Origin of the sequence: Salinicola sp. 4072, from assembly GCF_036663415.1 — a bacterium.
GTDB classification, from domain to species: Bacteria; Pseudomonadota; Gammaproteobacteria; order Pseudomonadales; family Halomonadaceae; genus Salinicola; species Salinicola salarius_A.
In genome coordinates, this window is sequence record NZ_JAXOVV010000002.1 from 115,145 (window position 1) to 172,094 (window position 56,950).

At 63.2% G+C, this 56,950-nt stretch carries 56 protein-coding genes (2 of these 56 cut by a window edge); 31 read left to right on the plus strand and 25 right to left on the minus strand.

The annotated features are described in order from the left end of the window. The 4 genes in view from R3F72_RS02820 to R3F72_RS02835 are tightly spaced (at most 22 nt apart) and all read left to right on the plus strand, a layout consistent with a single transcriptional unit that may run on beyond the window. On the plus strand, window positions 1-875 hold the final stretch of the coding sequence (locus R3F72_RS02820) for a penicillin-binding protein activator (RefSeq protein ID WP_087717917.1). It extends 1,006 nt beyond the left edge of the window; the window shows 875 of its 1,881 coding nt (coding positions 1,007-1,881); its start codon lies off the left edge, out of view; it ends in the stop codon at window positions 873-875. Then, entirely contained in the window at window positions 859-1,263 is a 405-nt protein-coding gene (locus R3F72_RS02825; protein ID WP_087717918.1) for a YraN family protein, read from the plus strand. Before R3F72_RS02820 ends, R3F72_RS02825 begins: the two co-directional genes overlap by 17 nt. Window positions 1,264-1,285: 22 nt before the next feature. After that, complete coding sequence (locus tag R3F72_RS02830; RefSeq protein ID WP_071232878.1) at window positions 1,286-1,879, plus strand: phosphoheptose isomerase; 594 nt, start codon at window positions 1,286-1,288, stop codon at window positions 1,877-1,879. Window positions 1,880-1,884: 5 nt separating this feature from the next. After that, window positions 1,885-2,439 carry a BON domain-containing protein gene (locus tag R3F72_RS02835; protein WP_087717919.1) on the plus strand — a complete coding sequence of 185 codons (555 nt, stop codon included), beginning with the start codon at window positions 1,885-1,887 and terminating at the stop codon, window positions 2,437-2,439. A gap of 122 nt (window positions 2,440-2,561) precedes the next feature. Here R3F72_RS02835 and R3F72_RS02840 read toward each other — a convergent pair whose 3' ends face one another. The 5 genes from R3F72_RS02840 to zapE form a co-directional block, all read right to left on the minus strand. Further along, window positions 2,562-3,059, minus strand: a complete 498-nt coding sequence (locus R3F72_RS02840) for a ClpXP protease specificity-enhancing factor (protein WP_087717920.1) — start codon at window positions 3,057-3,059, stop codon at window positions 2,562-2,564. A 36-nt stretch (window positions 3,060-3,095) separates the two neighbouring features. Then, window positions 3,096-3,722, minus strand: coding sequence for a stringent starvation protein SspA (gene sspA, locus R3F72_RS02845; RefSeq protein WP_087717921.1), 627 nt, complete (start codon window positions 3,720-3,722; stop codon window positions 3,096-3,098). A gap of 177 nt (window positions 3,723-3,899) precedes the next feature. Further along, entirely contained in the window at window positions 3,900-4,289 is a 390-nt protein-coding gene (rpsI, locus tag R3F72_RS02850) for a 30S ribosomal protein S9 (protein ID WP_087717922.1), read from the minus strand. An 11-nt stretch (window positions 4,290-4,300) separates the two neighbouring features. Then, window positions 4,301-4,729 (minus strand): 50S ribosomal protein L13, encoded by a 429-nt coding sequence (rplM, locus tag R3F72_RS02855; protein WP_087717923.1) that lies wholly within the window; start codon window positions 4,727-4,729, stop codon window positions 4,301-4,303. A 217-nt stretch (window positions 4,730-4,946) separates the two neighbouring features. Next, on the minus strand, window positions 4,947-6,128 hold the full coding sequence (gene zapE, locus R3F72_RS02860; protein ID WP_087717924.1) for a cell division protein ZapE: 1,182 nt from the start codon (window positions 6,126-6,128) through the stop codon (window positions 4,947-4,949). Window positions 6,129-6,315: 187 nt separating this feature from the next. Here zapE and R3F72_RS02865 point away from each other — a divergent pair, with 187 nt between their 5' ends. Then, the gene (locus R3F72_RS02865) at window positions 6,316-6,768 is read left to right on the plus strand and encodes a YhcB family protein (RefSeq protein ID WP_087717925.1); all 453 of its coding nucleotides are present in this window, start codon (window positions 6,316-6,318) and stop codon (window positions 6,766-6,768) included. Window positions 6,769-6,855: 87 nt separating this feature from the next. Here the strand turns inward: R3F72_RS02865 and R3F72_RS02870 are convergent, their stop codons facing one another. Beyond that, on the minus strand, window positions 6,856-7,614 hold the full coding sequence (locus R3F72_RS02870) for a Nif3-like dinuclear metal center hexameric protein (RefSeq protein WP_087717926.1): 759 nt from the start codon (window positions 7,612-7,614) through the stop codon (window positions 6,856-6,858). A 283-nt stretch (window positions 7,615-7,897) separates the two neighbouring features. On the opposite strand from R3F72_RS02870, the gene R3F72_RS02875 reads away from it, so the two are divergent. Beyond that, entirely contained in the window at window positions 7,898-9,193 is a 1,296-nt protein-coding gene (locus tag R3F72_RS02875) for a Do family serine endopeptidase (RefSeq protein WP_087717927.1), read from the plus strand. A gap of 70 nt (window positions 9,194-9,263) precedes the next feature. Here the strand turns inward: R3F72_RS02875 and hisD are convergent, their stop codons facing one another. The 9 genes from hisD to R3F72_RS02920 form a co-directional block, all read right to left on the minus strand. Beyond that, complete coding sequence (gene hisD / locus R3F72_RS02880) at window positions 9,264-10,574, minus strand: histidinol dehydrogenase (RefSeq protein WP_332778875.1); 1,311 nt, start codon at window positions 10,572-10,574, stop codon at window positions 9,264-9,266. A 75-nt stretch (window positions 10,575-10,649) separates the two neighbouring features. Then, a complete protein-coding gene (gene hisG, locus R3F72_RS02885) occupies window positions 10,650-11,297 on the minus strand; it encodes an ATP phosphoribosyltransferase (RefSeq protein ID WP_087717929.1) in 648 nt (215 codons plus the stop codon). A gap of 18 nt (window positions 11,298-11,315) precedes the next feature. Next, window positions 11,316-12,578 (minus strand): UDP-N-acetylglucosamine 1-carboxyvinyltransferase, encoded by a 1,263-nt coding sequence (murA, locus tag R3F72_RS02890; protein ID WP_087717930.1) that lies wholly within the window; start codon window positions 12,576-12,578, stop codon window positions 11,316-11,318. Between the two features lie 57 nt (window positions 12,579-12,635). Continuing rightward, window positions 12,636-12,890, minus strand: coding sequence for a BolA family protein (locus R3F72_RS02895; protein ID WP_332778876.1), 255 nt, complete (start codon window positions 12,888-12,890; stop codon window positions 12,636-12,638). A gap of 142 nt (window positions 12,891-13,032) precedes the next feature. Continuing rightward, window positions 13,033-13,398 (minus strand): STAS domain-containing protein, encoded by a 366-nt coding sequence (locus R3F72_RS02900; RefSeq protein WP_087717931.1) that lies wholly within the window; start codon window positions 13,396-13,398, stop codon window positions 13,033-13,035. Continuing rightward, on the minus strand, window positions 13,395-14,087 hold the full coding sequence (locus tag R3F72_RS02905) for an MlaC/ttg2D family ABC transporter substrate-binding protein (protein ID WP_373419397.1): 693 nt from the start codon (window positions 14,085-14,087) through the stop codon (window positions 13,395-13,397). The genes R3F72_RS02900 and R3F72_RS02905 overlap by 4 nt, the downstream gene beginning before the upstream one ends. 26 nt (window positions 14,088-14,113) lie before the next feature. Further along, a complete protein-coding gene (mlaD, locus tag R3F72_RS02910) occupies window positions 14,114-14,575 on the minus strand; it encodes an outer membrane lipid asymmetry maintenance protein MlaD (RefSeq protein ID WP_087717932.1) in 462 nt (153 codons plus the stop codon). Further along, window positions 14,572-15,354, minus strand: coding sequence for a lipid asymmetry maintenance ABC transporter permease subunit MlaE (gene mlaE / locus R3F72_RS02915; protein WP_110635231.1), 783 nt, complete (start codon window positions 15,352-15,354; stop codon window positions 14,572-14,574). Before mlaE ends, mlaD begins: the two co-directional genes overlap by 4 nt. After that, on the minus strand, window positions 15,351-16,166 hold the full coding sequence (locus R3F72_RS02920) for an ATP-binding cassette domain-containing protein (protein ID WP_303853457.1): 816 nt from the start codon (window positions 16,164-16,166) through the stop codon (window positions 15,351-15,353). Before R3F72_RS02920 ends, mlaE begins: the two co-directional genes overlap by 4 nt. A gap of 201 nt (window positions 16,167-16,367) precedes the next feature. On the opposite strand from R3F72_RS02920, the gene R3F72_RS02925 reads away from it, so the two are divergent. The 11 genes from R3F72_RS02925 to R3F72_RS02975 all read left to right on the plus strand — a co-directional run bounded on the left by R3F72_RS02925 (window position 16,368) and on the right by R3F72_RS02975 (window position 25,189). Continuing rightward, window positions 16,368-17,378 carry a KpsF/GutQ family sugar-phosphate isomerase gene (locus R3F72_RS02925; RefSeq protein ID WP_087717934.1) on the plus strand — a complete coding sequence of 337 codons (1,011 nt, stop codon included), beginning with the start codon at window positions 16,368-16,370 and terminating at the stop codon, window positions 17,376-17,378. A gap of 150 nt (window positions 17,379-17,528) precedes the next feature. Next, a complete protein-coding gene (gene lptC / locus R3F72_RS02930) occupies window positions 17,529-18,155 on the plus strand; it encodes an LPS export ABC transporter periplasmic protein LptC (RefSeq protein ID WP_087717935.1) in 627 nt (208 codons plus the stop codon). Next, on the plus strand, window positions 18,152-18,694 hold the full coding sequence (gene lptA, locus R3F72_RS02935; RefSeq protein ID WP_303853453.1) for a lipopolysaccharide transport periplasmic protein LptA: 543 nt from the start codon (window positions 18,152-18,154) through the stop codon (window positions 18,692-18,694). The genes lptC and lptA overlap by 4 nt, the downstream gene beginning before the upstream one ends. A 100-nt stretch (window positions 18,695-18,794) precedes the next feature. Beyond that, window positions 18,795-19,520 (plus strand): LPS export ABC transporter ATP-binding protein, encoded by a 726-nt coding sequence (gene lptB / locus R3F72_RS02940; protein ID WP_303853452.1) that lies wholly within the window; start codon window positions 18,795-18,797, stop codon window positions 19,518-19,520. 150 nt (window positions 19,521-19,670) lie between these two features. After that, window positions 19,671-21,104: an RNA polymerase factor sigma-54 gene (locus R3F72_RS02945; RefSeq protein WP_332778877.1), complete on the plus strand. Its 1,434-nt coding sequence runs from the start codon at window positions 19,671-19,673 to the stop codon at window positions 21,102-21,104. Window positions 21,105-21,235: 131 nt separating this feature from the next. Beyond that, window positions 21,236-21,544 carry a ribosome hibernation-promoting factor, HPF/YfiA family gene (gene hpf / locus R3F72_RS02950; RefSeq protein WP_071232900.1) on the plus strand — a complete coding sequence of 103 codons (309 nt, stop codon included), beginning with the start codon at window positions 21,236-21,238 and terminating at the stop codon, window positions 21,542-21,544. Window positions 21,545-21,553: 9 nt separating this feature from the next. After that, window positions 21,554-22,033 carry a PTS IIA-like nitrogen regulatory protein PtsN gene (gene ptsN / locus R3F72_RS02955; protein WP_332778931.1) on the plus strand — a complete coding sequence of 160 codons (480 nt, stop codon included), beginning with the start codon at window positions 21,554-21,556 and terminating at the stop codon, window positions 22,031-22,033. Between the two features lie 17 nt (window positions 22,034-22,050). Then, on the plus strand, window positions 22,051-23,007 hold the full coding sequence (gene rapZ, locus R3F72_RS02960) for an RNase adapter RapZ (protein WP_087717939.1): 957 nt from the start codon (window positions 22,051-22,053) through the stop codon (window positions 23,005-23,007). Then, complete coding sequence (locus R3F72_RS02965; RefSeq protein ID WP_332778878.1) at window positions 22,994-23,263, plus strand: HPr family phosphocarrier protein; 270 nt, start codon at window positions 22,994-22,996, stop codon at window positions 23,261-23,263. The genes rapZ and R3F72_RS02965 overlap by 14 nt, the downstream gene beginning before the upstream one ends. A gap of 108 nt (window positions 23,264-23,371) precedes the next feature. After that, entirely contained in the window at window positions 23,372-24,727 is a 1,356-nt protein-coding gene (gene mgtE, locus R3F72_RS02970; RefSeq protein WP_071232903.1) for a magnesium transporter, read from the plus strand. Between the two features lie 72 nt (window positions 24,728-24,799). After that, on the plus strand, window positions 24,800-25,189 hold the full coding sequence (locus R3F72_RS02975; RefSeq protein ID WP_087717941.1) for an acyl-CoA thioesterase: 390 nt from the start codon (window positions 24,800-24,802) through the stop codon (window positions 25,187-25,189). Window positions 25,190-25,343: 154 nt separating this feature from the next. Here R3F72_RS02975 and pmbA read toward each other — a convergent pair whose 3' ends face one another. Further along, the gene (pmbA, locus tag R3F72_RS02980; protein WP_087718113.1) at window positions 25,344-26,684 is read right to left on the minus strand and encodes a metalloprotease PmbA; all 1,341 of its coding nucleotides are present in this window, start codon (window positions 26,682-26,684) and stop codon (window positions 25,344-25,346) included. 183 nt (window positions 26,685-26,867) lie between these two features. Between pmbA and yjgA the strand changes: the two genes are divergently transcribed. Then, the gene (gene yjgA, locus R3F72_RS02985) at window positions 26,868-27,383 is read left to right on the plus strand and encodes a ribosome biogenesis factor YjgA (protein ID WP_256961046.1); all 516 of its coding nucleotides are present in this window, start codon (window positions 26,868-26,870) and stop codon (window positions 27,381-27,383) included. 63 nt (window positions 27,384-27,446) lie between these two features. On the opposite strand, the gene tldD is transcribed toward yjgA, so the two are convergent. From tldD to R3F72_RS03020, 7 genes are all read right to left on the minus strand, one after another. After that, the gene (gene tldD / locus R3F72_RS02990) at window positions 27,447-28,901 is read right to left on the minus strand and encodes a metalloprotease TldD (protein WP_087718115.1); all 1,455 of its coding nucleotides are present in this window, start codon (window positions 28,899-28,901) and stop codon (window positions 27,447-27,449) included. A gap of 11 nt (window positions 28,902-28,912) precedes the next feature. Continuing rightward, entirely contained in the window at window positions 28,913-32,893 is a 3,981-nt protein-coding gene (locus R3F72_RS02995; protein ID WP_332778879.1) for a YhdP family phospholipid transporter, read from the minus strand. 28 nt (window positions 32,894-32,921) lie between these two features. Continuing rightward, window positions 32,922-34,397 (minus strand): ribonuclease G, encoded by a 1,476-nt coding sequence (gene rng / locus R3F72_RS03000; protein WP_087717943.1) that lies wholly within the window; start codon window positions 34,395-34,397, stop codon window positions 32,922-32,924. 257 nt (window positions 34,398-34,654) lie between these two features. Next, complete coding sequence (locus tag R3F72_RS03005; RefSeq protein WP_332778880.1) at window positions 34,655-35,269, minus strand: Maf family protein; 615 nt, start codon at window positions 35,267-35,269, stop codon at window positions 34,655-34,657. A gap of 104 nt (window positions 35,270-35,373) precedes the next feature. Then, window positions 35,374-35,853 carry a rod shape-determining protein MreD gene (gene mreD / locus R3F72_RS03010; protein ID WP_110598221.1) on the minus strand — a complete coding sequence of 160 codons (480 nt, stop codon included), beginning with the start codon at window positions 35,851-35,853 and terminating at the stop codon, window positions 35,374-35,376. 2 nt (window positions 35,854-35,855) lie between these two features. Beyond that, on the minus strand, window positions 35,856-36,827 hold the full coding sequence (mreC, locus tag R3F72_RS03015; RefSeq protein ID WP_303853433.1) for a rod shape-determining protein MreC: 972 nt from the start codon (window positions 36,825-36,827) through the stop codon (window positions 35,856-35,858). Between the two features lie 57 nt (window positions 36,828-36,884). After that, the gene (locus R3F72_RS03020; protein WP_071232911.1) at window positions 36,885-37,922 is read right to left on the minus strand and encodes a rod shape-determining protein; all 1,038 of its coding nucleotides are present in this window, start codon (window positions 37,920-37,922) and stop codon (window positions 36,885-36,887) included. A gap of 271 nt (window positions 37,923-38,193) precedes the next feature. On the opposite strand from R3F72_RS03020, the gene gatC reads away from it, so the two are divergent. The 11 genes from gatC to R3F72_RS03075 all read left to right on the plus strand — a co-directional run bounded on the left by gatC (window position 38,194) and on the right by R3F72_RS03075 (window position 50,999). Next, window positions 38,194-38,484: an Asp-tRNA(Asn)/Glu-tRNA(Gln) amidotransferase subunit GatC gene (gene gatC, locus R3F72_RS03025; protein ID WP_332778881.1), complete on the plus strand. Its 291-nt coding sequence runs from the start codon at window positions 38,194-38,196 to the stop codon at window positions 38,482-38,484. Between the two features lie 186 nt (window positions 38,485-38,670). After that, window positions 38,671-40,128 (plus strand): Asp-tRNA(Asn)/Glu-tRNA(Gln) amidotransferase subunit GatA, encoded by a 1,458-nt coding sequence (gatA, locus tag R3F72_RS03030; RefSeq protein ID WP_087717949.1) that lies wholly within the window; start codon window positions 38,671-38,673, stop codon window positions 40,126-40,128. After that, a complete protein-coding gene (gatB, locus tag R3F72_RS03035; protein ID WP_332778882.1) occupies window positions 40,128-41,579 on the plus strand; it encodes an Asp-tRNA(Asn)/Glu-tRNA(Gln) amidotransferase subunit GatB in 1,452 nt (483 codons plus the stop codon). The genes gatA and gatB overlap by 1 nt, the downstream gene beginning before the upstream one ends. A gap of 395 nt (window positions 41,580-41,974) precedes the next feature. Next, window positions 41,975-42,853: an FAS1-like dehydratase domain-containing protein gene (locus R3F72_RS03040; protein ID WP_256961048.1), complete on the plus strand. Its 879-nt coding sequence runs from the start codon at window positions 41,975-41,977 to the stop codon at window positions 42,851-42,853. After that, a complete protein-coding gene (locus tag R3F72_RS03045) occupies window positions 42,850-44,037 on the plus strand; it encodes an acyl-CoA dehydrogenase family protein (RefSeq protein ID WP_332778883.1) in 1,188 nt (395 codons plus the stop codon). The genes R3F72_RS03040 and R3F72_RS03045 overlap by 4 nt, the downstream gene beginning before the upstream one ends. Window positions 44,038-44,061: 24 nt before the next feature. Next, complete coding sequence (locus R3F72_RS03050; protein ID WP_303853419.1) at window positions 44,062-45,411, plus strand: MmgE/PrpD family protein; 1,350 nt, start codon at window positions 44,062-44,064, stop codon at window positions 45,409-45,411. Window positions 45,412-45,460: 49 nt separating this feature from the next. Further along, window positions 45,461-46,660, plus strand: coding sequence for a CaiB/BaiF CoA transferase family protein (locus R3F72_RS03055; RefSeq protein ID WP_332778884.1), 1,200 nt, complete (start codon window positions 45,461-45,463; stop codon window positions 46,658-46,660). Window positions 46,661-46,730: 70 nt separating this feature from the next. Continuing rightward, complete coding sequence (locus tag R3F72_RS03060) at window positions 46,731-47,555, plus strand: HpcH/HpaI aldolase/citrate lyase family protein (RefSeq protein ID WP_087717952.1); 825 nt, start codon at window positions 46,731-46,733, stop codon at window positions 47,553-47,555. Between the two features lie 478 nt (window positions 47,556-48,033). After that, window positions 48,034-49,065, plus strand: coding sequence for a TRAP transporter substrate-binding protein (locus R3F72_RS03065; protein WP_442978322.1), 1,032 nt, complete (start codon window positions 48,034-48,036; stop codon window positions 49,063-49,065). Window positions 49,066-49,077: 12 nt separating this feature from the next. Further along, window positions 49,078-49,719 carry a TRAP transporter small permease gene (locus R3F72_RS03070; RefSeq protein WP_071232921.1) on the plus strand — a complete coding sequence of 214 codons (642 nt, stop codon included), beginning with the start codon at window positions 49,078-49,080 and terminating at the stop codon, window positions 49,717-49,719. Further along, window positions 49,716-50,999: a TRAP transporter large permease gene (locus tag R3F72_RS03075; protein WP_071232922.1), complete on the plus strand. Its 1,284-nt coding sequence runs from the start codon at window positions 49,716-49,718 to the stop codon at window positions 50,997-50,999. Before R3F72_RS03070 ends, R3F72_RS03075 begins: the two co-directional genes overlap by 4 nt. Window positions 51,000-51,105: 106 nt before the next feature. Here the strand turns inward: R3F72_RS03075 and R3F72_RS03080 are convergent, their stop codons facing one another. Continuing rightward, complete coding sequence (locus R3F72_RS03080; protein ID WP_332778885.1) at window positions 51,106-52,824, minus strand: protein kinase domain-containing protein; 1,719 nt, start codon at window positions 52,822-52,824, stop codon at window positions 51,106-51,108. A 201-nt stretch (window positions 52,825-53,025) separates the two neighbouring features. On the opposite strand from R3F72_RS03080, the gene ppa reads away from it, so the two are divergent. Then, complete coding sequence (ppa, locus tag R3F72_RS03085; protein WP_071232924.1) at window positions 53,026-53,556, plus strand: inorganic diphosphatase; 531 nt, start codon at window positions 53,026-53,028, stop codon at window positions 53,554-53,556. A gap of 127 nt (window positions 53,557-53,683) precedes the next feature. Here ppa and R3F72_RS03090 read toward each other — a convergent pair whose 3' ends face one another. Then, complete coding sequence (locus R3F72_RS03090) at window positions 53,684-54,724, minus strand: DUF2333 family protein (protein WP_322529324.1); 1,041 nt, start codon at window positions 54,722-54,724, stop codon at window positions 53,684-53,686. A gap of 339 nt (window positions 54,725-55,063) precedes the next feature. Between R3F72_RS03090 and dsbD the strand changes: the two genes are divergently transcribed. Beyond that, a protein-coding gene (gene dsbD, locus R3F72_RS03095) for a protein-disulfide reductase DsbD (RefSeq protein WP_332778886.1) crosses the window boundary here: on the plus strand, window positions 55,064-56,950 show its 5' portion. 180 nt of this gene lie beyond the right edge of the window; 1,887 of the gene's 2,067 nt are visible here — the first part of the coding sequence; its start codon is at window positions 55,064-55,066; its stop codon lies off the right edge, out of view.

Sequence of the window (56,950 nt, forward strand, 5' to 3'; positions counted from 1 at the left end):
ACTATGGGCAGCATGCACACAATCAGGCAACCAACCTGTTCCAGTACGGTCTGTCGGCAGAAGACGAGGCACGCCAGGTCGCCCATCGCGCGTATCTCGACGGTCATCGCCGGGCCGGCATCATGGTGCCGGATAACGAGTGGGGCTCACGTATTCTGGCGGCGTTCCACAACGCGTGGGAGGCCGAGGGCGGCAACGTCGATTCGGTGGTCAGTTACGATCCGTCGGGATCCGTGGCCACGGCGGTACGCAATCTGCTCGACAGCGACCCTTCGAGCATGGACATGCTGTTCCTGCTCGCACTGCCCAGCTACGCCCGCCAGGTACCACCAACTCTGGAGTTCTATTACGCCGGCGATCTGCCTGTCTACGCCACCTCTCACCTCTACGAGGGCACGCCACAGCCTCGCGCCGATCATGACCTGAACGGCGTACAGTTCCTCGACATTCCATGGATGATTCCGGATGCGGCCGTCGGCGGTGTCGACGCCCTGCCTTTCGTTTCCACCTTCCGCCGACTATCGCAGGAAGACAGCGACCCCGGCTTGCTCAAGCTCAACGCCATGGGCGTCGATGCCTACGAGCTCGCCCGCCGCCTGCCGCTGATCCAGGCATTGCCGAACACGCAGATCTTCGGCGCCACCGGGACGTTACAGGCGCGCGACGATGGCCGCATCCAGCGCACCCTACCCTGGGCGCTGTTCCAGTCCGGCACGCCACAACCGTTACTGATGGCACCGGCAGCCACGCCGACTCACTCGCCCTCGAATCCTGACGGCGCCGCCGGCAGCACATCGCAGGAAGAATCACGAAACTCGGCCAACAGCGATCTCAACGGATTCGCACTCGATACCGACGATGTCAACGCCAACTGATCGACCGAAGCCAGCCAACCAGGCAGCGCCCACTAGTCGGCGCCAACTCGGGCAGCAGGTCGAGCAGGCTGCTGCCCGCTGGCTCGCGACACAGGGTTTGACGCTGGTTGCCAGTAATCAGCACGCCAAGGGCGGCGAGATCGATCTGGTGATGCGCGACGGCGAGGATCTCGTGTTCGTCGAGGTGCGTCACCGCCAACGCAGCGACTACGGCAATCCGCTCGAAACGATCACGCCAGCCAAGCAGCGACGCATCATCAAGGCCGCGCGTTTTTATCTTCATGCGCAACAGCTATCATGCCCCTGCCGCTTCGACGTCGTGGGCGTGACCGGAAGCCCTCCCCTGCTCGAATTCGACTGGATTCGTGCAGCCTTCGACGCATATTGACCCAGGCCCTAATAGGCAGCCCATGGATTTTCAAACACGCATACTCGACCTGTTCAACGCCAGTATCGATACCAAGACCTACGCCAGCGAAGTCTTGCCACCTTTCATCGAAGTCGCCAGCCAGATGATGGTCCAGTGCCTGGTCAGCGAAGGCAAGATCCTGGCCTGCGGAAATGGGGGGAGCGCCGGTGATAGCCAGCACTTTTCCTCCGAGCTGCTCAATCGCTTCGAGCGCGAGCGGCCGAGCCTGCCGGCGCTGGCCTTGACGACCGACACCTCGACCCTGACCTCGATCGCCAACGATTACAGCTACAATGATGTTTTCTCGAAGCAGATCCGGGCCCTGGGCCAGCCAGGCGACATCCTGCTGGCGATCTCGACCAGCGGCAATTCAGCCAACGTGGTCCAGGCCATCCAGGCCGCGCATGATCGGGAAATGAGCGTCGTTGCCCTGACAGGACGCGACGGCGGAGACATGGCCTCGCTATTGGGTCAGGAAGATTGCGAAATCCGCGTCCCGGCAACCTCCACCGCACGAATCCAGGAAGTTCATCTCCTGGTCATTCACTGCTTGTGTGATCTGATCGACCAACAGCTATTTGGCAGCAACGAGTGAGACCCATGAAGAAGACACTGATCGTTTCCTCCTGTCTGATCGGCCTGCTGGCCCTTGGCGGATGCGCCACCGGAAGCCAGGAAGAGAACTACGCCGAGCGCACGCCCGGCGCCAAGGTCGAAGACAGCAGTATCCAGAGCAAGATTTTCGACGCTCTCAACGCCGCGGACGCTCGTTACGGCGACGCCCATGTCAACGTTGACAGCTACAACAGCAATGTCCTGTTGACCGGCCAGGTGCCCAGCGACGAGCTCAAGCAGCGCGCCACGGAAATCGCCCGAAACGTGCGCAGCGTTCGCCAGGTTCATAACGAGCTGATGGTATCGGCCAATACGCCGGTCAGCCAGCGCATGACCGACACCTGGATCACCGGGCGCATCAAGGCCAATCTGGTCGCCAACGAGGACCTAGACGCCAATTTGATTCGCGTCATTACCGAGAATGGCACGGTCTATCTGATGGGGCTTGTCACGCAACAGCAAGCCAGCCAAGCAACCGGCGCCGCCTCCGGCGTGGGCGGTGTCCAGCGCATCGTCAAGGTGTTCGAATACCTCAACTAATCACCCGGGCGCAGGTCCGTGACGAAAAAGCCGCTGCCGAATCTGATTCGGCAGCGGCTTTTTATGATTCCTCACTTGTCACTGGCATGAAGGCAGGCCCAGCGACAAATGCAAACGCCAGCCTACTTCACGATACGCAACGACGGCTTGCCCTTTTCGGGCCGGTTTGGCGCTTCGTCACTTTTCTTCTCGTCGGCAGGTTCGGACAACTTCGAAGAGGTATTTTCCGAGCGGTTCTCGACGCTTTCCAGCGTCGGGCGTCCCTCCTCCTCCAGCTCTTCCTCCTCTCCACCAGAGAAGTTCGGCATGACCGGCTCCTGGCCGAAGACCATACCCACACCATTTTCGCGAGCATAGATAGCGATCAAAGCGTCCATCGGCACGACGACCTGCATCGGCTGACCGCTGAAGCGCGCCCCGAAAGTGACCGCCGCATTGTCGATCATCAAGTCGCGCACGGCTGCCGGCGCGATGTTCAACACGATCTGACCATTCTGCACGAACTGTTGCGGCACCTTGACGTCGGGCTTCCCGGCATCGACCACGATATACGGTGTTTGCTCGTTATCCAGCAACCACTCATAAAGAGCTCTTGCCAGATAGGGACGGCTAGTCAGCATGTCATCTCCTTTCAGGCAGCTTACGACAGGCGCCGTTCAGCTACGCATCTCACGTTCGGATTCGGATAGCGCCACCTTGAAAGCGTCACGCGCGAAGACCCGCTCCATGTAGCTCATCAACGGAGCGACCTGCTTCTCCGGCAACTCGACGCCCAGCGCCGGCAGACGCCACAGGATCGGTGCAATGCAGCAATCCACCAGGGTGAACTCTTCACTCATGAAAAACGGCATGTCTTCGAAGATTGGCGAGATCCCGGTCAGACTCTCACGCAGTTCCTTACGCGCCTTGTCGGCATCCTTCTTGGAACCCTGCTGGATCTGCTCCACCAGCGGACACCATTCACGCTCGATGCGATGCATCCACAGACGACTCCGCGCACGCGCTACCGGGTAGACCGGCAACAGTGGCGGATGCGGGAAACGCTCATCGAGATACTCCATCATGACTTTGGACTCGTAGAGCACCAGATCACGATCCAGCAGCGTAGGCACGCTGTTGTAAGGGTTCAGATCCGCCAGCTCAGCGTTATGCTCGTCGGCCGAGACGTCCAGGATATCGACAGCCACGCCCTTTTCCGCCAGCACGATTCTGACGCGATGGCTGAAATGATCTTCACTGCCGGAGTAAAAGGTCATCGACGATCGCTTGGCCACTACACCCATGAAACTTTCCTCGCATTAATTCAACGACCATGATAACACGACGGGCAACCCGGCCGGGCGCCTCGCCGACCACGGGGAGCTAGAATGCACACCCGCCACGCACCAACAGCCATATACCAACAGCAAAACGCCCGACTGAATAAGTCGGGCGTTGAGCGCAGAGGCGATCCTGCAGGATCAGCGCTTGGAGAACTGCGGACGACGACGAGCTTTGCGCAGACCCACTTTCTTACGCTCGACTTCACGAGCATCGCGGGTCACGTAGCCAGCCGCACGCAGCGGACGACGCAGTTCCTCGTTGTATTCCATCAGCGCGCGCGTGATGCCGTGACGAATCGCGCCGGCCTGAGCGGAACCACCGCCGCCCTTGACCGTGACGTAGACGTCGAACTGGCCGGTCGTTTCGGTCAGTTCCAGCGGCTGACGCACGACCATCTGTGCCGTGACGCGACCAAAGAACTCGCCCAGTTCGCGATCGTTGACGGTGATCTTGCCGGTGCCCGGCTTGAGAAACACACGAGCGGTAGAGGTCTTGCGACGCCCGGTGCCGTAATACTGTTGTGCCATGACGGTTACCCTCAGATGTTCAGTTCTTGCGGCTGCTGCGCGGCGTGCGGATGCTCGGTACCGGCATACACCTTGAGTTTGGCGTGCATGGCACGACCCAGCGGGCCTTTGGGCAGCATGCCCTTGACGGCGCCTTCGATGATTCGCTCCGGCGCATGGTCGATCAACTTCTCGAACGACATGGTACGGAGACCGCCCGGATACCCGGTGTGACGGTAGTAATTCTTGGCTTGCGCCTTGTTACCGGTCACGTGCACTTTCTCGGCATTGACGACGATGATGTAATCGCCAGTGTCGACGTGCGGGGTGTATTCCGGCTTGTGTTTGCCACGCAGGCGGCGAGCGATTTCTGTCGCCAGACGACCGAGCGTCTTGCCCGATGCATCAACGACATACCAATCGCGCTGCACGGTATGCGGCTTGGCACTGAACGTCTTCATGAGTGTTTCACCAAATAAGCGTATTTGGGCGTCGAAGCGGATGCTTCTCGGCCATCCCTATTTTTCTTGGGTTACTCGCCCACCGAAGGCTGCAGAACAGCTCCCGTTCAGACGGTAACGAATCGAAGAGCGCGCATTGTACACGAGCCCGATGAACGACGAAAGATCGACTTGCAATTTGCTACACAGCACTGCAGGCGATCGGCTCCGACCTGCTTCACGGCTTGTGCGCCAGCGCCAGATAGTCACGGGATTGCATTTCCTGAAGGCGCGACAGCGTACGCTCGAATTCGAAACTGAGGTTGCCCCCTGTGTAGAGCGACTCGACCTCGGTCTCCGCAGAGAGCAGCAGCTTGACCGCGCGATCGTAGAATTCATCGACCATGCTGATGAAGCGTCGCGCCTGATCGTCATTACTCCCGCCCATGCGCGGCACATCCGACACCAGCACCGTATGGAATTCCCGCGACAGCTCGATGTAATCGTTCTGGCTGCGCGGTCCGTCGCAGAGCATCTTGAAATCGAACCAGACGACGCCTTCATGGCGACGGCGCGCTTTCAGCTCGCGATGGTTGACCGTCAGCGTCTCCTCGCGCCGCCCCTCGCTACCGGCCACTGAACGGAAGCTCCTCGCCAGCTGCTTTTCGGCATCGGCATCGAGCGGAGAATGGAATATCTCGACCTGCTCGAGTGCCCGCAGGCGATAGTCCACGCCGGAATCGACATTGACCACCTCGCAGTGGCGCTTGAGCAGATCGATTGCCGGAAGAAACCGGCTCCGCTGCAGGCCGTCCTTGTAGAGATCGTCAGGCACGATGTTGGAAGTCGCCACCAGCACGACACCCTGCGCGAACAGCGCCTCCATGAGATTCCCCAGGATCATCGCATCAGTGATGTCCTTGACGTAGAACTCGTCGAAACAGATCACGCGCGCCTCTCCGGCGAACTTGGCCGCGATCTGCGTCAGCGGGTTCTTCTCGCCCTTGTGCACCTCGAGCTCACGATGCACGCGCTGCATGAACCGGTTGAAGTGCGTGCGCATCTTGCGATCGAACGGCAACGATTCGTAGAACACATCGACCAGGTAGGTCTTGCCGCGGCCGACACCGCCCCAGAAGTAGAGCCCCATCACCTGCGGCTTCTCGGGTGCCTGGGGCTCCGACGCCTTGCGCTTGCCGAACAGCCCCGCCACCTTGGAAAGCTTCGACTCCCCGGAGACAGCCGCGGACGGCTTGGGAGCCGGGCTTCGCTGGAGATCGTCATACAGGCGCTGCAGATGTTTGACGGCATTCTCCTGCGCGGCGTCGTAGCTGAAGTCATCACGTTCCAGATCGGCACGGTAGCGTGACATCGGCGTCATGGCGTTCGGATTTGACGTCGCAGACTGGGGAGAACTCATGGCGGTATCGTGACCTCACGTCGAAACAGGTGGCGGCATTATAACCTCCGACGAAAGTCTTGACAGTGGCAATCAGACAAGGAAGGTTTGACCCGGTAGCCGAGCGGGTCGATATAATGGCCCCGCACCGACCCCGAGAACGGTCTATGAGAAAGGTCGTGCCCAGCACGACGACGAGGAGCGCATTGTGAACGAAAGCAATATCGACTGGATTCTGGCAATCGCCTGCTTCCTGGCGGGCATCGGTATCGGCGCCCTTTGTTATCATCTGCTGAATGCCAACGTGGCCCGCAACCAGAAAGTGCGCCAGCGCTTGGCCGAGACCGAACTGGAACTCAATCAGGTCAAGGATGCCTTGAACGATCACTTCGCCAAGGTAGCCGATCTGGCTTCCAGCATTCAGCGCCAGAGCCATGATCTCGAGCAGCATCTGATCAATGGCGCGGACAAGCTGGTCGATGACCTAAAACTGAAACGCCGGCTGCACGGCACTCAGGACGAAAGCGAAGACGTCGATGCGCCGCAGGTACCGCGTGACTACGCCGACGGCACAGGCGGCACGCTAGCCGAGGATTATGGCGTTCGTCAGCGCAAGACGGCAGAGCAGCAGGAGAACACTCCCCAACCGCCTCGCTATTGATGTCTTTCACTCCCGTCGGCAGTCGAAATCCGGCTTCCGACGGGTCGTCCCTTCTATTTTTTCTCCCTTCACGCCGGCCTTCTTCCTTCACGCCGGATTGTCGATATCCACGAAACGGTGCTCGACGTCGAAACGGCTCTTTAGCCACTCGCCCAGAGCCTGGATACCGTCTCTTTCGGTGGCATGATGCCCCGCCGCAAGGTAGGTAATACCCATTTCGCGCGCCATGTGCGTGGTACGTTCGGAAACCTCGCCGGAAATGAAAACGTCCGCTCCCGCCTCGGCCGCCAGTGGCAGCATGTCCTGCGCACCGCCGGTACACCAGGCCACGTTTCGGATGGTACCGGAATGCCCTTCGATCAATAGAGGCGTGCGGCCCAGCGCCTGTTCGATGCGAGCCGCAAGCGCCCGGCTATCCAGTTCGGTGTCGGGCTTACCCATCCACAGCAGCCCCTGCCCGAGCTCGCCATCGAGACAGCGTTCCACCTCGAAGCCCAACCGCCGCCCCAGGCAGGCGTTATTGCCCAGCGTGAGGTGTGCATCCAGCGGTAGATGATAAGCCAGCAGGTTGAGATCGTTGCTCAATAAGGTGGCGAAACGGCGGCGCTTCATCCCCGTCACGCTGACCGGCTCGTTCTTCCAGAAATACCCGTGGTGCACCAGTACGGCATCGGCTCCCCACGCGACGGCCTCGTCCAACAGCGCCTGGCAGGCCGTCACTCCGGTCAGAACCCGACCGATCGACTCCCGTCCCTCTACCTGCAACCCATTGACCGTGTAATCCTTGAACGCGTCGGTACGCAGCTCCGTATCGATAGCCGCCTGTAGCGTCTGCCGCGAAATCATACTGTCTCCCAGCGGAAAGCCTTGGTGAATGTTACACTTATGTCACTTGTCGCCATGGCCTCGTCCACGTTGCGAGATGTCATGACGGACGTCGTTTCTCTCTCGTCTCCTCTCGATCGACGAGCCTGATGTGATTGCGTATCCGATCGCTTGCCGCAGTCGACGAGGCTTCGATAAACCGCCTTGCGGCATCATCAAGTCACGAGGATGACATACCGACTCGATGACGCGGCAATACGGATTTAACGAGACCACCCGGGTTTTCAGTCTAAGGACTCAGCACATGCGCCGCCACCTAGCCGCCTATCTGTGGCCCGCCCTTTGCGGCATTCTGCTTGCCGTCGTCTTGCTCTACGCGTTTCCATCACTGCTGGGACGAGACACACCCGACGAGACCTCCCGGCCAACTGGCATCGCCACCACGACCGGCTCGCAGAACGCCGACCGGCCGCCACCCGATGTCGTCGACGCGCCGGCACTGGATCGTCACGAAGGCCCGGTCAGCTACGCCAGGGCCGTCAATCGCGCCGCCCCCGCGGTCGTCAACGTCTACTCGTCGCGCGTCGTCGACACCAACCAACACCCATTGATGTCGGACCCCTTCTTCCGCCAGTTCTATGGCAAGAACATGCCGCAGCGCCAGCGCATGCTGTCGAGCCTCGGCTCCGGCGTGGTAGCCAGCGAAGAAGGCTACATCCTGACCAACAACCACGTCATCAACGACGCCGACCAGATCCAGGTCGCGCTGCGAGACGGGCGCGAAGCCATTGCTCGGGTCATCGGGACCGATCCGGACAGCGACCTGGCCGTACTCAAGATCGACATGGAAAACCTGCCGGTCATTCAACTGAGCAACTCTGAAGACATCGCCATCGGTGACGTCACGCTGGCCATCGGCAATCCTTTTGGCGTCGGCCAGACCGTGACCATGGGCATCATCAGCGCCACCGGGCGCGATCACCTCGGCCTGAGCCGTTATGAAGATTTCATCCAGACCGATGCTGCCATCAACCCGGGCAATTCCGGCGGCGCGCTGGTGGATGCCAACGGCTCTCTGATCGGTATCAATACGGCGATCTTTTCCCGCTCCGGCGGCTCGCAGGGCATCGGCTTCGCGATTCCGGCCAATCTGGCACGCGGCATCCTCGACGACATCGTGACCCACGGACGTGTCATCCGCGGCTGGCTGGGCATCGACGCCCAGCAGATGACCCCGGACCTGGCCGCCTCGTTCGGCCTCAAGACACTGAGCGGAGTCATCATCGCCAATGTGGTGCCCGGCGGCCCTGGAGACGAGGCTGGGCTAAGACCCGGCGATATTCTGCTGGCGATCGATGGCAAGCCGATCCTCGACCCGCGGGAAACCCAGGTCGACATTGCCGAAATTCCGCCCGGCGCCCAGCTCCCGCTGACCATCGTCCGGGGCGGTGAAAAGCGGGAGATCACCTTGACCGTCGGCGAGCGCCCGCAACCTGTCGAGCCCGGCCACGATGCCGCCCGTCAAGCCAATGCACCGGCGGACGCCGATGATTCAGCCTCCCCTGCCCCAGGCACCGACACGGAAGGCACCTCTCCATAGCATCATAGGCCAGAAACGACATCGCCGCCCCGGCAAGGGCGGCGATCGAACCGGTCCGAACGGTGGCTGCTCAGCGCTTCAGGCGATTCTCCGCCGAGCGCGCGTGCGCCGTCAGCGACTCCCCTCGCGCCAGCACGGAGGCGGTCCGGCCCAGCGTATCGGCCCCTTCCGGGGAGCACTGAATCAGTGAAGAGCGTTTCTGGAAATCGTAGACACCCAGTGGCGACGAAAAGCGTGCCGTGCCGGAGGTCGGCAGTACGTGGTTGGGGCCGGCGCAGTAGTCGCCCAGCACTTCCGCGGTGTAGCGCCCCATGAAGATGGCGCCGGCGTGGCGCACCTTCTCTGCCATCTCCTGCGGCGCCTCCACGGAAAGCTCCAGGTGCTCGGGGGCGATCCGATTGATCAGCTCGACCGCCTGCTCGGGACCGTCGCACAGCACCAGCGCACCGCGCCGCGCCAGCGATTCGCGGATGATCGCCTCGCGCTCCATGGTCGGCAGCAGCCGCTCGATGGAGGCCTGAACTGCCTCGAGATGCCCGGCGTCCCAGGTGACGAGAATCGCCTGCGCATCTTCATCGTGTTCGGCCTGCGAGAACAGATCCATTGCCAGCCAGTCGGGATCGGTCCCGCCGTCGGAAACGACCAGGATCTCGGAGGGGCCGGCGATCATGTCGATGCCCACCTGCCCGAATACCGCGCGCTTGGCCGTCGCCACATAGATATTGCCCGGCCCGACGATCTTGTCGACCCGAGGAACGCTCCGAGTGCCATAAGCCAGCGCCGCCACGGCCTGGGCACCGCCCAGCGTGAATACCCGGTCGACCCCGGCAAGATGCGCCGCAGCCAGCACCAGTTCGTTGACGATGCCATCCGGCGTCGGCACGACCATGATGATTTCGCGCACACCGGCCACGTGCGCCGGCACGGCATTCATCAGTACCGACGAGGGATAGGCGGCCTTGCCGCCGGGTACGTAGATACCGACCCGATCGAGCGGCGTCACCTTCTGGCCCAGCACGGTGCCATCCGGCTCGCTGTACTGCCAGGATTCCGGCTTCTGGCGCTCGTGATAGAGCCGGATGCGCTCGGCGGCATGACGCAGCGCCTCGCGCTGTTCCGCCGGCACGCCCTCGAATGCCGCCTCGAGACGTTCCGGGCCGATCACCAGCTCGGCCATGTCGGTAGCGGACAGACGGTCGAAGCGGTTGGTGTACTCGATCACGGCGTCGTCACCGCGCTGGCGAACGGCGGCGATGATCTCCGCGACCCGCCCCCCGACCTCATGGTCGGAGACACCTTCCCAGGCCAGCAGTGAATCGAGACGCGTATCGAAATCGGCATCCCGCGTGGTGAGGCGGGCAATGGTAGTCGTTTGGCTCATCTTTGCATTCTCTCTACGTTCGGCCGATCGCCGTCCACCGACCGGCACGCCATTCACGCTTGACGGATCGACGTCTCAGGCGGCTGGAAGACGCGTTGCCACGGCTTGACGCAGGCGCTCGATCAGCGGCCTCAGCCGCTCGTGCTTCATCGTCATCGACGCCTTGTTGACCACCAGTCGCGTGCTGATGTTCTCGATCAGCTCACGCGGTTCCATGCCGTTGGCCCGCAGGGTATTGCCGGTATCCACGATATCGACGATTTCGTCCGCCAGGTTCATCAGCGGCGCCAGTTCCATCGCCCCGTAGAGCTTGATCACCTCGGCCTGGATGCCCTGCTCCGCGTAATAGCGGCGCGCCACATTGACGAACTTGGTTGCGACCCGCCGCTTGGCATGCGCCGGCTGCGCGCCCACGATGCCCGCCGTCATCAGGCGGCAGCGTGAAATTCCCAGGTCGAGCGGCTCGTAGAGCCCCTCGGCGCCATGCTCCAGCAGAACGTCCTTGCCGGCTACCCCAAGGTCGGCTGCACCGAGCTGGACATAGGTCGGCACATCCACCGCGCGAATGACCACCAGCTTGACGTCGGGCAGGTTGGTATCGAACAGCAGCTTGCGGCTCTTGCCGAAATCGTCCGCCGGCGTGATACCCGCATCCGCCAGTAGCGGCAGTGTCTCTTCGAGAATACGGCCCTTGGACAGGGCCAGAATCAGTTGGTTGCTCATGTTCTCTCTTGCCGTCACCTAACTCGGCACGCGACGAATGCGCGCGCCCAGTAGCTGCAATTTCTCTTCGATGCACTCGTAGCCGCGGTCGATATGATAGATCCGGTCTACCATCGTCTCCCCCTGGGCTACCATCGCCGCGATGACCAGGCTTGCCGAAGCCCGCAGATCGGTCGCCATCACCGGCGCGCCGGACAGCTTCTCGACGCCAGTGACTACCGCCGTGTTGCCCTCGAGAGCGATATGCGCCCCCATGCGGTTGAGCTCCTGCACGTGCATGAAGCGGTTCTCGAAGATCGTCTCGACCACCGTGCCGGTTCCTTCGGCCACCGCATTCAGCGCCACGAACTGCGCCTGCATGTCGGTGGGAAAAGCCGGATAGGGCGCGGTACGAAGGTTGACGGCCCTGGGCCGGCGCCCACCCATGTCGAGCTCGATCCAGTCCTCGCCGGTGGTGATGGTCGCCCCGGCTTCCTCGAGCTTGGCCAGCACCGCCTCCAGTATGTCCGCACGGGTCTTGCGCACGCGAACCCGCCCACCGGTCGCCGCGGCGGCGACGAGAAACGTCCCCGTTTCGATACGGTCAGGCATCACATCGTAGTGGCAGCCGTGGAGACGCTCGACACCTTCGATGGTGATGGTATCGGTGCCCTGCCCACGAATGTTGGCACCCATGGCGATCAGGCACTCGGCCAGATCGACCACTTCCGGCTCGCGCGCGGCGTTCTCGAGGATCGTCGTGCCCTCAGCCAGAGTAGCCGCCATCAACAGATTCTCGGTGCCGGTCACGGTCACGGTATCGAAGAAGATCGTGGCACCCTTGAGCCGACCGTCGACGCGGGCGCGGATGTAGCCCCCCTCGACGGTAATGTCGGCCCCCATCGCCTCGAGCCCCCGGATATGCAGGTCGACCGGCCGGGAGCCGATGGCGCAGCCCCCCGGCAGCGACACGTCGGCGGTACCGAAATGCGCCAGCAGCGGACCGAGCACCAGAATCGAAGCGCGCATCTTCTTGACCAATTCATAGGGTGCGTGGCAATCGCGCACCTGCGAACCGTCGATCTGGATGCTCATTTTTTCGCCCATGACCGGCTCGATGCCCATTCGGCCGAGCAGCTCGAGCGTCGTGGTGATGTCCTGAAGATGCGGCAGGTTACCGATGGTAACGGGCTCGTCGGCGAGCAGCGTCGAAGCCAGAATCGGCAGCGCGGAATTCTTCGCCCCGCTGGCCCAGACCTCTCCATCGAGCGGTCCATTACCGGTGATGATCAGCTTGTCCATGAAGGTTCGCTATAGAATCGAATAGAGATGACCGGCCCGAGAGGCCCGGAAGAAAGATCAGACGCCGGGATTCTCGGGCGCCGTTTCCCACTGGGCAGGCGTAAACGTCTTGATGCTGATGGCATGCAGCGCGCCGGAAGCGATCTCGTCGGCCAAGGCACCGTAGATCAGTTGCTGGCGCTTGACCGGGCTCATGCCCTCGAAAACCTCGCCCACGGCGATGACCCGAAAGTTGCAGCCTTCGCCCTGGATATGAAATTCACAGCCATCGATCTGACTTTCGAGACGGCTTTTGACATCGCTGGGTTGCATGACGATCGGGCTCCCTTGTGGCTGCTGCGCCGGATGCGCAGGGAAAGCGCCACATGGTAGCGGAAAGCGCCCCGCCTTGGCGATCTTGGCGGCATGCAAAAACATCCGCAAGCATTCGCCAAGACGGGACGATGGAAGCAGGTTAGTCGTGGCGGGGCGGCGTCGACTCGACGCAAGTGGTTTCGACCGCGGGCAGCAGCGGTGCCAGCTCGGTGATATCCATCAGCCGCTTCAACGCCGATGACAGCGACACCCGCTGCAGGCTCAGCGAGTGGCGCTGCACGCTGCGCACCCACACCAGCAGCACGCTGAGCACCGCGCTGCTGGGAATCTGCACGCCGGTTAGGTCGAAGGAGACCTTGGCATTTTCCGGCTGATCCGCCAGCCAGTGACGCCCCGCCTGGGCCAGCGGGCCGGCGCTGTCGAAGTCCGCCTCGCCGCGAATCGTCAGCACGTTGCCGTCGACGACTTCCAGCGTGGCGTCCTCTCGTTCGAGCAGCAGACTCACGCGTCGCCGCCCTTTTCGAGCTCGTCGGTACCGACTTCCGGCGCCCAGTTGTTGATCACGGTCTCGATGTCACGATTGTTGTCCCGCATTGATTGATCGAACTGATTACGGAACGTCAGACCGAGGTTAATACCATTGACGATCACGTTGATCACCTTCCACTGCCCATCATTCTGACGCAGCGTGAAATTGACCGGAAAGATTTCACCATTGGTGGAAACCACCTCCATGGGAACCGATGCCTGATCCTCGTAGCGTCCGGCGTTCTCGCTCTCCTTCACCCGGAGCGTCTGGTAGTCGAACGTCACCAGCCCCTTGGCATAGGTGTCGATCAATGTCTTGCGGAAGACGTTGACGAACCGAGACCGCTGCTCCGGCGTGGCACCACGGAAATAGCGCCCCATGACGCTGGCGCCGATGTAACGGAAATCGGCCACTTCCGCCATGTTGGTATCGACGAGCTTGGCGAGCTCACCATCGTGCTGAGCATAGTAGTCCTTCTTGCCCTCCAGCTCGGACATCAGCGAATCGACACTCTGCTGAATCACCTGGGTCGGCGATTGCTGGGCCTGGGCCACCGGCGCGACGCTCGCCAGACACATCGCAACGAGGGCAACACCCGCCATCCAGGCCCTGCTCAGGCCTGACACGCGCTTCGGCGCCGCCGAGTCATACCGCGCAAAACTCATTTTCATCATCGACTCCTCGTCTGAAATCAATTGGCCATGTTCGACACGAACTGCTGGATGAGTTCCTCCAGCACCAGCGCCTGCTGGGTGTCGTGGATGACATCACCGTCATGCAGCATCTCCGGCGCCCCGCCCACGGTCAGGCCGATGTACTGCTCGCCCAGCAGGCCGGAGGTCAGAATGGCCGCGGTGGTGTCATTGGAAAGCTTGCCTTCGTATTCCGAATCCAGCTCCATGGTGACCTTGGCATCGAACCACTTGGGGTCGAGCTGGATATTGGTCACCTTGCCGACGCGCACACCGGACATAGTGACCTTGGATTGCGGCCGCAACCCGCCAATGTTGGCGAAATTGGCCGTCAGCGTGAAGGTGTCGTTGGGCACGCCAACGCCCAGACCGCTGACCCTGAGCCCGAGGAACACCAGCCCCAGAATGCCTGCCAGCATGAAAATGCCGACGCCCAGTTCCAACAAGTTGTTGCGCTTCATCCGAGGTCTCCAAACATCAGCGCGGTGAGCACGAAATCGAGGCCCAATACCGCCAGCGAGGCGTATACCACCGTGCGGGTGGTCGCGCGCGAAATCCCTTCCGATGTAGGGATCAGGTCATAGCCCTGGAAGACCGCGATCCAGGTCACGACCAGCCCGAACACCAAGCTCTTGATCATGCCGTTGAGCACATCGTCGACGAAGTCGACGCTGTCCTGCATGTTGCTCCAGTAGGAGCCCTCGTAGACGCCGAGCCAGTCGACGCCGACCAGATACCCGCCCCAGATGCCGACCACGGCGAACATCACCGTCAGAATGGGCAACGAGACGAAACCGGCCCAGAGTCGAGGCGCCACGATGCGACGCAGCGGATCGACGCCGATCATCTCCATGCTGGTGAGCTGCTCGGTGGCTTTCATCAGGCCGATTTCGGCGGTCAGCGCCGATCCCGCACGGCCGGCGAACAGCAGCGCGGCGACCACGGGAGCCAGCTCACGAACCAACGACAACGCCACCATCTGCCCCAGCGCCTCGTCGGCGCCAAAGCCGACCAGGATGGTAAAGCCCTGTAGCGCCAGCACCATGCCGATGAACAACCCGGACACCAGCACGATCGCCCCCGACATCACGCCGACAAAGTGCATCTGTCGGACCCAAAGATGAAAGCCCTCGCGAGACGGCAGGCAAACGATCGACTGGATCAGAAACAGCCCGGCCCGGCCGATCGAACTCACGATATCGAGCGTCGCCCGCCCAAGCGCATGGATATGTCGCATCATGAGAACTGCCCCGCCGGCGCCAGGATGTCGTCGAAGAAATCCGGTGCCGGGTAATGGAACGGCACCGGGCCGTCGGGTTCGCCATGCACGAACTGTTTCACATGGGCGTCATCATTGACGTCCAGCGTCTGCGGAGTGCCGTGCGCCATGACCTTGCCATCGGCGATGATGTAGACGTAGTCCGCGATCGACAGCGTCTCCTTGATGTCATGGGAGACCATCACGGCGGTCAGCCCAAGCGCCTGGTTGACCTTCTTGATCAACTGCACCAATACCCCCATCGAAATCGGATCCTGGCCGACGAAAGGTTCGTCGTAGAGCACCAGATCCGGATCCAGCGCCACCGCGCGAGCCAGCGCCACCCGTCGAGCCATGCCGCCGGACAGTTCGGATGGCATCAGGTGGCGTGCGCCACGCAACCCGACCGCCTGAAGCTTCATCAGCACGATGTCACGCACCATGGCGTTCGGCAGCTCGGTATGTACACTCAGCGGAAACGCGACGTTCTCGAACACGTCGAGGTCCGAAAACAGTGCGCCGCTCTGAAACAGCATGCCCATGCGACGGCGCAGCTTGAAAAGCGAACGCCGCGATAGCTGGTGTACGTCCTGGCCGTCGATCAGAACCTGCCCCCTGTCCGGCACCAGCTGACCACCGATCAACTTCAGCAGTGTCGTCTTGCCGGTTCCGCTGGGCCCCATGATGGCAGTTATCTTGCCAAGCGGAATCTGCAAGTCGACACCACGGAAGATATCCGTGTTGCCGCGGGAAAAATGCAGATCCTTGACCTCGACCATAATCGGATCATCCATGCAGCATCCACCAATCCAGTGAGATCAATTATCGAACATTGTATCTTAACCTAGATGGTACCGACCAGCCGTCACTGATCAGCCGTCACGCCTGCTATCCTGCAAAGGGACGAATCGCCGGACGATCGAAGGTATACTCTTGCGTATCGCGCCGCGCCGAAATCGCCCAGCGCCCACCATTCCACGACCGACATTCATGCCATGACCGATCCCCGAGTCGCTTCCGCCGTGCCTCAGAGTGAACCCGCTACGCTAGACTTCCGCGCCAGCGCCAGACGCACGCTGACGCTGGAACAGCAGGCCATTGGTGAGCTCGTCGAGAAACTCGACGACTGTTTCGACGCTGCCTGCAGACTGCTGCTCGACTGTCGTGGCCGCCTCATCGTGACCGGCATGGGGAAATCCGGCCATGTCGCCCGCAAAATGGCAGCCACCCTGGCCAGCACCGGCTCGCCGGCCTTCTACGTGCACCCCGGCGAAGCCAGCCACGGCGACCTCGGCATGATCACCGGGGACGACGTGGTCATCGCCTTGTCCAATTCGGGCGAAACCCAGGAAATCACCGGTCTGCTCCCGCTGTTCAAGCGCCTCGGCGCGCCGCTCGTCAGCCTGACCGGCCGGCCCGCATCCACTCTGGCACGGTACAGCAATGTACACATCGATGTCGGCGTCTCTCGCGAAGCCTGTCCGCACGATCTCGCGCCGACCTCTTCCACCACCGCCGCACTGGCGATGGGCGACGCGCTGGCGCTGGCGCTGCTCGAGGCGCGCGGTTTCAGCGCCGACGATTTCGCCCTGTCGCATCCGGGCGGCACGCTCGGCAAACGCCTGCTGCTGCGCGTCGCCGACCTCATGCACGAGGGCAGCCGGCTCCCCAGCGTCCCGACCGGCAGCCCGTTGCGAGAGGCGCTGCTGGAGATGACGCTCAAGGGCATGGGGTTCACCTGCGTCGTCGATGAACACGGCCTGCTGGTCGGTGTCTATACCGACGGCGATCTGCGCCGAACGCTCGACCAGCGTGGCGATTTCAGCCTGCTTCGTGTCGATGACGTCATGACTCGGGGTGGCAAGACGGCAACGCCGGACATGCTGGCCGCGGAAGCGGTACGGATCATGGAGGACAACCGAATCACCGCACTGGCCGTGATCGAAGATGGCGTCCCCGTGGGGGCGCTGCACATGCATGATCTGCTGAGAAGCGGGGTCATCTGACCTGCCATCGAGGCCATACCTCGATGGCATCGTTGCAATGAAGCGGTCCGTCGTGTCCAGCACCAAGGCAACGACGCGGTTCGAGCCTTCAAGGCTCACGTTCATCAATGCCAGTTCGATCAAGGCTTTCGTTTAAGACAAGGAGCAACCGTGGCCAAGACAGCCGGATTTCAGTCACCCTGGTGGAGGCGCCTCGGCCTGTTGGCACTACTGCTGATTCTGGGTGGCGGGCTGACCTATCTGGATCAGCGTGGAGAAAACCAGCAGGAGTCCGCAACCAGCAACATGACTGGCGAGCCCGACTACTACCTCGAAGAGGCCAGCATGACGCGCTTCGATGCTCAGGGGCGCGCCTATCAACGCCTGGATACGCCGCGGCTGGTACACACGCCCGCCGACGATGTCATTCGTACCGAGACACCCCACGGCTACCTCATCGACGACGAGCAGCGCCAGTGGCAGGTGACCAGCGACACGGGGGTAATGGATCGCAGCGGCGAGCAGTTGACCCTGGAGGGCAATGCGCGCCTGATACAACCGGAGCAGGCGTGGAGCCTGGAAACGCAGACACTGCATTACGACAATCGCGAAGCCCATGCCTGGAGTGACACACCCGCCGTGTTGCGTCAGCATGACCAGCGCATGCGTGGTGATCACTTCGATGCCTGGATCAACGAAGACCGTATGCGCCTGACCGACAACGTGCAGGGGCACCTGCCACAGCAACCCCAATCACAGCAATCCCAGTCACAGCAATCTGAGGATCAAGGATCATGAGGCGAGAACTCGGCCAACTCCTGGTGCTTACCGCACTGGGCTTCACCAGCCTTCCGACCATGGCACTGGAAAGCGATGCCAGCTCGCCGATCGAGATCGCCGCCGATCAGTTCGAGCTCGACGACCGCCAGGGCACTGCCGTCTACACCGGCAATGTCGACATGCAACAAGGCAGCATGAAACTGAAGGCTGCACGCGTCGACATCCAGCGGGGTAACAACGGCGAGGTCAACCAGGTCACCGCCAAAGGTGGGGGCGGAGAGCGCGCCTACCTCGAACAGAAACCGGCGCCCGACGAAGAGATCGTCAAGGGCTGGGGCGACACCGTCGTCTATCACGCCGCCGAGCGCCGCGTGGAACTGGTCGGCAACGCCGAGCTGCATCAGGCCGGCGATACCTTCGATGGCGCCTACGTCGAATACTATCTCGACTCGCGCCGCGTCCAGGCTCGTTCCAGCCAGGACGGCGACGGCAGTGGCGACGGTCGCGTTCGCATGACACTTACGCCGCGCAACGCTTCCGAACAGTCGTCCCAATAGTCATTCCAGTCATGATTCCAGAGAAGATTCGGGCTCTGCTCCCGACCACGCTCACCGGGCCTGAATCGCTCTGCGCCGCGTCGCCACAAGGATCGCATCCATGAAAACGCTAACGGCCGCCAATCTGGCCAAGAGCTACAAGGGACGTCGCGTCGTCCACGATTTCAGTCTGACCCTGCGCCAGGGCAGCATCGTCGGCCTGCTCGGCCCCAACGGCGCAGGCAAGACCACTTCCTTCTACATGATCGTCGGCCTGGTCAAGTCCGATGCCGGCAGCGTTCATATCGACGACCACGACCTCAGCCGTGCGCCGATGCATGACCGGGCGCGAGCCGGGATCGGTTATCTGCCGCAGGAAGCCTCGATCTTTCGCAAACTGAGTGTCGCCAACAACATCATGGCCATTCTCGAGACGCGCAAGGATCTGGACCGCGCCGGGCGACGCGAACAGCTTGAGCGGCTGCTCGCCGATTTTCACGTCGACCATATTCGCGACAACCTCGGCATGAGCCTGTCCGGCGGCGAACGCCGGCGCGTCGAGATCGCACGCGCGCTGGCCACGGAGCCGGCCTTCGTCCTGCTCGACGAGCCCTTCGCCGGCGTCGACCCGATCTCGGTCGGCGATATCAAGAGCATCATCCGCCAGCTCCGCGATCGGGAGATCGGCGTTCTCATCACCGATCACAACGTGCGCGAAACGTTGGATATCTGCGACAACGCCTACATCGTCGGCGACGGGCAGATCATTGCCGAGGGCCGCCCCGAAGCCATTCTCGACAACCAGCGCGTTCGCGACGTCTATCTTGGTCACGAATTCCGGTTATAATCCGATTTCCCGCCCCCACCGTGTTTCTTTCCGGCGGCCAGCCTTGCCTGAGCCGCCTTGAGTGGCATGTTTCTTGCATAAATCGTTGCATGTCGTCAGATCAATCAGTAACGTGGCTATTCCCTCGTTGATTATGACGACCGTTTCGCCATGTCCATGAAGCCTTCGCTGCAACTCAGAGTCGGCACGCAGTTGACCATGACGCCTCAGCTCCAACAGGCGATTCAACTGCTGCAGCTGTCGACGCTCGACCTGTGCCAGGAGATTCAACAAGCGCTCGAATCCAACCCGATGCTGGAGCTGGAAGAGCAGTATTCGGAGCAGGAGACCCCGGAAGCGCCGGAAGACGACTGGCCCAGCGACATTCCCGAAGAGCTGGCGCTCGACAGCGACTGGAGCGACACCTATCAGGACGCCACCGCCGGATCGCTGGGCAGCGGCAGCGGCAGCGAAGAGGCGCCGGATTTCGACCGCAACGCCGCTGCCACCAGTCTGCACGACCACCTTTTGTGGCAGATGGCGATGGGCGATTTCGACGACCGCGAGCGCGAGCTGGGCGAATGTCTGATCGACGCGATCAATGACGACGGCTACTTCACCGGCTCTCTCGACGAACTGGCCCTCAGCCTCCGCACCCAGCGCGACGATCGCGTGACCACGGCGGATCTCGAACACATGCTGATGCGTCTGCAGCAGTTCGACCCCACCGGCGTCGGCGCCCGCGACCTGCGCGAATGCCTGCTGCTCCAGCTCGGTACGCTGGACGCGGACACCCCACTGCTGCCACAAGCCAAACGCCTGGTACGCCAGTTTCTCGAGGCCCTGGCCGGCAACGATCGGCGACTGCTCAAACGCCGCCTGCGGCTCGAGGACGACGAACTCGACAGCGTCATCGCGATGATCCGCACGCTCGAACCACGCCCCGGGCAACGCTTCGATACCTGCCGCGACGACTACGTGATTCCCGACCTCGTCGCCACGCCCTCCCCCGACGGCTGGCGCATCGAGCTCAACGCCGAGGCGCTGCCACGTCTGCGCATCCAGCCCGACTACGCCGCCCTGATCAAGCGCGCCGACAAGAGTGACGACAACACCTTCCTGCGCCAGCATCTGCAGGAGGCCCGCTGGCTGCTCAAGAGCCTTTCGAGCCGCAACGACACGCTGCTGCGTGTCGGCCGGGAGATCATGTCGCGCCAGGTCGATTTCCTCGAGCGCGGCGAAGAGGCCATGAAGCCGCTGATACTGGCCGACATCGCCGGCAGCGTCGACATGCACGAGTCGACGATTTCCCGGGTCACGACCCAGAAGTACATCCACACGCCTCGCGGCGTGTTCGAGCTCAAGTACTTCTTCTCGAGCCAGGTCGGCGGTCAACGCGGGGAAGGCGACAGCTATTCGAGCACGGCGATTCGCGCCCGGATCAAGAAGTTCATTGGCGAAGAGCCCCCCAGAAAGCCGCTCTCGGACAGCAAATTGGTCGAATTGCTTGCCCAGTCCGATATCTGCGTTGCCAGGCGCACCGTGGCCAAATATCGGGAAGCCATGGGCATTCCCTCGTCCAGTGAACGCAAGCGCCTTTCCTGACGTCCCGACTGTACGGCGAGGCAAAATCGATCCAGGACTCGCCAAACCGGAGGATATCGATCACGATGCCTTTGCAGTGACCTGAAAAGGGTTACAATCAAAAGTGCCATCTGCCGCAACAGGAGTGTGTCATGCAAGTGAACGTTACCGGCCATCATGTCGAGCTGACCGATGCCCTCCGGGACTATGTCGGAGAAAAACTCGTTCGTTTGGAGCGTCACTACGACAATATCACCAATGTTCAGGTCACCCTGAGTGTCGAGAAGGAGCGCCAACAGGCAGCCTGTACCCTGCATGCCGCAGGCGGCGATCTGCACGCCGAAGCCAGCGATACCGACATGTATGCCGCCATCGATTCACTGGCCGACAAACTCGACCGTCAACTGGTCAAACACAAAGAGAAGGCACAAGCCCGCGCCCAAGGCGCCGGCGCCCGTTAACGCCTGATGATGACACTGGAAAGCATTCTGCCCCCCGAACGTACCCTTTACGGGGTCACGGGGGGTAGCAAAAAACGTCTGCTGGAATTCTTCAGCACCTTCATCGCCCAAAACACACCCAGCCTGGATAGCCAGGAAGTCTTCAGCCGTCTGATCGGACGTGAGCGACTGGGCAGCACGGGGATCGGCAACGGCGTTGCCATCCCTCACGCGCGCAGCCCTCACTGCAAGGGGCCGATCGCGGGATTCATGCGCCTGAAGGACGCCATCGACTTCGACGCGATCGACGGTGAACCGGTGGATCTGGTATTCGTGCTGCTGGTACCGGAAGAAGCGGACGATACCCACCTTTCGCTACTGGCCGAGGTCGCCGGCGTCATGAATCAGGGCAGCGTCAGACAGCAGTTGCGTCACGCGGAGACTCAGCAGGCGCTGCACGACGCGCTGATCGATGCCATTCGTCATCATCAACCCAACGACGACGACTGAACCAGGACACACTAGGCATGCAACTCGTCATCATCAGCGGCCGCTCCGGCTCGGGAAAATCGATCGCCCTGCAGGCGCTGGAAGATCTGGGCTACTACGCCATCGACAACCTCCCGGCCAATCTGCTGGCACCGCTGATCGACGAACTGCGCAGCGCTCCGCCCACGCGCCCCAACGTGGCGGTCAGCATCGATGCACGCAACCTGCCGGAATCGCTCGAACGCTTCCCGGTCCTGCTGAATGCGGTGCGAGAGCGCAGGATCGACACGCAGGTCGTCTATCTCACCGCCGACGCCAAGATTCTGCTGGAGCGCTACTCGGCCACCCGCAGGCGTCATCCGCTGACACGCGGCAACGACATGACGCTGGCCGAGGCGATCGATCACGAGCAGGAATATCTCGCACCGATTCGCCGCATGGCCGACCTGGTGATCGATACCCAGGGGCTTTCGGTACACGAACTGCGGGCGCGGATCGGGGAACAGGTCGCCAAGCACACCGGCGGCCGTCTGACGTTGACCTTCGAGTCCTTTGGCTTCAAACGCGGCGTGCCGCTGGACGCCGACATGGTCTTCGACGCGCGCTGCCTGCCCAATCCGTTCTGGGACCCCGGCCTGCGCGCCTATGACGGCCGCGATGCCCAGATCGTCGAGTTTCTGGAATCCTACCCCGACGTCCACGCCATGGCGGGCGATATCCACGCCTGGCTGACTCGCTGGCTGCCCGCCTACCTGGCCAGCCATCGTAGCTACCTGACGGTGGCGATCGGCTGCACCGGCGGCCAGCACCGCTCGGTCTACCTGATCGAACGCCTGGCTCGCCACTTCCATCATGAATCCACCGACATTCGACTTCGCCATCGCGAACTCGGTATTCAGACCGCGCTCCCGCAGGATTCGGAACCGCGCGAGCCGGCGCCGCAGGATGCACCAACAAAAGACGCAGGATCACTCAAGCGCGATGCCGACACGTGAACTTCGCCTGACCAATCGTCGTGGGCTGCACGCCCGCGCCGCCACCAAACTGGTCCAATGCTGCCAACCCTTCGACGTCCGTGTCGCGGTTCAACACCGTGAGCGGCAGGCCGATGCCGCCAATATCATGTCTCTGCTGATGCTAGCCGCGCCTTGCGGCACCGAGTTGACCGTGACTACCGAGGGCGACGATGCAGACGCCGCCATGGACGCGATCGCCGAACTTTTCGAAGCGCGTTTCCACGAAGACGAGTAGCTCCCACTCTCTTCACACCGTTCGTGAACAGCGTTTTCCATCCTCGTCATTTTGCTCGACGATGGTAGAATGCTCATCCCGCCAGTCGTTCAAGGATGACCGTTCAGGATGAGCAACAATCCCGAAAAGCTGCAGCCACGGCTGGCCAAGCTCAACGAAGCTCTCGAAAGCGGCGCACTGGATCAGGCGCGGCGCATGCTCAATCGCGGCCTGGCGCCGGTGGATGTCGCCCACCTGCTCGAGTCCAGCCCACCCAAGGAGCGCGAGATTCTCTGGGGCCTGCTGGACCCCGAGCTGCATGGCGACGTGCTGCAGTATCTGGGCGATGACGTCCAGATCGAATTCCTCAACCGCATGGATGCCGAGCAGCTGTTGACGGCGACCGAGGGTCTCGATGTCGACGACCTCGCCGACCTGCTGCAGCAGTTGCCCAATACCGTCATCCAGGAAGTCCTCCAGTCGATGGAGGCGCAGGAACGCCAGCGGGTCGAAGCGGTCCTCTCCTACCCGGAGGATACCGCCGGCGGCCTGATGAACCCGGACGCGATCACCATCCGCCCGGATATCACTCTGGATGTCGTCCTGCGCTACCTGCGCCGCCACGAGCGCCTGCCGGATGCCACCGACACCCTGCTGGTCGTCACGCGTCGTGACGAGCTGATCGGCATCCTGTCGCTCAACCGCCTGCTGGTCTCGGATGTCTCGGTGCTGGTGCGCGAGGTCATGGAGACCGACTTCCACTCCATTCAGGCCACCGCCTCGGACAGCGACGTCGCGACGCTGTTCCAGAAGCATGACCTGATCTCGGCGCCGGTAGTCGGCATCGACGGCAAACTGCTCGGCCGCATCACCATCGACGACGTGGTCGACGTCATCCGCGAGGATGCCGAGCATCAGGTCATGAGCATGGCCGGTCTCGACGAGGACGAAGACACCTTCGCCCCGGCGCTGCGAACGAGCCGTCGCCGGGCATTCTGGCTCGGTATCAATCTGATCGCGGCAACGATCGTCTCTATCGCCATCGGGTTCTTCGAGGACACCATTCAGCAGATCGCGGCTCTCGCGGTGCTGATGCCGATCGTCTCCAGCATGGGCGGCATCGCCGGCTCGCAAACGCTGACCGTGCTGATTCGCGGCATCGCGCTGGGCCACGTTTCCGGCGCCAACGTGCGATGGCTATTGATCCGCGAACTGCTCGTCGGCATGACCAACGGTCTGATCTGGGCCGTGGTGGTGGGCACCATGTCGGTCTTCCGCTTCGACGACATCCGGCTGGGGCAGATCATCGCCATGGCGATGGTCATCAACCTGACCGTCGCCACGATGGCCGGCACCCTGATTCCGGTACTGCTCAAGAAGTTCAAGATCGACCCGGCGCTGTCCGGCGGCGTGCTGCTGACGACCATTACCGACGTGGTCGGCTTCGTCGCTTTCCTGGGTCTGGCGACTGCCTTTTATCTGTAACGACCCGGCAGGCCCGACCACCGAACGCCAGGGCGGGCCACGACGCCGGGTGATGCCAACGAGGAGCAGCGGATGAACTTTCATACCCGCAAATGGATCAAGCCCGAGGATCTCAATCCCAACGGTTCACTGTTCGGTGGAAGCCTGCTGCGCTGGATCGACGAGGAAGCGGCGATCTACGCCATCATTCAGTTGGGTAACGCCCAGGTCGTGACGAAGTACATCTCCGAGATCAACTTCGTCTCTAGCGCCCGTCAGGGGGACATCATCGAGCTCGGCATTACGGCCACGCACTTCGGCACCACCTCGATCACGCTGGAATGCCACGTGCGTAACAAGATCACCCGCAAGAGTATCCTGACGATCGACAGAATGGTCTTCGTGAATCTCGGCGACGACGGGACCCCCGCGCCCCACGGCCGCACCGAGATTACCTATATCAAGGACCGCTTCGAGGGCTGAAGCCGTAAGCCGTAAGCCGTAAGCCGTAAGCCGTAAGCCGTAAGCCGTAAGCCGTAAGCCGTAAGCCGGGATGCAACCATTTACCTGCATAACCAATCGGCTTACGGTTTTACTTACAGCTTAAAGCTCACAGCTCCGGGCGAAGCCCGGGCAACTACTGCCCCGCAATCGTCATCGAATCGAGCAGCCAGCTGCCGGTCTGGATGCTGCCGCGTCGGTCGATGTCATCGCCGATTCCCCGCAGGCCGGCAAACATGTCGCGCAGGTTGCCCGCCACGGTGAACTCTTCGACCGGATGGGATATCTGGCCATTCTCGATCCAGAAGCCCGCAGCGCCCCGCGAGTAGTCCCCGGTCACCGGATTGAGCCCCTGGCCCATCATTTCGGTCACCATGATGCCCGTTCCCATCTGCTGCATCAGGTCCTCCAGCGAGGTCGTCGGCGCCTGAATGCGCACGTTGCGCGCGCCACCGGCGTTGCCGGTGGTCTGCAGTCCCAGTCGCCGAGCGCTATAGGCGGCCAGCATGTAGCTCGCCAGCTTGCCTCGATCGATGAAGACATTGTCGCGCGTGGCCACGCCGTCGCCATCGAACGCGGCGCTCGCCATGCCACCGATCTCGCGCGGATATTCGCCCAGCGAGAACCACTCGGGAAACAGCGTCTCGCCCAGCTGGTCACAGAGGAAAGAAGACTCGCGATAGAGCGCTCCGCCGGCAATGCTGTTGAGCAGGTTGCCGACCAATCCGCGAGCCATGTCCGGCGCCAGCAGCACCGGCAATCGGCCGGTCTTCGGGCGCTGACCGCCCAGCCGGCGCAGCGTGCGCTCGGCGGCGCTGATGCCCACCGATTCCGGGCTGGCCAGATTGCTGGCCCGGCGCGCCGTGGTGAAATCATGATCGCGCTGCATGCCATCGCCACTGCCCCCGATCAGCAGGCACGAAAGCGAGTGCCGCGTGCCACGCTTGCTGCCCAGGAAGCCGTGACTGTTGGCGTAGACCGTGACCACCTCGGAAGAAGACAGGCTCGCTCCCTCCGAGTTGGTGATGCCCGCCTGCTCGCGGCCGGCCGTTTCGCAGCGTAACGCCAGCTCGATCGCTTCGTCCGTGCTCAACGCCCAGGGATGATGCAGATCCAGATCCGGCAGATCGGTCGCCATCAGTTCGGCGTCCGCCAGCCCCGACGCCGGGTCCTCGCCGGTATATCGCGCGATCGAAATGGCTTTCTCGACCGCGGCACGAATGGAGGCATCGCCCGCATCCGACGAGGAGGCGTTGCCTTTGCGGTTGCCCACGTACACCGTGACCGCAATGCCTTGATCGCGGGAGAGTTCCACGGTCTCGGTCTCGCCGAGCCGCACGCTCACGCCCAGCCCCTGGTCGACGCTGGCACCCACCTCGCAGGCGTCCGCTCCCAGTCGTTTGGCGAGCTCCAGCGCCATGCCGGCGCGCTCCTCGAGACGCGACTGCTGCGCCTCGGCATTGAAAGCTTGACTCATCTCGGACTCCTGATTCATGAAACTCGGATCGTGGACATTCGGATCACAGCCCGGGGTTGCCGGTAACGCAGGCCATCGAAGCGGCCTTGCGGCCCGGCTTCACACGCATGATGCACCCCATGCGTTGGCGTGCGGGTTCACGCTGATATACTGCGGCCTTCATTCGTCGCTTGGGGTAACAACATGGGCAAGGGTTCGGACAACGACATGGCTTTCGAGGACGACGCGCCTCCCAGCAAGAGCCAGCTCAAACGCGAAATGCAGGAGCTGCAGGCACTGGGCGAGCGCATCATCGCGCTGGACCCGGCCGTGCGCGCTCGACTGCCGCTCTCCGACGACATGCGTGACGCCGTCGAAGAAACCGGACGCATCCGTTCCCACGAAGGCCGCCGTCGCCACATGCAGTACGTCGGCAAGGTCATGCGCAAGGAAGATCGCGAAGCGATCCGGGCCGCCTTCGAGGAGATCGACCAGGAGCATGCCCAGCGCAACGCGGCTTTCCACCGGCTCGAGCAGCTCCGCGATCGATTGATCGACGATGACGAAGCACTGGAGCCGTTCATCGAAGCGCACCCCCAGGTCGACCGCCAGGCACTGCGCCAGCTGATTCGCAACGCTCGCAGCGAGAAGCAGCGTGCCAAGCCGCCCGCCAGTTCGCGCAAGCTGTTCCAGCTGCTCCGCGATACCGTCGGGCTCTGAGCGCCAGCCACGACGACCCGGCACCGGCAAACGGTCGAGTTACGCATCCTCTGCACTCGTGGCCTAGGATGCCGTACCACCGACCGTGATCTCGTCCAGCTTCAGCGTCGGCTGGCCTACGCCAACCGGCACCCCCTGCCCCTCTTTTCCGCAAACCCCGATGCCGCTATCCAGCGCCATGTCGTTGCCGATCATCGAGACATGCGACATGGCCTCAGGACCATTGCCGATCAGCGTGGCGCCCTTGACCGGCGCCGTGATCCTGCCGTCCTCGATCAGATACGCCTCGGAGGCGGAAAACACGAACTTGCCGGACGTGATGTCCACCTGGCCGCCGCCGAAGCTGACCGCATAGATGCCGCGCTTGACGCTCTTGACGATCTCTTCCGGATCGTCCTGGCCCGCCAGCATGTAGGTGTTGGTCATGCGCGGCATGGTGACGTGGGCGTAGGATTCGCGGCGCGCGTTGCCGGTGGGTTTCATGCCCATCAGCCTGGCGTTGAGCTTGTCCTGCATGTAGCCGGTGAGAATGCCATCCTCGATCAGCGGCGTGTACTGACCCGGCGTGCCCTCGTCGTCGATGCTGAGCGACCCGCGGCAGTCGGTGAGCGTGGCGTCGTCGACCACCGTGACGCCCTTGGCGGCGACCCGCTCGCCCAGACGGCCGGCGAAGGAGGAGCTCCCCTTGCGGTTGAAGTCGCCCTCGAGCCCGTGGCCCACCGCTTCATGCAGTAGAATGCCCGGCCAGCCATTGGCCAGCACCACCGGCATCTGGCCCGCGGGCGCGGCCACCGCGTCCAGATTGACCAGCGCCTGACGAACCGCTTCGCGAGCGTACTTGTCGGCCACGTTCTCGTCGCGCAGCCGCTCCATGGAATAACGGCCGCCGCCGCCGGCACTGCCCCGTTCACGCTTGCCGTCCTTCGCCACGATCACGTTGACGTTGAAGCGCACCAGCGGACGGATGTCGGCCGCCAGCGTGCCGTCGCTGGCGCACACCAGCACCACCTCGTGAACACCGGTCAACGACGCGCTGACCTGCGTCACGCTGGGGTCCGCCGCCCGCGCCACGCGATCCGCCTGCTTGAGCATGGCGATCTTGTCCTCGGCACTCAGCCCGCTCAGCGGATCGATGCCCTGATAGCGAGAGGCCGCCGCGGCGACCTGGATCGACTTCGGGGCGCGCCGATCGCCGCTGCGGGCGATACCGGAAGCCGTGCGCCCGGTATCCAGCAGCGCGTCCTGGCTGATCTGGCTGGAGTAGGCGAATCCGGTCTTCTCGCCGGAGAGCGACCGCACGCCGACGCCGCCATCGATGCTGTAGCTGGCGTCCTTGACCTCCCCATCCTCCAGCACCCACATCTCGTGCCAGGTGCGCTGGAAAAAGAGATCGGCGTAATCGATCCCGACGCCCATGGCGTGGCCGAGGCCGACATTCAACGATTCCACGTCCAGCCCACCCGGGGTCAACAACAGCGTCGACGCCTGCTTCAGGGCATCATCACTCGTTTGTCTCATCGGACTCAGTGTCATTGGGCACTTTCCAGGTTGATGTTCGGCGAGGACCAGGGGCCCTCGATGCGATAGTAAATCTGCGTTGCCCGATCCAGCCAGCGGCCGAACAGCTGGTCGAAGACGAATAGGCCAACGCCGACCTGCGGCGCGCCGGCCATGACCGCGACAAGCGGCAGATTCTGGCTTACGGGAACGGTGATCCCGAGGCGCTGATCCAGCGTCTGGCGGTTGAGATCGACGCTGCCGGCCAGCGTGAACCGCGTCGCGGTGCCATCGATCACGATCGGCCCTTCGGTCTGCAGACGCCCGTTGTACAGGGTAGCGCTGCCCTTGAGGCCATTGAAAGAGGTACCGCCGCTGGTGACGTCGGAGAAGTCCAGTTGCAGGCGCCGCAGGATATTGTCGAGGTTGAAAAGCCCCACCAGCTTGGCCCCGGACGAATGGATCTGACGCAGCCGCCCGTTGCTCATCGTGGCCTGGACCCGCCCCGTCGACAGCGGCAGGGCAAACTGCCAGGGCGCGCCCGGCCAGGATAGCTGGAGATCGACCTTGGCGCTTTCACTGGTGATCGGCACCTGCTGATCCAGCACACGGAACACGCTCCCGACATCGCCGCCGTTGGCCTGCAACCGGGCCCGGCTCAGGCTCGCGCTCCCGGCGGCCTCCCAGTCGAGCGATCCCGACAGATCCAGCTCGCCCAGGGAAAGCGTCAATGGCTCGACGGTCAGGCGTTGCTCGTCGGCCCGCCAGGTCGCTTCCAACGGCCCGAATCGCTGCCCCTGACGCTCGAGCTCCGCGATACGCACGTGGCCCGCCGGTGCCTTGGCCAGTTCCGCAGGCAGCGCAATCGGATGAGGTGCGGTTTCGATCGCCTCCATCAGGCTAGAGGAATCCTCCGCTCCCTTGTCGTCGGGCGTCAACGCATCGAGATTGAGCCGCTGCAGATCGACATCGATCGGCATCGCCGACTCCGACTGCCAGCTTGCCTCGCCAGCGGCGATGCCGCCATCGAGCGAAAGCCGCCAACCATCGGAAAGCGGCGCGGCGTCGACCTGCAAGCCCCCGAGACAACGGCCTTTTACTAGGACGCATGGCGTCGACAGTGCCACCCGTTTGAGCCCGCCACCATCGCTCACAGGCTGGGCGTCTGGGTTGTCGGCGTCGTTTTCGAGCGTGGTCTCGAGGCGGTTTTCTGGCGCCGAAGCCGCATCGGTAGCCTCCAGTTGGGTCAGCGCCTGAACCCACCGCTGCGTATCTACGCGGTCCGGACGCCACAGCACATACCAGCCCGGCTCGCTGGGCCAGGCCGCCTGTTTGCCCGGCCACCCTTCCAGCCATACCTGCCCCTGGGCCTGATCCTCGATCGTTCGCCAGCGCGCACGCCCCCAGCTCCCTAGCGTCACGCTGCCGGTACCCGCGGCGATATCGGCATCGATTGTCAGGGCTTCTTCGGACTTGGGCACTTTACCGAATGGCGGCGGCAGCGCTATTTCCAGCCCCTGCAGATCGCTACGCAGTGTCAGGCTGGCACCGTTCTTGGAGTCGCCCTGATCGTCGAAGTCCATGCTGGCCTGATAGGGGAAGGAACCGCTCAGCAGACCGTCGACACGGCCCAGACCGGCCCACTCGAGTAGCCCGCCCCCCTGAACCTCTCCTTCGAACGCAATACCGCTGGAGCCATTCTGGTAGCCACCGATGTTGAAGTGAGCCTGGGTCGGCCCATCGAAAGCCCGGGCGTTCAGATTCCCCGTGACGTAGTCCTCGCCTTTTTCACGACGATAACGCAAGTCGCCGCCGATATCGGCCAGCGTCAGTTGCAGCTCGGGAAAGGTCAGCCTCTTCGCGTCGATCTGCCCCTGGATGTCGACTGCCATGTCTGTCTCGGCATCGCTCCCGTCGGTCATCGGCATGGCGACATGGAGCCTCGCATTGACCGCGCCCTCGCTCTGCCAGCGTCCAAACGTTTCGCTCATCGATTCCAACGGTGCGTGAGCCAGAAAATCGAGCACGCCGCCGCTACTGCCATCGACGTCGCCATCGATGGTCAGCTGCTTGTCGGCCAGCTTGACCACGGCGTTTCGCGTCGTCAGGCCATGGCTGGTGGCGTGCTCGATATCGGCATCGAGATTCATGTTTTCCATCTGCAGGTGGCCGTAGACCCGCTCCAGCGCCGGCCACTCCGGTGCGTACTGCAGTCGCCCGTCGGCAACGTCCAGCGACAGCGTGAAGTAGTCGTCCGGGTTGACGAACATCTTCCCTTCCGGCGCCTCCTTGTCGCTCAAGGTGACCGATAGCCCCAGCTTTCCCTGCTTGACGATGCCGCCGATATCACCGCCGAACCACTCGCGCAGCTGCTCGTCGTCGATCACTCGCGTCGGCAGCCACGACAGCACTCGCGAGTTTCGTGCATCGGCATTGGCAAAGGCGAGATCGAGGAGGAAGGTGCCGGGCTTGTCCTGGGCATCGTAGAGCGTCAGTCCGAATCGCCCCTCGGCACTGGCGCCACGCCACCCCGCCTCGAGATTCTCGCCGCTGATGACGGCGCCCTGCTGCGTCAATTCGAAGTCGATCTGACCACTGGCATGAGAGAGATCCAGAGGGTCGGCGTAGACGATGGGGATCGAGAACTGCGTCGATTCATCTCCGGCAAAAGAGACCGTGCCGCCACGCCCGCGAAAGGTGACCCACGCATCGACAGGGCCGCCGCCGGGGATCTCGTTCCAGGCCGTTACCGAGGCCCCCTCGAGGGCACTCTGCGCGTACCACTCTCCCTGATCCTGCCCCACTTCGAAGCCGGCAACGTGACCGCGCGGGTCGAGCTGTATCAAGGTCTGGGAAAGCTCGAAAGGCAGCGGCAGATAGCGCAGGTAATCCGTCATGCCCGCCAGGTCGAAAGGTGCGCTGCGCAGCCGCCAGCCGCTGTCGGTGGACCGCGCCTGCAACTGCTGCGGCCAATCGATCGCCGCCAGCCCGGCGTGGGAGAGTTTCAGGCCATCCAGCCAGGCCTGCCAGTGACCGTCCGCTCGCCGCTGTAGTCCGGCATCGAGGCCCAGCTGCGTCAGCGTCTCGGAGATTTCATTGCTGGTGTCGACCACTCGGAGGGTTGGGATATCCATGGACAGACGACCATCGCGCAGCCCGCCATCACGCCATGCGCCCGTCACGGACGCCTGCCCGTCGATCAGGCCCAGCGCCTTCGGCCAGCCCGAACTCGCCACCGCCAGCGCCGGCGACAGTGCAGCCAGATCGAGCTTTCCGGCGAAGCGCGCCTCGGGATGGCTGGCGCCGCCGGGCGTATCCGCTCCAGTGCCCGTCTCCTGGTCGCCGCTCTCGATCGTCAGATGCAGCTGTCCGGCGTTTTCGTCACTGGCATTCAGCGAGGCCTGAATCGACGCCTGACTGCCTCGACTGGCCAGCGTCAGCCGGGATACCGCCACCCGCGCCTGCTCGCGCTGTCCATCCTGCTCGCGCGGCCCATGCAGCACCAGCGTGACATCCTCGAACGTCGCCTGCTGGCGCATCAGCGTGCGCAACCAGCCATCGACGCCGAGTGACGATGAGGACTTCGAATCGTCGGGCCCGCCGAACCAGCGGCTGCCCGCGCCATCCGGCCACGCCCACTGGCCATCGGCGGTCTGGTAGAGATGCAGCGTCATGCCGGCGACCTCGCCTTCCCGAATCACCGGCGCGCCCAGTTGCCAGCTCGCCAGCGTCTCGAGACGACCTGCCGCGTGGTTGATACTGAGCAGTGGCCGTCCACTTTCGCTCGTCAAGCGGAGATCGTCGACTGCCAGGCGGGGATTCCAGTGGCGAACTGCCAGCGACAGCCGGCCGAGTTCGGCCTGGGCATCGAGCTGATGTTCCAGCGTCGAGGCAAGCCAGGGACTTAGCCGGTCGATCTGCCACGCCGCCAGTCGAACGCCGGTCGAGAGCACGGCGACGACGATGGCGACGAGAGCGACCAGCATCAGCAGCCAGCGCCATGTCAGTCGCAAACGAGTGATCCACGGACGGCTCATCGGCTCACATCAGTACGATGTCGTACTGTTCCTGGGAGTAGTGGGCCTCGACCTGAAAGCGGATGGTCTTGCCGATGAAGGACTCGAGATCGGCCACGGCGGCGGACTCCTCGTCCAGCAGACGATCAACCACGGATTGCGATGCCAGCACCATGTAGGTTTCCGGCGAATAGGCACGCTCTTCGCGCAGAATCTCGCGGAAGATTTCGTAGCAGACCGTCTCCGGCGTCTTCAGCGAGCCGCGCCCCAGACAGGTCGGACAGGGTTCGCACAACGTCTGCTCGAGGCTCTCTCGGGTGCGCTTGCGGGTCAGCTGCACCAGGCCCAGTTCGGTAACGCCGGTCAGCTTGTTCTTGGCGTGATCCCGCTCCAGCGACTTCTCGAGCACGCGCAGCACCTGACGCTGATGCTCCAGCTCTTCCATGTCGATGAAATCGATGATGATGATGCCGCCGAGGTTGCGCAGCCGCAGCTGGCGGGCGATGGCGGTGGCCGCTTCGAGGTTGGTCTTGAAGATGGTCTCTTCGAGATTGCGATGGCCGACATAGCCGCCGGTGTTGACGTCGATGGTAGTCATCGCCTCGGTCTGGTCGATGACCAGATATCCTCCGGACTTGAGCTGCACCTTGCGCCCCAGTGCCTTCTGGATCTCGTCCTCGACGCTGTAGAGATCGAAGATCGGCCGCTCGCCGGGATAGTATTCGATGCGCGACTCCATCGTCGGCATGAACTCCCGGGCGAACTCCTTGAGCTTGAAGTAGTTCTCGCGGGAGTCGATGCGCACCTTCTCGATCTGGTCCCGCATCACGTCGCGAAGAGTGCGAATGAACAGCGGCAGATCGTCGTAGATCGGCGTCGCGACCGGCGCCGTGGTGCGTCGCTCGGCGATCTTCTGCCACAGACGCTGCAGAAAGACCATGTCGGCGAACAGCTCTTCCTGGCCGACGCCTTCGGCGGCGGTGCGAATGATGAAGCCACCGCAGCCCTCGTCCGGCAGCTCGGCCTTGCCACTCTCGACCAGGGCCTTCAGTCGCTCGCGCTCGGTATCGTCCTCGATGCGCTGCGACACGCCGACATGGGGCGAATCCGGCATGTAGACGAGATAGCGGGAAGGAATGGAGAGATGGGTCGTCAGCCGCGCGCCCTTGGAACCGATGGGGTCCTTGGTGACTTGGACCACCAGCGGCTGCCCGGCGTGGAGCAGATGACTGATGGAGGCCGGCTCATCGCGCACCGAATCGTGCGGCGCATCCGGCGGCAGCACTTCGTTGACGTGGATGAACGCCGCGCGTTCGAGTCCGATATCGATGAAGGCGGCCTGCATGCCCGGCAACACGCGAACGACCTTGCCCTTGTAGATATTGCCGACGATACCGCGGCGTCGGCTGCGTTCGATGAAGGCTTCCTGCAGCACGCCGTTTTCCACCACGGCAACCCGCGTCTCCATCGGCGTCAGATTGATCAGTACTTCACCGCTCATGCGGGCATCCTTGTCAGAACCTGCCTACGATCTGCTGCGCGTCGGCCAAACATTGTTGAGTCGGAGCTTCGCGGAGACAACAGCCGGAGGCTGGCCCGTAGGGCGAGCGAAGCGAGGCAAACACTTTCGGAATGCTCATTTAACCCCATGTAAACTCCGCATCCTAAAGTGTTTTCGCCCCGAATTATCCAGAATCGAGACTCTAGCTCGCGAGATCGTAAACAGATTCTTGCGAGTTGTTGGGGCCATGCTCGAGATTATGACACAGCCCCGACACCATCCCACAAGGCGATGCCCTGAGCGCGCAGGAGTCCCGCCGTCTCGTAAAGCGGCAGCCCGACGACCGCGGAATAGCTTCCCTCCAGCCGTTCGACGAAGATGGCCGCGTGTCCCTGGATCGCGTAGCCGCCGGCCTTGTCCGCCGGCTCTCCCGTCGCCCAGTAGGCGGCCATTTCCGCCTCGTCGATTCGGCGCATGGATACGCGAGTGGCAACGAGACAGTCACGCATGCCGTGGGCGCCGATCACCGCCACGGACGAGAGTACGCGATGGGTCCGCCCGGACAGCGTCGCCAGCATCTCGCGGGCGTGCGCCTCGTCGTTCGGCTTGCCGAAAATGGCACCATCGCAGACCACCACGGTGTCCGCACCCAGCGTCGGCAACGAACTGCCGATGTGGCCCGCCTCGGCCTTCTCGCGGGCCAGACGGGAGACGAAGTCCTCGGGCGATTCACCCTCGCGGCGCGACTCGTCGATATCCGCGGGCGCGATCTCGACGGCAACACCGATCGAGGCCAGCAACTCGCGCCGACGCGGCGAGGCCGATGCCAGGCGCAGGACAGCCCGGGAAGTGGATTGAAGAAAGGAGGCCATCGTGATTCCTCGTCGGAAACCTGAGAGTTTTCGGGCCGCGGCGGCACCGCAGCCGAGAAACGCCGATCATGCCGGAGGCGCCTCGACAGCGTCGATTGCCGAACCTAACCGATTCCCAGCCGACGCCGCACCACCTGCATCATGGTGAAGAGCCACGGCCACAGCAGCGCCCCGATCAGCGCCGGCAGCAGGAATTCCAGGCTGACGGAGATCGGCCCGAAGATCGTGCGCAGCCACTGCTCCACCAACTGCGCGATACCCAGGAGGATGAAGACCAGCACCGCCTGCTGCCAGATCGAGTAGACCCGGAAGCGCTGATAGAGCAGCAGAAAGAGATAGGCCAACAGCGAGAGCACCAGCGCATTCTGCCCCAGCGGCGCGCCCTCGATCAGATCGAGCATCAGACCCAGCACGAAGCCGTGGAGCACGCCGACCCGCTGCGGCGTGGCGACACACCAGTAGGCCAGCAGCACGCCCAGCCAGTCCGGACGCCATACCAGCCAGGCATCCGGCAGCGGCATCACCTGCAGGCAGAGCGCCAGCAGCAGCGTGAACCAGACAAAGAGATAACCGAACGGGCCCATGTTCACTCCTGCTCCGTCGACTGCAGCATCAGCGCGGCGGTCAACGCCTCTTCACTGATACGGTTGGCGTCGGGATGCGCCGGATCACCCGGCCAGACCACCTGTCGCGCCATGCGCTCCGGTCCGCTGAGGTTCTCGTCGGGACGCTCGGGGGGAAACAGCAGCAGGAAGTAGCGCGATCGCTCCGGCTGGGCAATCGGCTCGGCCGACACCTCCATGAATGCCTGGCTCGACTCGCGCTTGACCTCGTCGACTCGAGCCACCGGATATCCCTGCGGGAAACGCCCTCCTAGACCGGAAGTCACCAGCAAATCGCCTTCGCGAATGTCCGCCGTGGCCGGCACGCTGGGAATATTGAGCGTATCGAGTTGGCCGGTGCCCTGAGCGATGAAGCGCAGACCGTTACGATTGATCTCCACCGGCACGGCGTGGTTGGCATCGGCCACCATCAGCACGCGACTGGTATAGGCGGATACCGATACCACCTGACCGATCAGTCCAGAGGCGTCCATCACCGGCTGGCCGATGTAGACGCTGTCGCGGCGACCGCGATTGATCACCATCTGCTGGGTGAACGGATCGGAGTCCAGCGACAGCAGCTCGGCAGTGATGTAGGGCACATCGGCAGGATTGGGCGCGTTCAGCAGCTCGCGCAGGTGGATGTTCTCGGCGGTCAGGCTCGCCATGCGCTGCACGCGGTTGGAGAGCGTCAACAGCTGCTCGCGCAGCCGCCCGTTCTCGTCGATCAGCGCCTGCTGATCGGAGATCGCCATGGCGCTCCAGCGCACCCCCTCACTCGGCAGCGCCACCAACCACTGAATGGGCGCCACGACCGTGGTCAAATGAGAACGCGCCGTCTCCACCGCACTGAAGCGATGTTCGGCAAACATCAGCCCGAATGCCAGCACCGCACACAACAGCATGCGGTACGTCGGTATCGGGCCGTAGGAAAACAGCGGTTTGATAGGCCTCACCCCCACCTACCGTGGACGGATGGCGCCACCCGGCGGCTTCATCCGTCGCGGCTGGCCTCAATCGCTGGAGAGCAGTTCGAAGGTATGCTGATCGATCATCTCGAGCGCCTTGCCGCCACCGCGTGCCACGCAGGTCAGCGGATCCTCGGCGATGATGACCGGCAGGCCGGTTTCCTCGGCAATCAGCTTGTCGATATCCCGCAGCAGGGCCCCGCCACCGGTCAGCACCAGGCCACGTTCGGCGATATCCGAAGCAAGCTCCGGCGGTGACTGCTCCAGCGCGCTCTTGACCGCGGTCACGATGGACGCCAGCGGCTCCTGCAGCGCATCGAGAATCTCGTGGGAGTTGAGCGTGAAGCTGCGCGGAATGCCCTCGGCCAGATTGCGGCCGCGCACATCGATCTCGCGCAGCTCGCCACCCGGATAGGCGCAGCCGACCTCTTCCTTGATCCGCTCCGCCGTGGCTTCGCCGATCAGGCTGCCGTAGTGACGGCGCACGTAGGAGGTAATTGCCTCGTCGAAACGGTCGCCACCCACACGCACGGATTCGGAATAGACCACGCCGTTGAGCGAGATGATCGCGATCTCGGTCGTGCCACCACCGATATCGACGACCATCGACCCCTGAGCCTCCTCGACCGGCAGACCGGCACCGATCGCGGCAGCCATAGGCTCCTCGATCAGATAGACATCACGCGCTCCGGCGCCCTCGGCGGACTCCTTGATCGCGCGGCGCTCGACCTGCGTGGACATGCAGGGAACGCACACCAGCACACGCGGACTGGGTGTCAGGAAGGTGCTTTGATGAACCTTGCGTATGAAGTGCTGCAGCATCTGCTCGGTAACGGTGAAGTCAGCAATCACGCCATCCTTCATCGGACGGATGGCGGTAATGTTACCGGGCGTGCGCCCCAGCATCCGCTTGGCGTCGAGGCCCACGGCCGCAACACTGCGCATGTTGCCGGATTGGCGAATCGCCACAACGGAGGGTTCGTCCAGGACGATACCGCGACCGCGGACGTAAATCAGCGTGTTGGCGGTTCCCAGATCGATCGACAGATCGCTCGAGAACAGCCCCCGTAAACGTTTAAACATGGAAACTTTTACCTAGTCCAGACCGGAACCCTGTGCGGACGCAAACGGTATCACCGTGGGGGTAAAGCAGCAAGCGCGAGCCTGCCAGATGGGGCGTGAATATGATAATGTCTCCTCCATTTCTTGCACGTGGCGAACATGAGGTCGCGAACCTTCGCGGCCTTTTCGCGACGAACGCTCCAGAGACGAATCGTTCCGGAGACGGAACCGCCGCCAATGCGGCGTCTTCGACACCAACGACGCGATGTCCCAACGAGAGGACCTTCACTACATGGCAATCGAACACTCGGACGTGTTGCGCGCAGCGCATCTGGCACGCCTGGGTCTCAACAGCGACGCCGAAGCGGCCGGCTATGTCGACGACCTGACCCGGATTCTTGAAATGGTCGACCGCCTGCAGGCCGTGGACACCGAAGGCGTAGCCCCTTTGTCTCACCCGCTCGACGCCACTCAGCGTCTGCGACCGGACGAAGTCACCGAGACCAACCAGCGCGAAGCCTTCCAGGCCTGTGCGCCGGAAACGGCCGATGGTCTCTATCTGGTACCGCGCGTCGTCGAATAAGTTCGACGCTATGAGTAGCCGAATAAGTTCGACGCCGTGAATAGCCGAACGAGTTCGACGTCATGAACCGACAAACAAGTTCGACGCCGATGGCGAGACGATCAGGTTCGGCGCCATTTCTTCGATGGGCCGGCACCATTCGCCCCCCATTCTGCGTAGCGATTTGATTCAGGGAACTGCGACCCCATGCACCATATGACGCTCACAGAGCTCGCCAAAGGGCTCAAGGCCGGCGACTTTTCCAGTCGAGAGCTGACCACCAGCCTGCTCGACCGCATCGAGCGGCTGGATGGCGACATCAACAGCTTCATTACCGTCACTCGTGACCAGGCGCTGAGCGCCGCCGATGCCGCCGACCAGGCCCGCGCCAAGGGCGATTCACGGGCGCTCGCCGGCCTGCCCCTGGCGATCAAGGACATCTTCTGTACCCAGGGCATCCGTACCAGCTGCGGTTCGAAGATGCTCGACAACTTCCAGGCGCCCTACAACGCCACGGTGGTCGAGAAACTCGAAGCCGCCGGCATGATCAGCCTCGGCAAGACCAATATGGACGAGTTCGCCATGGGCTCGTCGAACGAATCGAGCTTCTACGGCCCGGTGAAGAATCCGTGGGACCGCACCGCCGTACCGGGCGGCTCGTCCGGCGGCAGTGCCGCCGCCATCGCTGCCGGCCTGGCCCCCGCCGCGCTGGGCACCGACACCGGCGGCTCGATTCGCCAGCCCGCCGCCTTCTGCGGCATTACCGGGCTCAAACCGACCTACGGCCGCGTCTCCCGCTACGGCATGATCGCGTTCGCCTCGAGTCTCGACCAGGGCGGCCCGATGGCCCGGAGCGCGGAAGACTGCGCCCACCTGCTGGGCGCCATCGCCGGGCATGACCTGCGCGACTCCACCAGCGTCGCCCGCGTGGTGCCGGACTATCTCGCCGAGCTGGACGCGCCGCTGGACGGACTCAAGATCGGCCTGCCCAAAGAGTATTTCGGCAACGGGCTCGATGCCGAGGTCGAAAGCGCCATCCGCGAGGCGATTCGCGTCTACGAATCCCTCGGCGCCAAGGTGTGCGAGGTGAGCCTGCCGCACACGCATCTGGCCGTCCCGGCCTACTACGTCATCGCCCCGGCGGAAGCCTCCTCCAACCTATCGCGCTACGACGGCGTGCGCTTCGGCCATCGCTGCGAGAATCCGGTCGATCTCGAGGATCTCTACAAGCGTACCCGCGCCGAGGGCTTCGGTGACGAGGTCAAGCGCCGAATTCTGATCGGCACCCACACTCTGTCCGAAGGTTTTTTCGACGCCTACTACCGCAAGGCCCAGCAGGTTCGCCGCCTGATCCGGCAGGACTTCGTGGACGCCTTCGAGGAGGTCGACGTCCTGATGGGGCCGGCCGCACCAACGCCGGCATTCGACCTGGGCGCCAAGAAGGACCCGGTCTCGATGTACCTGCAGGATATCTACACCATCGCCATCAACCTGGCCGGCATTCCGGGTATAAGCGTGCCGGCCGGGTTCGCCGGCAAGCGCCCGATCGGCCTGCAGATCCTCGGCCAGCATTTCGCCGAAAGCCAACTGCTCAACGTGGCCCATCAGTTCCAGCAGGCGACGGACTGGCACCGTCGGCACCCGACCGATCAGGAGACAACCTAATGCAGTGGGAAACCGTCATCGGGTTGGAAGTCCACGTCCAGCTCGCCACCCAATCCAAGATCTTCTCCGGCGCCTCGACCGCCTTTGGCGCCGAGCCCAATACCCAGGCCTGCGCCATCGACCTGGGCCTGCCGGGCGTACTGCCGGTATTGAACGAAGGCGCCGTGGCGATGGCCGTTCAGTTCGGCCTGGCGATCAATGCCGAGATCCCCGAGACTTCGCTGTTCGAGCGCAAGAACTACTTCTATCCCGACCTGCCCAAGGGCTACCAGACCAGCCAGATGGCCCAGCCCATCGTCGGCAAGGGCGAAGTGGAAATCGTGCTGGATGACGACGTGCGCAAGCGCATTCGCATTCATCACGCGCATCTGGAAGAGGACGCCGGAAAATCTCTGCATGAAGACTTTCATGGCATGAGTGGCATCGACCTCAACCGCGCCGGCACGCCGCTGCTGGAGATCGTCTCCGAGCCCGACATGCGCTCGGCCAAGGAAGCGGTAGCCTACATCCGTGCGATTCACGCCATCGTCACGTATCTGGGTATCTCCGACGGCAACATGGCCGAGGGCTCGATGCGCTGCGACGTCAACGTCTCGGTCCGCCCCAAAGGGCAGGAGACGCTGGGCACCCGCGCCGAGATCAAGAACGTCAACTCCTTCCGTTTCGTCGAGCGCGCGATCGAATTCGAGGTCGAACGCCAGATCGAGCTGATCGAGGATGGCGGCAAGGTCGTTCAGGAAACCCGGCTCTACGATCCGGACCAGGACGAAACCCGCAGCATGCGGACCAAGGAGGAAGCCAACGACTACCGTTACTTCCCCTGCCCCGACCTGCTGCCGGTGATGCTCGACGAAGCCTACATCGAGCACCAGCGCTCGACGCTGCCGGAGCTGCCCACCGAGAAACGTAACCGCTTCGAGAATTCGCTGGGACTATCCGTCTATGATGCCGGCGTGCTCTCCTCGACGCGCCCGATGGCCGAATATTTCGAAGCCGTACTGGCCGTCTGCGGTGACGCCAAGCAGGCCGCCAACTGGGTCCAGGGCGAACTTTCCGGGCATCTCAACCGCGAGAATATCGACATCAGTAACAGCCCGGTGACGCCGGAACAGCTCGGTGGCTTGATCAGCCGCGTGCTCGACGACACCATCAACGGCAAGGCTGCCAAGCAGGTCTTCGCCGCCCTATGGAACAACGAAGGCGCGAGCGCCGACGAGATCATCGACACCCGCGGCCTCAAGCAGGTCACGGATACCGGGGCCATCGAAGCGATGATCGATCAGGTGATCGCCGACAGCCCGGTTCAGGTCGCGCAGTACCGCGAAGCCGACCCGGAGAAGCGCGGCAAGATGATCGGCTACTTCGTCGGCCAGGTGATGAAAGCCTCTCGCGGCACCGCCAACCCGCAGCAGGTCAACGGCCTGCTCAAGCAGAAGCTGGACGAGGCTTGAGCGCCGTAGCGACCAGCCAACACTGAAAGAGAGGCCGACGGTGAAAGCCGCCGGCCTCTGTGGGTATTCATGATCGTCAGTCTTCGGTGACTGCCAGCGTTTTACCCTTCATCTCGCTGCCCGCCTTTTCCTGCCATCCGCTTCACTTCCCCTCTTCTCACTATTCGCTTCGGTTTATTCTTCGCGTCGTTTCACTGTCTGCCTCGTTTCATGACTCGTCTCGTTTCATGGCCCGAGGACTATCGACACGAGTATCACGCCAACTTTGGCGCTCGATGAGCTACGCCAAAAGTCGTATTCAGCAAAACCAAAGCCCCCTGCCACGAAAGACAGATTTCGCCGGGAATCGAGTCCGGCCATGCTAGCGACACCTTACGAGACTGGTGGATAGCCTCATGTCCGACAGCATGCCCCACAACACGCTCGAACGCTGGATCGGCAATCGGGAACAGAGCACGGATCATCTCGACAGTGCGCTGGTCGCCCGCGTCGCCGCCACCTTCGGCAAACCCTGCCCGGCCCCGGGCGAACCCTTGCCGCCACTGTGGCATTGGGCCTTCTTCCAGAACCCGCTCCCTGGCGATCAGTTGGGCGGCGACGGTCATCCGACCCGCGGCGGTTTTCTGCCCCCGGCAGACGACCGCAACCGCATGTGGGCCGGCGGGCGGCTCGCGTTCCTGACGCCGCTGAAAGCGGGCATCGAAGCCGAGCGTGCCTCGACGGTGACCGACATCCAGGAGAAGCACGGCCGCACCGGCTCGCTGCTGTTCGTGACCGTGCAACACGATTATTACCAGGCTGGCGAGCTCGCCATCCGCGAAGAACAGGACATCGTCTACCGCCAGCCAGCACCGCCCAAGCTGTCGCTCGACGAACCGATGCCGGCCGCGGACTGGACGCAGACCATCGAGCCCGATCCGGTTCTGCTGTTCCGCTACTCGGCGGTCACCTTCAACGGCCACCGGATTCATTACGACTGGCCCTACGTCACCGACACCGAGGGGTATCCGGGCCTCGTGGTGCATGGGCCGCTGATCGCCACGCTCCAGTTGCAAGCCTTCTGCGAGGCCAACCCCCAAGCCCGGCCCACACGCCTGGAATATCGCGGCCTGCGCCCGCTGATCGCCAACAAGCCCTTCCAGACCACCGGACGGATAACCGACGCCGGCCGTGCCGAGCTGACGGCAGGCAACGCGGACGGACCGGCGCAGCGCGCCACGGTCGAATTCCACAATAACGACAGCGCCGAACCCCAGGAGCCGACACACTCATGAACCAGCCCCCGACCATGAGCCATGATCCGATCGACCACGAGGCGCTGGAAGCGATCCGCGACGGCGTGCGCAGCCTGTGCCAGCAGTACGATGGCGAGTACTGGCGCCAGATCGACGAAGTCCAGGGCTTCCCCGAAAAGTTCGTGACCGAGCTGACCGAAGCCGGCTGGCTCGGCGCGATGATCCCCGAGGCGTTCGGCGGCTCCGGCCTGGGTCTGCTTGAGGCCAGCGTGATCCTCGAGGAGGTCAACCGCTGTGGCGGCAACGCCGGGTTCGTGCACGGCCAGATGTACAACATGGCGACGCTGCTCAAGCACGGCAGCGAGGCCCAGAAGAGCGCGATACTGCCCAAACTCGCCAGCGGCGAACTCCGCCTGCAGTCGATGGGCGTCACCGAGCCCACCACCGGCACCGACACCACCAAGATCAAGACCACGGCGGTGAAGCGCGGCGACAAGTACGTCATCAACGGCCAGAAGGTGTGGATCTCGCGCATCCAGCATTCGGACCTGATGATTCTGCTCGCCCGCACCACGCCGCTGGCCGAGGTCAAGCGCAAGTCGGAAGGCATGTCGATCTTCCTGGTCGACCTGCACCAGGCGATCGGCAACGGCATGACGGTCCAGCCGATCGCCAACATGGTCGGCCACGAGACCAACGAGCTGTTCTTCGACAACCTCGAGCTGCCGGCAGATAGCCTGATCGGCGAGGAAGGCAAGGGCTTCCGCTACATTCTCGATGGGCTCAATGCCGAGCGCACCCTGATCGCCGCCGAGTGCATCGGCGATGGCCGCTGGTTCATCGACAAGGCCAGCCGCTACGCCAACGAGCGTATCGTCTTCGACCGGCCGATCGGCCAGAACCAGGGCGTGCAGTTCCCCATCGCCGAGGCGCATATCGAGGTGGAAGCCGCCGACCTGATGCGCTGGCGCGCCTGCCAGGAGTTCGACGCGGGCCTGCCGGCCGGCGCCAGCGCCAACATGGCCAAGTACCTGGCGGCCAAGGCGTCCTGGGAAGCCGCCAATGTCTGCCTGCAGACCCACGGCGGATTCGGCTTCGCCACCGAGTACGACGTCGAGCGCAAGTTCCGCGAGACCCGGCTCTATCAGGTCGCGCCGATCTCCACCAACCTGATTCTCTCCTACGTGGCCGAGCATCTGCTCGATCTGCCACGTTCGTTCTGACGCCGTAACCGCGAGGGAATGACCATGGATGCCACCCGAACCCTGGCCGCGTTTCTGGCCGAACTTCGTTACGAGCAACTGCCCGGCCACGTTGTCGAACGCTGCCAGGCGCTCTACCTCGACTGGCTGGGCTCGGCCCTGGCGGGTAAGGATCACGCGCCGATCCCGCTGTTCGAGCGCTACAGCCAGCTCATGGGCCCGAGCGACGGCGGCTGCCAGCAGCTGACCGACCGCCGCATGACGTCGTCCCACTTCGCCGCCTTCGTCAATGCCGCCGCCTCGCACGTGGTCGAGCAGGACGACCTGCACAACAGCTCCGTGCTCCACCCCGCCACCGTGGTGTTCCCCGCCGCGCTGGCGACCGCCCAGGATCTGGGTTGCAGTGGCCAGGATCTGATCACCGCCGCCGTCGCCGGTTACGAAGCGGGGATTCGGGTCGGCGAGTTTCTCGGCCGCTCCCATTACCGCATCTTCCACACCACCGGCACCGCCGGCACCCTGGCTGCCGCCGTGGCCGCGGGCAAGTTGATGAAGCTCGACACCGACGGCTTCGTGAACCTGCTTGGCAGCGCCGGTACCCAGGCCGCCGGGCTGTGGGAGTTTCTGCGCGACGCCGCCGACTCCAAGCAGCTCCACACTGCCAAGGCCGCATCCGACGGCCTGCTCGCCGCCTACATGACCCACAGCGGCCTGACGGGCGCCCGACATGTTCTCGAAGGCCCCCAAGGCATGGCTGCCGGCATGTCCACCGATGCCGATCTCGACCGGCTGACGGATCGGCTCGGCGAACGCTGGGCGCTGGTCGAGACCTCGTTCAAGTTCCATGCCTCCTGCCGGCACACACATCCGGCAGCGGACGCCTTGCTGGCCCTGATGCAGCGAGAAGCCCTGGCTCATGACGATATCGAAACCGTCACGGCCAGAGTGCATCAGGCCGCGATCGACGTACTCGGCCCCGTGACCGACCCTCGCACCATTCACCAGGCCAAGTTCTCGATGGGTAGCGTGCTGGGGCTGATCGCCGTCCACGGCGATGCCAGCCTGGCCAGCTTCCGCGACCATGCGCTGCAGGACGAGGCCGTAGCCGACTTCCGCCGGCGGGTGTCGATGGTGCTGGACCCTGAGGTGGATGCGGCCTACCCGCGCCGCTGGCTGGGCCGGATCGACGTCACGACCCGCGACGGCCGCCAGTTGAGCGCAGCGATCGACGAACCCAAGGGCGACCCGGGCAACACCCTGAGCCGGGACGAACTGGAGGCCAAGTTCCGCCGTCTCGTGACGTTCTCGGGCGCGGCCAGTGACGATGAAACCGCCAAACTGATTGCCCACGCCTGGAACCTGCCGGCGCTCGACCGTCTCGAACCGCTACTGTGACCCGGCTCCTTACCCCTATCGAATTTCCGCTTTCCGGACAGGATCTGCCATGACTGCTCAACCCCCTCGCCCGCTGGACGGCATCACCGTGGTCAGTCTCGAGCACGCCATCGCCGCCCCTTTCTGCACGCGGCAGCTCGCCGATCAAGGCGCCCGGGTGATCAAGATCGAGCGCCCCGGCGTCGGCGACTTCGCCCGCGGCTACGACGAGCGCGTCCACGGTCTCTCTTCGCACTTCGTCTGGACCAACCGGTCGAAGGAGAGCCTGACGCTCAACCTCAAGCATGACGCTGCCGAACCGATCCTCTCCGACCTGCTCGCGGAAGCCGACGTGCTGGTACAGAACCTGGCACCCGGCGCCGCCGCCCGCATGGGGCTCGACTTCGACACGCTGCACGCGCGGTTTCCACGCCTGATCGTGTGCGATATCTCCGGTTACGGCGAGGGCGGCCCCTACGAGACGAAGAAAGCCTACGACCTGCTGATCCAGAGCGAAGCGGGCTTTCTCTCCGTCACCGGCGGCCCCGGGCCGGACGAAATGGCCAAGGCGGGCTGTTCGGTCGCCGACATCGCCGCCGGCATGTACGCCTACAGCAACATCCTCTCGGCATTGCTGCTGCGCGGGCGTACCGGCGAAGGCTCGCACATCGACGTCTCGATGCTGGAGAGCCTGGTCGAATGGATGGGCTACCCAATGTACTACGCCTTCGACGGCGCAACCCCGCCGCCTCGTGCCGGCGCGTCCCACTCGACGATCTATCCCTACGGCCCCTTCCCCACCGGCGACGGCGGCACGGTCATGCTCGGTCTGCAGAACGAGCGCGAATGGCAGCTGTTCTGCGAGAAGGTACTGGAGCAACCGGCGCTGGCCCGGGACGAGCGCTTCGATGCCAACTTCAAGCGCTCCGAGAATCGTGCCGCGCTGCGCGCGCTGATCGACGAAGTCTTTGCCGAACTCAGCGCAGAGCAGGTGATCGAGCGTCTCGAAAGCGCTCAGATCGCCAACGCCCACGTCAACGACATGGCGGGCGTGTGGCAGCATCCGCAGCTGGCGGCGCGGGATCGCTGGCGTAGCGTGATGACGCCCGGCGGAGAGGTGCCGGCAGCGCTGCCGCCCGGACGCAACGCGGCATACGAGCCGCGCATGGATGCCGTCCCCGCGCTCGGCGAGCATAGCGAGGCCATTCTCAAGCAGCTGGGCTATGCCGACGAGGACGTGGACAAGCTGCGCCAGGCCGGTACGATCTGAGCGGACCGACGAGTTATCCCTCTATAGCCTTCGCCTTCGCCCTCATCCGCTCACACAAGGAAATGCGCCCATGACCTCGACCACCCTGCCCCGCTCGGCACTGTTCGTGCCGGCCAATCGTCCCGAACGCATCCCCAAGGCGCTCGGCAGCGGTGCCGACATCGTCATCGTCGACCTGGAAGATGCCGTCGCCCCCGAAGCCAAGCCGGAAGCGCGCCGCGCGCTGGAAGCCTTCCTCGACCAGGCGCCGGAAAAGGCCGTCTGGGTGCGCATCAATGCCGCCGATACCGCCGATTTCGACGCGGATCTGGCGCTGTGCCGGGATCGGCCCGGCATCGCCGGCCTCGTCGTGCCCAAGGCGGAGACGACCGAGGCACTCGCCCAGGCTGGCACCCTAGGATTGGCGCTGATGCCACTGATCGAAAGCGCCAGGGGCTTGCAGGCACTGCCCGAGCTCGCCCGCTCTCCCGGCGTCGTGCAGTTGAGCTTCGGCGCGCTGGACCTCGGCCTGGATCTGGGGATCGAGCCGGGTAGCGAAGGCGGCGACTGGATCTTGAATCAGGCCCGCTACCAGCTGTTGCTGCAATCGCGCCTGGCCGGACTTGCGGCACCGATCGAGACAGTACACCCCGAATTTCGCGACATGGCCGTCGTCGAACGCGCTGCCGGGCTGGCCGTCGAGATGGGTTTCAGCGGCATGCTCTGCATTCATCCGCGTCAGGTTGCGGTGGTCAACGATGCTTTCCAGCCCACCGTCGACCAGCTGGCCTGGGCGACACGCGTACTCGAAGCCGCCGAACGCGATGCTGGCGCCGGCCAGATCGACGGCCAGATGATCGATGCGCCGGTCATGGCCCGTGCCCGCCGGCTCATCGCCAGCGCGAAACGGGGCTGAACCCGGATTTTGCCGGAAGTCGGGAGGAGTATTTCCGTTCGACTTCCGGCTCTTCGAACGTCCGGCTCTCCACGCAACGGGGACGACGGTCAATTTCCGTCACGAGACGTTTTTCCACCAGCGCAACCTGCCGGAATATTTTCGATTCCCCTCGGCTCATCAACCCCGCATTTAGATCGACGACAATACCGGCGACGCCGCCTTTTCGATATTCCATAATCAATGTTAATCATTGAATTTAATGGATTTTTAATTCTCAAAGCGACGCAAAAATAATTACATCGCCCTATCTTATATCGACTTTTTAAACTTTTTAAACCAGAAAACGATGTTATCTTCCCTGATTTTCAGCGCCTCGACTCCCGCCAAAGGTTGAATATACGAGTCCATGTAATTCTCCGCATACTCCGCATGGCATCGCCAATAAGGTGTCTTCAAAGACGCCAAGACGACAGAACAAACTCAGGAGTGAAATGCCATGTCTCTCATCAATCCAAAAACCGTGGCTGGCGCGATCGGGGTTGCCATCCTGATGGGTGGCGTTGCTAGCGCTCAGGCGCAGGATCCCATCGTCATCAAGTTCTCCCACGTCGTGGCCGAGAACACGCCCAAGGGCCAGGGCGCGAAGATGTTCGCCGAGGAAGTGAAAGAGAAGCTGGGCGACCGCGTGAAGGTCGAGGTCTATCCCAACTCGTCGCTCTACGGCGATGGCAAGGAGATGGAAGCCCTGCTGCTCGGCGACGTGCAGATGCTGGCGCCTTCGCTCGCCAAGTTCGAGCAGTACAGCCCCAGCCTGCAGCTCTATGATCTCCCGTTCCTGTTCGACGATATCAACGCCGTCGACCGCTTCCAGCAGTCCGACGAGGGACAGGGCCTGCTCGACTCGATGCAGGATCGCAACATCCAGGGTCTCGCCTACTGGCACAACGGCATGAAGCAGCTTTCCGCCAACAAGCCGCTGCGTGAACCCGGCGACGCCCGCGGCCTCAAGTTCCGCGTGCAGGCCTCGGACGTGCTCGACGAACAGTTCAAGGAGCTTCGCGCCGTCCCCCGCAAGATGAGCTTCGGCGAGGTGTATCAGGCGTTGCAGACCGGCGTGGTCAACGGTCAGGAGAATACCTGGTCGAACATCTACAGTCAGAAGATGCACGAAGTGCAGCCGTACATCACCGAGTCGAACCACGGGATCATCGACTACATGGTGATTACCAACGCTGACTTCTGGAACGGGCTGCCGGATGACATTCGAACCCAGTTGGAAGAGATCCTGGCCGACGTCACACAGAAGGTGAACAAGCAGGCCTACGATCTCAACCAGGATGCCAAGCAGTCCATCGTCGATGCCGGCACCAGCGAGATCATTCAACTGACCCCCGAACAGCGTGCAGAGTGGCGCGACGCGGTTCGCCCGGTGTGGGAGAAGTTCCAGGATGATATCGGTGAAGACCTGATCAACGCTGCCGATAGCGCCAACCAGTCCGACACCACCCCGTCTGAAACCAGTCAGTAATCGAGCCGAACCATGACACGTTTCCTGCGTGCCTGGGCGCATCTGGAGGAGGGCCTGGTGGCCTTCCTCCTCGCCCTCATGACCCTGGTGACCTTCAGCTACGTGATGGTCAACAACCTCTATACCGTCTTCTACGATGCGGCGGACCTGTTCCCGTTCGCGGAAACGCCGCTCTTCGCGATCGGTGATTTCATCATCGATCTGGCCCAGGAGATGACCTGGAGCATCGCCCTGACCAAGGCGTGCTTCGCCTGGCTGATCTTCCTGGGCATTGCCTATATCGTGCGCATCGGTGCCAACATCGGGGTCGACCTGCTCGTCCGGCTGCTGCCGGAGCGTCTGCGACGCGCCGTGGGCATCCTGACATGCCTGATCTGCATCGCCTACACCGCCCTGTTCGCCGTCTCCAGCTACACCTGGGTACAGGCACTGATGCGCGCGCGGATCGGGGCCGAGGATCTCGACCAGTACGGTGTGCTGCAATGGCATATCACGATCATCGTGCCGATCGGCTTCACGCTGGTCCTGATACGCCTGATCGAGGTGCTGGTGCGCATGCTGCGCGGCAAGCAGATCACCATGGAACTGAGCAACGAGTCCACGGACGCCCTGAAGCTCAAGGAAGAAGCCAGCACTGAGGAGAAGTCGGCATGACCATCGCCTTTCTGTTCGTGGTGCTTTTCGGCCTACTCTTCCTCAACGTGCCGATCGCATTCTCGCTGGGCATTGCCAGTTCGTTGACGATCCTGCTGTTCAGCCAGGATTCCCTGAGCTCGCTGGCGATCAAGCTGTTCGAGACCTCAGAGCACTATACGCTGCTGGCGATTCCGTTCTTCATTCTCGCCGGCGCCTTCATGACCAGCGGTGGCGTGGCAAGAAGGCTCATCAATTTCGCCAACGCCTGTGTCGGGCACATTCGCGGCGGCCTGGCGATCGCTTCGGTACTCTCCTGCGTCATGTTCGCGGCGCTTTCCGGCTCCTCCCCGGCGACGGTCGCGGCAGTGGGCTCGGTGGTCATCGCCGGGATGGCGCGGTCCGGCTACACCAAGGATTTCGCCACCGGCATCGTCTGCAACGCGGGGACGCTAGGCATCCTGATCCCGCCGTCGATCGTGATGGTGGTCTATGCCACGGTCACCGAAAGCTCTGTCGGCAAGATCTTCGTCGCGGGTATCGTGCCCGGGCTGCTGCTGGGCCTGATCCTGATGGTGGCGATCTATATCGTCGCCCGCGTCAAGAAGATGCCGGCCCTGCCCCGCCCCTCGATCGGTGAATTTCTCTCCACGGCCCGCAAGGCCAGTTGGGGGCTGTTGACCATCGTGATCGTGCTCGGCGGTATCTACGGCGGCTTCTTCACGCCCACCGAGGCTGCGGCGGTAGCCGCCGTCTACGCCGGCTTCGTGGCCCTGTTCGTCTACCGGGACATCACCTTCAAGCAGTGCCCGGGCGTGCTGCTCGACGCCGCCAAGTTGTCGGTGGTGCTGATGTTCATCATCGCCAACGCGATGCTGTTCGCCCATGTGCTGACCACGGAGCAGATCCCGCAGACGATCACGGCATGGGTCGTGGATCAGGGCTTCTCGCCGATCACCTTCCTGCTGGTAGTCAATATCGTGCTGCTGGTAGCAGGATCGTTCATGGAGCCGTCGGCGATCATTCTGATCCTGGCGCCGATCCTGTTCCCGGTGGCGGCACAACTGGGCATCGATCCGATCCATTTCGGCATCATCATGGTGGTCAACATGGAGATCGGCCTGGTGACGCCGCCGGTGGGTCTGAACCTGTTCGTGGCTTCCGCCGTTACCGGCATGCCGCTGACGCGCACGATCCGGGCGGCTTCCCCCTGGCTGTTCTTGCTGCTCGGCTTCCTGCTGCTGGTCACCTACGTGCCATTCCTGTCGCTGGGCCTGCCCAACTGGCTGGGCATGCCTTAGCGAACTGGAAGAGGATCACACAACGCAACCACAGAGGGCGCCATCACGGCGCCCTCTTCGTTGAGCATGCCATCGCCCGGCTAGCCCAGCCACATGGGTCACATCGCTACTTGAACCACCAGGAAAGAATCAGCAACAGCAGCAGTACGGTGGCGATCGCCTGCCACACGTTCGCCGGCTCCCGCCACGGCGGGCGCCGGCTTTCGTCGTCGCCCTTGGGGGTCGCCCGCAGATGGTAGGCGAGCTCCGTGAGCCGCCGGAACCGCAACGCACGCAGCGGATCGAGCGAGCGCCGTAGTGCGTCGTCGAGATCCGTGCTGATCGCCGGATTGCTCAATTGGGCGCGGCGATAGGTCATCTGCTCCAGATCGGTATGGCTGCGCAGATGGTTGGGCAGCAGGGTGTAAGGCAGATGCCCGGTGAGCATCCAGTAGACGGTGGATGCCAGCGAATACTGGTCGCTACGCCGACCGACTTCGGTATCCAGCGCGTACTCCGGCGCACTGTGCTCGGTCAGGCCGACCTGACGCGCCAGCTGGCGCGCCTCGCCCTGAGCATCGCCTTCGCGCTTGTGGCAGGCGCCGAAATCGGTCAGCACCAGATTGCCGTGTCGGTCGATGAGAATGTTGTTCGGGTGGATATGCTGATGCAGCACATCGTGACGATGCAGCGCCTGTACCGCCTTGACCAGCTGCCGCGCGATGTCGAGCCGCTGGTCGAGACTGGCCTGCGGATGCCTTCTCAGCCATTCGGTCAGCGTTTCGCCGTCGACGTAGCTCATCAGGTAGTAGAGATAGCGGCGCGTTCTGGCCGGCTCCATCACCTTGACCACGAACGGCGAGTTGACGCGTTCGACGACCCACTGCTGCAGGCCGAAGTGTTCGAGATAGACGTTACGGGTCGAAAGCTCCGGACTCGGCGCCTTCATCACCATGTCGCGTCCGCTGCGCACATCCCGCACATGGTAGAGACGCGCCTTGGCAGTGCGCGACAGCACCTCGACGACTTCCAGGCCATCGAGACGCTCGCCCTTGGCCAGCTCCGGCGGCACCGGCAGATGATGAAAGACGCGGGGCTGTTCGTCCGGTTCGTCGTCGGAGAGGCGATCGACCCTCACCAGCTGGAAGCAGAACTGGTTGGCGTTGTAGCCCCGCTCGATGGCACGCTGGTTGGCGGCTTCGGCCAGCCGTTCGCAGGCGGCGTCGAGATCGCTGACATCGGCGCGGATCAGTTGCACGTACTCTGAGGGCACCAGCGTGCCGCGGACGGCCTGGGTCATGAACAGGAAGAGATCGCCCTGCTTGAGAGGAAAGGTGGAGTAGTCGATATCGACATGACCATCCATCCCCAGCGCCCGCGAAGGATAGCGATAGCCGCCCAGGTCGGTGACATGGTCGCGGGTCAGCTGTTCGAACTCCGCCCCGCGGATTCGATAGACCAGGGTATCGCCCATGTGGAAGAGATGCGCATCGTGCTGATGAAAGATCATCGCCGACAGCGAGCAGATGTAGCTGCCGCCTTCGATATAGCCGCTCTGGCTGTGGCACCAGCTGTTCAGCGCCCGCAGCACGCGAGTGGCCGAGGTCTTGATGTCCCAGTGATCCGGCGTCGAGTAGTAGTCGGCCAGAAAGCCCCTCACGCTGAGATCGCCGGCCTGCTTGGCGATCGAGTTGCGCCAGGTGGAATCACTGATCAGCGCGCAGCCTCCCTTGGAGAACAACTGCTCGCCCTGAGGGATCTGCACCGACATCGAGCTGCGATGACGGTGCAGGTCCGGCGCGACGAAGGCTTGGCCGTAGGTCAGTGACAGCGAACTCTTGGACAACGGCTTTCTCCCAATGGATCGACGAACGGCGAGTGATCGGGCAACCTCGAATCGACGACCGAAGCGGCACGACACCTCGGCATCGGCTAACCCGCATGGACGGAGGTCAATGCCCAGGTTGGTAATCGGCCTAGCCAGTTCGTATAATTCCCCCGATTTTCGCCCGCTGGTGTTCAACCTGCAAACCGCAAGGACTCAACGATGAGTTTCGACAAGATTCCCGCCGGAAAGGATCTCCCCAACGACGTGTACGTGGCGATCGAGATTCCCGCCAACCACGCGCCGATCAAATATGAAATCGACAAGGACATGGACGCGCTGGTGGTCGACCGCTTCATGGCCACGCCGATGTTCTACCCGGCCAACTACGGCTTCATTCCGAACACCCTGGCCGATGATGGCGACCCGCTCGACGCGCTTGTCGTCACCCCCTATCCGGTCCAGCCCGGCAGCGTGATCCGCGCCCGTCCGGTCGGCGTGCTGAACATGTCCGACGAGGCCGGCGAAGATGCCAAGCTGGTCTGCGTGCCCCACGAGAAGCTGAGCGCGCTCTACAACGATGTCCACGAAGTCACCGATTTGCCCGAGCTACTGCGCCAGCAGATCGCTCACTTCTTCGAGAACTACAAGGATCTCGAGAAAGGCAAGTGGGTCAAGATCGACTCCTGGGACGGCGCCGACGCCGCCCGCAAGGCCATCGAGAAGGCCGTCGCCGCCTACGAGAACGAGTAAGCGCCGCGACCGTTCGTCGAGCCTCGGCTTTTGCTCGAGGCTCTGATGAAACGATGAAAAACGCCGCCCCGGCATCGAAACCGGGGCGGCGTTTTGCGTTACGGCTCATAGGCCGTTCAGGTCAGGCTCAAAGTTGATTGCGGATCTTCTCGGCCAACTGAGACGCCCGCACCGTGTAGTTGGCCATCATCAGCGAGTGGTTGGCGAACAGCCCGAATCCGGAGCCGTTGAGAATGACCGGGCTCCAGACCCGCGCCTGGGAGCTTTCCAGCTCCGCCACCAGTTGATCGAAATCGGCGCCGACGCCGCTGCTCTCGATGACATCGGCGTAATCGATTCTGGCAGCCTGCATCAGCTGCGCCAGCGCCCAGGTGGTGCCGCGAGCCTCGAAGAACACATTGTCGATTCGCAGCCACGGCGTGCTGTCGTCCTGCTCATCGCCATTCGGCGACTGGCCGACGTTGGCAGCCAGTTGCCGGGTCTGGGTTTCCAGGCGCTGCTGAACCTGTGCCAGCCAGTCGGAGAGCGCCGAAGCATCGAGCGAAGCGGGTGCGTCAGTCGATGCGGCAGCGTCCTGATTGGGCGCCCCAGGGCCGGCAGCGTTCTCCACGGCGGTGAAGGCTTCGCCGAGGTTGTTGCGCGCCGCGCGCAATACGGTTTCGGAGGCCGGCCAGCGCCAGCTTTCCAGATCGCCGGAGAGCGATTCGTTGGCCTGCGTCAGCGGCGCATCGCCCACGCTCAGCGATTCGCCCAGCAGGGCCACCGCATCGCGAACCTGCCGGGTCACACCGGCTTCCCAGTTGGGCATGTTGTCGAGCCACAACCCGGGCGGCATCACATCGTTGCGCAGGTAGCCGCCGGGCTTGTCGAGCAGCGTATCGAGAATCGAGATGTTGCTGGCAAGAAGCGCCTCGCCTGGCGCGGTGGCCGGCGGCGATTGGGCGTCATTGCCGCCGGTATCCACGCTCTGCGGGAAGCCGCGCTGCATCTGGACCGCCTGCCTGGGATCTGTCGGTGACGGGGTCCAGCTCCACCAGATGCCGAGGACGATGCAGACCAGCAGATAGATGACGACCAGTGCCACCAGCGGCTTCCAGATCCAGCCGTACTGGGGCGTTTCGAGAACCTCGGTGCGCGATAGCGGCGCCTTCTTGCGAAACAGGGCCATGGACGATCCTTGTGATTGCTGAGAGTGAAAACCGGTTGTGACGATCAGTTGTAAAAACCGGCGCAGAGAGCCAGCGTCAACGGAAACAGGGTTGGGATAGGATTGACTCTATCCTATCATGCTCCCCGTCACACGCAGCCCGTCTTTCGCTGCATATCGGCCTACTGCGCTGTCGCCGCGGCACTTTTCTCGCCCCATGCGATCAAAGCGTCATTCGCCTTTCGCGACTACGAACGTGACAGGTACGCACGAACGAGCAACAAGGCGGGCGGCATGCTCGGATTCACCATGAGCGGGCACGCCAGGTCTGCGCTTTCATCGCTGTCAGGAATTCATGTTTTGACGTCACGCTTTTACGGATGCCTCCTGGTGCTCGGCTACTGCCTGTTGGCAGCCCTTGCCCAGGCACAGGACTCTCCCGCTTCCTCGAATCAGGCCGCCTTTTCCGCTCGCGGCGGCAACGAGTTCCTGCCGGTCGATCAGGCCTTTCATGCCTACGCCTGGCATGACGACGAACGGGTCTACGTCGGCATCCGCAACCAGCCCGGCTACTATCTCTATCGTCATCGCTTCGGCCTGGAAAGTCGCCAACCCGGAATCGCGCTGGGATCGTTCAGGATCCCGCCCGGCCAGTTCAAGCACGATCAATATCTGGGCGATGTCCATGTCTTCTACGATCAGGTCGAGATCAGCGCGCCGCTGGCCGGCGGTGACGACCTCGCCTCCCAGGCTCCGATACCGATCACGCTCTCCTTCCAGGGGTGTGCCGATGCGGGGCTCTGTTATCCCCCCGAGCACTGGTCGCTGACCGCCAAGGCCGGGCCGCCGCCCGCCGCCTATCGCGATGCCAGCCGTGACGCCAAGGCCTCGCCGATCCTATCGCCGGCATCCGGTCCCGAGGCCACCCGCGATCCTTTCTCCGCATCGCCCGGGGACGAACCGCTCTCGAATTCGGCCATCGCTCCCGAAGTGTCTATCCCCGACAGGTCTATCTCCGGCACGTCTATCCCCGACACGTCCAGACCAACGGCGGCTCTGTCTCCCGCTTCAGCCAGCGAGAGCAACGCGCTGCCGGTCGCCACCGCCGATGGCCAATTTCAATCCCTGCTCCGCGAAGGCCTCGGGGCGAGCACGCTGGGGCTTTTCTTCCTCGCGGGGCTAGGGCTGACCTTCACCCCCTGCGTGCTGCCCATGCTGCCGATCCTGACCTCCATCATCGTGGGCCAGAACGCGCGTCGCGGGCGGGCGCTGCTACTATCGGCGAGCTATGTGATCGGCATGGTCTCGACGTTCACGCTGCTCGGCACGCTGATGGGCGTCTTCGGCGCCTCGCTCAATCTCCAGGCGCGGATGCAATCCGGCTGGATACTGGTCCCCTTCGCGCTGCTTTTCGTGCTCTTCGCGATGGCGATGTTCGGCGCGTTCGACCTGCGGCTTCCCAACGGGATTAGCCAGCGGGTCGATACCTGGCAAGGCCGAATGCAGCGCAGCGGCCCGCTCGGCCTGGCCGCGGCCGGCGCCCTGTCGGTGCTGGTGGTGTCACCCTGCGTTTCCGCACCGCTGGCCGGCGCGCTGGTCTTCATCTCCTCCACCGGCGACGCCCTGGGCGGCGCACTGGCGCTGCTCGCGCTGGGTGCCGGCATGGGGGTGCCGCTGATTCTCGTCGGGACTTTCGGCGGGCAGTGGCTGCCCCGCGCCGGCGCCTGGATGAAAGGCATCAAGGCGTTGTTCGGCGTGATGCTGCTGGGCGTCGCGATCTGGCTGGTCGAGCGCCTGCTGCCGGCACCGGCGGTCTTGCTGCTGTGGGGAGCGCTGACGCTGGGTTGCGCGCTGGCCCTGGGCGCGCTGGATAGACAGATCGGCGGTGGCTGGCCGCGGGTGCGCCAGGCGGCCGGCTGGGTACTGCTGGTGTGGGGCGTGGCGATGGTCTGGGGCGCGGCCCAGGGTAGTGGCGATCCACTGCGCCCCTTGCCGGGATCGAACGCCGAGGCGTCTTCGGAAACGTCGAACCTGGCCTTCCGGACCGTCAATCACCTCGACCAGCTCGAGTCGGCACTGGCCTCGGCGCGTGCCAGCGGGCGGCCGATCATGGTCGATGTCAGCGCCGAATGGTGCATCTCGTGCAAAGTGATGGAGCAGACGGTCTTCCCCGCGCCGGCCGTGGCCGAACGCCTGGCGGATTTCACATTGATCCGCGCCGACGTGACCCAGGACACCACCGCAAGC

Coding starts and splice junctions, on each gene's coding strand:
- R3F72_RS02825 (WP_087717918.1), top strand. CDS start 859: ATGTCAACGCCAACTGATCGACCGAAGCCAGCCAACCAGGCAGCGCCC.
- R3F72_RS02830 (WP_071232878.1), top strand. CDS start 1,286: ATGGATTTTCAAACACGCATACTCGACCTGTTCAACGCCAGTATCGAT.
- R3F72_RS02835 (WP_087717919.1), top strand. CDS start 1,885: ATGAAGAAGACACTGATCGTTTCCTCCTGTCTGATCGGCCTGCTGGCC.
- R3F72_RS02840 (WP_087717920.1), bottom strand. CDS start 3,059: ATGCTGACTAGCCGTCCCTATCTGGCAAGAGCTCTTTATGAGTGGTTG.
- sspA (WP_087717921.1), bottom strand. CDS start 3,722: ATGGGTGTAGTGGCCAAGCGATCGTCGATGACCTTTTACTCCGGCAGT.
- rpsI (WP_087717922.1), bottom strand. CDS start 4,289: ATGGCACAACAGTATTACGGCACCGGGCGTCGCAAGACCTCTACCGCT.
- rplM (WP_087717923.1), bottom strand. CDS start 4,729: ATGAAGACGTTCAGTGCCAAGCCGCATACCGTGCAGCGCGATTGGTAT.
- zapE (WP_087717924.1), bottom strand. CDS start 6,128: ATGAGTTCTCCCCAGTCTGCGACGTCAAATCCGAACGCCATGACGCCG.
- R3F72_RS02870 (WP_087717926.1), bottom strand. CDS start 7,614: ATGATTTCGCGGCAGACGCTACAGGCGGCTATCGATACGGAGCTGCGT.
- R3F72_RS02875 (WP_087717927.1), top strand. CDS start 7,898: ATGCGCCGCCACCTAGCCGCCTATCTGTGGCCCGCCCTTTGCGGCATT.
- hisD (WP_332778875.1), bottom strand. CDS start 10,574: ATGAGCCAAACGACTACCATTGCCCGCCTCACCACGCGGGATGCCGAT.
- hisG (WP_087717929.1), bottom strand. CDS start 11,297: ATGAGCAACCAACTGATTCTGGCCCTGTCCAAGGGCCGTATTCTCGAA.
- murA (WP_087717930.1), bottom strand. CDS start 12,578: ATGGACAAGCTGATCATCACCGGTAATGGACCGCTCGATGGAGAGGTC.
- R3F72_RS02895 (WP_332778876.1), bottom strand. CDS start 12,890: ATGCAACCCAGCGATGTCAAAAGCCGTCTCGAAAGTCAGATCGATGGC.
- R3F72_RS02905 (WP_373419397.1), bottom strand. CDS start 14,087: ATGAGTTTTGCGCGGTATGACTCGGCGGCGCCGAAGCGCGTGTCAGGC.
- mlaD (WP_087717932.1), bottom strand. CDS start 14,575: ATGAAGCGCAACAACTTGTTGGAACTGGGCGTCGGCATTTTCATGCTG.
- mlaE (WP_110635231.1), bottom strand. CDS start 15,354: ATGATGCGACATATCCATGCGCTTGGGCGGGCGACGCTCGATATCGTG.
- R3F72_RS02920 (WP_303853457.1), bottom strand. CDS start 16,166: ATGGATGATCCGATTATGGTCGAGGTCAAGGATCTGCATTTTTCCCGC.
- R3F72_RS02925 (WP_087717934.1), top strand. CDS start 16,368: ATGACCGATCCCCGAGTCGCTTCCGCCGTGCCTCAGAGTGAACCCGCT.
- lptA (WP_303853453.1), top strand. CDS start 18,152: ATGAGGCGAGAACTCGGCCAACTCCTGGTGCTTACCGCACTGGGCTTC.
- lptB (WP_303853452.1), top strand. CDS start 18,795: ATGAAAACGCTAACGGCCGCCAATCTGGCCAAGAGCTACAAGGGACGT.
- R3F72_RS02945 (WP_332778877.1), top strand. CDS start 19,671: ATGTCCATGAAGCCTTCGCTGCAACTCAGAGTCGGCACGCAGTTGACC.
- hpf (WP_071232900.1), top strand. CDS start 21,236: ATGCAAGTGAACGTTACCGGCCATCATGTCGAGCTGACCGATGCCCTC.
- ptsN (WP_332778931.1), top strand. CDS start 21,554: ATGACACTGGAAAGCATTCTGCCCCCCGAACGTACCCTTTACGGGGTC.
- rapZ (WP_087717939.1), top strand. CDS start 22,051: ATGCAACTCGTCATCATCAGCGGCCGCTCCGGCTCGGGAAAATCGATC.
- R3F72_RS02965 (WP_332778878.1), top strand. CDS start 22,994: ATGCCGACACGTGAACTTCGCCTGACCAATCGTCGTGGGCTGCACGCC.
- mgtE (WP_071232903.1), top strand. CDS start 23,372: ATGAGCAACAATCCCGAAAAGCTGCAGCCACGGCTGGCCAAGCTCAAC.
- R3F72_RS02975 (WP_087717941.1), top strand. CDS start 24,800: ATGAACTTTCATACCCGCAAATGGATCAAGCCCGAGGATCTCAATCCC.
- pmbA (WP_087718113.1), bottom strand. CDS start 26,684: ATGAGTCAAGCTTTCAATGCCGAGGCGCAGCAGTCGCGTCTCGAGGAG.
- yjgA (WP_256961046.1), top strand. CDS start 26,868: ATGGGCAAGGGTTCGGACAACGACATGGCTTTCGAGGACGACGCGCCT.
- tldD (WP_087718115.1), bottom strand. CDS start 28,901: ATGAGACAAACGAGTGATGATGCCCTGAAGCAGGCGTCGACGCTGTTG.
- rng (WP_087717943.1), bottom strand. CDS start 34,397: ATGAGCGGTGAAGTACTGATCAATCTGACGCCGATGGAGACGCGGGTT.
- R3F72_RS03005 (WP_332778880.1), bottom strand. CDS start 35,269: ATGGCCTCCTTTCTTCAATCCACTTCCCGGGCTGTCCTGCGCCTGGCA.
- mreD (WP_110598221.1), bottom strand. CDS start 35,853: ATGGGCCCGTTCGGTTATCTCTTTGTCTGGTTCACGCTGCTGCTGGCG.
- R3F72_RS03020 (WP_071232911.1), bottom strand. CDS start 37,922: ATGTTTAAACGTTTACGGGGGCTGTTCTCGAGCGATCTGTCGATCGAT.
- gatC (WP_332778881.1), top strand. CDS start 38,194: ATGGCAATCGAACACTCGGACGTGTTGCGCGCAGCGCATCTGGCACGC.
- gatA (WP_087717949.1), top strand. CDS start 38,671: ATGCACCATATGACGCTCACAGAGCTCGCCAAAGGGCTCAAGGCCGGC.
- gatB (WP_332778882.1), top strand. CDS start 40,128: ATGCAGTGGGAAACCGTCATCGGGTTGGAAGTCCACGTCCAGCTCGCC.
- R3F72_RS03040 (WP_256961048.1), top strand. CDS start 41,975: ATGTCCGACAGCATGCCCCACAACACGCTCGAACGCTGGATCGGCAAT.
- R3F72_RS03045 (WP_332778883.1), top strand. CDS start 42,850: ATGAACCAGCCCCCGACCATGAGCCATGATCCGATCGACCACGAGGCG.
- R3F72_RS03050 (WP_303853419.1), top strand. CDS start 44,062: ATGGATGCCACCCGAACCCTGGCCGCGTTTCTGGCCGAACTTCGTTAC.
- R3F72_RS03055 (WP_332778884.1), top strand. CDS start 45,461: ATGACTGCTCAACCCCCTCGCCCGCTGGACGGCATCACCGTGGTCAGT.
- R3F72_RS03060 (WP_087717952.1), top strand. CDS start 46,731: ATGACCTCGACCACCCTGCCCCGCTCGGCACTGTTCGTGCCGGCCAAT.
- R3F72_RS03065 (WP_442978322.1), top strand. CDS start 48,034: ATGTCTCTCATCAATCCAAAAACCGTGGCTGGCGCGATCGGGGTTGCC.
- R3F72_RS03070 (WP_071232921.1), top strand. CDS start 49,078: ATGACACGTTTCCTGCGTGCCTGGGCGCATCTGGAGGAGGGCCTGGTG.
- R3F72_RS03075 (WP_071232922.1), top strand. CDS start 49,716: ATGACCATCGCCTTTCTGTTCGTGGTGCTTTTCGGCCTACTCTTCCTC.
- ppa (WP_071232924.1), top strand. CDS start 53,026: ATGAGTTTCGACAAGATTCCCGCCGGAAAGGATCTCCCCAACGACGTG.
- R3F72_RS03090 (WP_322529324.1), bottom strand. CDS start 54,724: ATGGCCCTGTTTCGCAAGAAGGCGCCGCTATCGCGCACCGAGGTTCTC.